At 39.2% G+C, this 57,671-nt stretch carries 44 protein-coding genes, 1 tRNA gene and 2 riboswitches (2 of these 47 cut by a window edge); of the genes, 24 read left to right on the top strand and 21 right to left on the bottom strand.

The window, feature by feature from the left end:
• The 4 genes from purL to I6E11_RS00460 all read left to right on the top strand — a co-directional run.
• Positions 1-1,386, top strand: partial view of a phosphoribosylformylglycinamidine synthase gene (purL, locus tag I6E11_RS00475; protein ID WP_235335894.1) — the final stretch only. It extends 2,322 nt beyond the left edge of the window; 1,386 of the gene's 3,708 nt are visible here — the last part of the coding sequence; its start codon lies beyond the left edge, outside the window; its stop codon occupies positions 1,384-1,386.
• A 122-nt stretch (positions 1,387-1,508) separates the two neighbouring features.
• Positions 1,509-5,561, top strand: a complete 4,053-nt coding sequence (locus tag I6E11_RS00470) for a response regulator (RefSeq protein ID WP_394800082.1) — start codon at positions 1,509-1,511, stop codon at positions 5,559-5,561.
• Between the two features lie 85 nt (positions 5,562-5,646).
• The gene (locus tag I6E11_RS00465) at positions 5,647-6,198 is read left to right on the top strand and encodes a chromate transporter (RefSeq protein WP_235335892.1); all 552 of its coding nucleotides are present in this window, start codon (positions 5,647-5,649) and stop codon (positions 6,196-6,198) included.
• Positions 6,199-6,269: 71 nt separating this feature from the next.
• Entirely contained in the window at positions 6,270-6,833 is a 564-nt protein-coding gene (locus tag I6E11_RS00460; RefSeq protein ID WP_235335891.1) for a chromate transporter, read from the top strand.
• 64 nt (positions 6,834-6,897) lie between these two features.
• Positions 6,898-7,106, top strand: a riboswitch (cobalamin riboswitch).
• 355 nt (positions 7,107-7,461) lie between these two features.
• Here the strand turns inward: I6E11_RS00460 and I6E11_RS00455 are convergent.
• Positions 7,462-7,971, bottom strand: a complete 510-nt coding sequence (locus I6E11_RS00455) for a nitroreductase family protein (RefSeq protein WP_235335890.1) — start codon at positions 7,969-7,971, stop codon at positions 7,462-7,464.
• Between the two features lie 78 nt (positions 7,972-8,049).
• Positions 8,050-8,709: a DUF2490 domain-containing protein gene (locus I6E11_RS00450; protein WP_235335889.1), complete on the bottom strand. Its 660-nt coding sequence runs from the start codon at positions 8,707-8,709 to the stop codon at positions 8,050-8,052.
• A gap of 95 nt (positions 8,710-8,804) precedes the next feature.
• Here I6E11_RS00450 and I6E11_RS00445 point away from each other — a divergent pair, with 95 nt between their 5' ends.
• Positions 8,805-9,458, top strand: a complete 654-nt coding sequence (locus I6E11_RS00445) for an HAD family hydrolase (protein WP_235335888.1) — start codon at positions 8,805-8,807, stop codon at positions 9,456-9,458.
• A 126-nt stretch (positions 9,459-9,584) separates the two neighbouring features.
• On the opposite strand, the gene I6E11_RS00440 is transcribed toward I6E11_RS00445, so the two are convergent.
• The 4 genes from I6E11_RS00440 to I6E11_RS00425 all read right to left on the bottom strand — a co-directional run bounded on the left by I6E11_RS00440 (position 9,585) and on the right by I6E11_RS00425 (position 14,447).
• A complete protein-coding gene (locus tag I6E11_RS00440) occupies positions 9,585-11,768 on the bottom strand; it encodes a glutamine synthetase III family protein (RefSeq protein ID WP_262911636.1) in 2,184 nt (727 codons plus the stop codon).
• 119 nt (positions 11,769-11,887) lie between these two features.
• On the bottom strand, positions 11,888-13,192 hold the full coding sequence (locus tag I6E11_RS00435) for an ammonium transporter (protein ID WP_235335949.1): 1,305 nt from the start codon (positions 13,190-13,192) through the stop codon (positions 11,888-11,890).
• 115 nt (positions 13,193-13,307) lie between these two features.
• Positions 13,308-13,664: a P-II family nitrogen regulator gene (locus I6E11_RS00430; RefSeq protein WP_204390573.1), complete on the bottom strand. Its 357-nt coding sequence runs from the start codon at positions 13,662-13,664 to the stop codon at positions 13,308-13,310.
• A gap of 72 nt (positions 13,665-13,736) precedes the next feature.
• Positions 13,737-14,447: a hypothetical protein gene (locus I6E11_RS00425; protein WP_394800081.1), complete on the bottom strand. Its 711-nt coding sequence runs from the start codon at positions 14,445-14,447 to the stop codon at positions 13,737-13,739.
• Positions 14,448-14,839: 392 nt separating this feature from the next.
• Between I6E11_RS00425 and I6E11_RS00420 the strand changes: the two genes are divergently transcribed.
• Complete coding sequence (locus I6E11_RS00420; protein ID WP_235335887.1) at positions 14,840-15,412, top strand: superoxide dismutase; 573 nt, start codon at positions 14,840-14,842, stop codon at positions 15,410-15,412.
• Positions 15,413-15,490: 78 nt separating this feature from the next.
• On the opposite strand, the gene I6E11_RS00415 is transcribed toward I6E11_RS00420, so the two are convergent.
• Positions 15,491-16,321 carry a hypothetical protein gene (locus I6E11_RS00415; protein ID WP_235335886.1) on the bottom strand — a complete coding sequence of 277 codons (831 nt, stop codon included), beginning with the start codon at positions 16,319-16,321 and terminating at the stop codon, positions 15,491-15,493.
• A 271-nt stretch (positions 16,322-16,592) separates the two neighbouring features.
• On the opposite strand from I6E11_RS00415, the gene I6E11_RS00410 reads away from it, so the two are divergent.
• The 18 genes from I6E11_RS00410 (at position 16,593) to dnaG (ending at position 43,149) form a co-directional block, all read left to right on the top strand.
• Positions 16,593-16,665: transfer RNA gene (locus I6E11_RS00410), tRNA-Lys, on the top strand.
• A gap of 229 nt (positions 16,666-16,894) precedes the next feature.
• Positions 16,895-17,455 (top strand): ribosome recycling factor, encoded by a 561-nt coding sequence (frr, locus tag I6E11_RS00405; RefSeq protein WP_235335885.1) that lies wholly within the window; start codon positions 16,895-16,897, stop codon positions 17,453-17,455.
• A gap of 144 nt (positions 17,456-17,599) precedes the next feature.
• Positions 17,600-18,535 (top strand): ribosome small subunit-dependent GTPase A, encoded by a 936-nt coding sequence (gene rsgA / locus I6E11_RS00400; RefSeq protein ID WP_235335884.1) that lies wholly within the window; start codon positions 17,600-17,602, stop codon positions 18,533-18,535.
• 30 nt (positions 18,536-18,565) lie between these two features.
• Positions 18,566-20,224 carry an amino acid permease gene (locus I6E11_RS00395; protein WP_235335883.1) on the top strand — a complete coding sequence of 553 codons (1,659 nt, stop codon included), beginning with the start codon at positions 18,566-18,568 and terminating at the stop codon, positions 20,222-20,224.
• Positions 20,225-20,334: 110 nt separating this feature from the next.
• Positions 20,335-21,141 (top strand): 3'(2'),5'-bisphosphate nucleotidase CysQ, encoded by an 807-nt coding sequence (cysQ, locus tag I6E11_RS00390; RefSeq protein WP_235335882.1) that lies wholly within the window; start codon positions 20,335-20,337, stop codon positions 21,139-21,141.
• Positions 21,142-21,145: 4 nt separating this feature from the next.
• On the top strand, positions 21,146-22,687 hold the full coding sequence (locus I6E11_RS00385) for an SLC13 family permease (RefSeq protein ID WP_235335881.1): 1,542 nt from the start codon (positions 21,146-21,148) through the stop codon (positions 22,685-22,687).
• A gap of 25 nt (positions 22,688-22,712) precedes the next feature.
• Positions 22,713-23,324: an adenylyl-sulfate kinase gene (gene cysC / locus I6E11_RS00380; protein ID WP_235335880.1), complete on the top strand. Its 612-nt coding sequence runs from the start codon at positions 22,713-22,715 to the stop codon at positions 23,322-23,324.
• Positions 23,325-23,335: 11 nt separating this feature from the next.
• Entirely contained in the window at positions 23,336-24,247 is a 912-nt protein-coding gene (gene cysD, locus I6E11_RS00375) for a sulfate adenylyltransferase subunit CysD (RefSeq protein WP_235335879.1), read from the top strand.
• A 77-nt stretch (positions 24,248-24,324) separates the two neighbouring features.
• Positions 24,325-25,830 (top strand): sulfate adenylyltransferase subunit CysN, encoded by a 1,506-nt coding sequence (gene cysN, locus I6E11_RS00370; protein ID WP_394800080.1) that lies wholly within the window; start codon positions 24,325-24,327, stop codon positions 25,828-25,830.
• Between the two features lie 16 nt (positions 25,831-25,846).
• A complete protein-coding gene (locus I6E11_RS00365; protein ID WP_235335878.1) occupies positions 25,847-26,953 on the top strand; it encodes a cholesterol-responsive sulfotransferase in 1,107 nt (368 codons plus the stop codon).
• 254 nt (positions 26,954-27,207) lie between these two features.
• The gene (locus I6E11_RS00360) at positions 27,208-28,602 is read left to right on the top strand and encodes a PTS galactitol transporter subunit IIC (protein ID WP_235335877.1); all 1,395 of its coding nucleotides are present in this window, start codon (positions 27,208-27,210) and stop codon (positions 28,600-28,602) included.
• A gap of 36 nt (positions 28,603-28,638) precedes the next feature.
• On the top strand, positions 28,639-29,559 hold the full coding sequence (gene kduI / locus I6E11_RS00355) for a 5-dehydro-4-deoxy-D-glucuronate isomerase (RefSeq protein ID WP_235335876.1): 921 nt from the start codon (positions 28,639-28,641) through the stop codon (positions 29,557-29,559).
• Positions 29,560-29,682: 123 nt separating this feature from the next.
• Positions 29,683-33,750, top strand: a complete 4,068-nt coding sequence (locus I6E11_RS00350) for a hybrid sensor histidine kinase/response regulator transcription factor (RefSeq protein ID WP_235335875.1) — start codon at positions 29,683-29,685, stop codon at positions 33,748-33,750.
• Between the two features lie 329 nt (positions 33,751-34,079).
• Entirely contained in the window at positions 34,080-35,498 is a 1,419-nt protein-coding gene (locus I6E11_RS00345; RefSeq protein WP_235335874.1) for a CCA tRNA nucleotidyltransferase, read from the top strand.
• A 240-nt stretch (positions 35,499-35,738) separates the two neighbouring features.
• Positions 35,739-35,918, top strand: a riboswitch (cobalamin riboswitch).
• A 28-nt stretch (positions 35,919-35,946) separates the two neighbouring features.
• On the top strand, positions 35,947-38,334 hold the full coding sequence (locus I6E11_RS00340; protein ID WP_235335873.1) for an anaerobic ribonucleoside triphosphate reductase: 2,388 nt from the start codon (positions 35,947-35,949) through the stop codon (positions 38,332-38,334).
• An 8-nt stretch (positions 38,335-38,342) separates the two neighbouring features.
• On the top strand, positions 38,343-38,819 hold the full coding sequence (gene nrdG / locus I6E11_RS00335) for an anaerobic ribonucleoside-triphosphate reductase activating protein (RefSeq protein ID WP_235335872.1): 477 nt from the start codon (positions 38,343-38,345) through the stop codon (positions 38,817-38,819).
• A gap of 1,063 nt (positions 38,820-39,882) precedes the next feature.
• Entirely contained in the window at positions 39,883-40,884 is a 1,002-nt protein-coding gene (locus I6E11_RS00330; protein ID WP_204393004.1) for a malate dehydrogenase, read from the top strand.
• A gap of 99 nt (positions 40,885-40,983) precedes the next feature.
• Positions 40,984-43,149: a DNA primase gene (dnaG, locus tag I6E11_RS00325; RefSeq protein ID WP_235335871.1), complete on the top strand. Its 2,166-nt coding sequence runs from the start codon at positions 40,984-40,986 to the stop codon at positions 43,147-43,149.
• Here the strand turns inward: dnaG and folE are convergent.
• From folE to guaB, 14 genes are all read right to left on the bottom strand, one after another.
• Positions 43,146-43,742, bottom strand: coding sequence for a GTP cyclohydrolase I FolE (folE, locus tag I6E11_RS00320; protein WP_394800079.1), 597 nt, complete (start codon positions 43,740-43,742; stop codon positions 43,146-43,148). The two genes, dnaG and folE, sit on opposite strands and share 4 nt — an antisense overlap.
• Before the next feature lie 4 nt (positions 43,743-43,746).
• Positions 43,747-44,205: an SPOR domain-containing protein gene (locus I6E11_RS00315; protein ID WP_235335945.1), complete on the bottom strand. Its 459-nt coding sequence runs from the start codon at positions 44,203-44,205 to the stop codon at positions 43,747-43,749.
• 103 nt (positions 44,206-44,308) lie between these two features.
• Positions 44,309-45,064: a triose-phosphate isomerase gene (gene tpiA / locus I6E11_RS00310; protein WP_235335870.1), complete on the bottom strand. Its 756-nt coding sequence runs from the start codon at positions 45,062-45,064 to the stop codon at positions 44,309-44,311.
• Between the two features lie 42 nt (positions 45,065-45,106).
• Positions 45,107-46,429 carry a BT_3928 family protein gene (locus tag I6E11_RS00305; RefSeq protein WP_235335869.1) on the bottom strand — a complete coding sequence of 441 codons (1,323 nt, stop codon included), beginning with the start codon at positions 46,427-46,429 and terminating at the stop codon, positions 45,107-45,109.
• Positions 46,419-46,961 carry a DUF1599 domain-containing protein gene (locus tag I6E11_RS00300; protein WP_235335868.1) on the bottom strand — a complete coding sequence of 181 codons (543 nt, stop codon included), beginning with the start codon at positions 46,959-46,961 and terminating at the stop codon, positions 46,419-46,421. Before I6E11_RS00300 ends, I6E11_RS00305 begins: the two co-directional genes overlap by 11 nt.
• 137 nt (positions 46,962-47,098) lie before the next feature.
• On the bottom strand, positions 47,099-48,007 hold the full coding sequence (locus I6E11_RS00295) for a peptidoglycan DD-metalloendopeptidase family protein (protein WP_235335867.1): 909 nt from the start codon (positions 48,005-48,007) through the stop codon (positions 47,099-47,101).
• 235 nt (positions 48,008-48,242) lie between these two features.
• Positions 48,243-48,869 carry a DUF3256 family protein gene (locus I6E11_RS00290; protein ID WP_235335866.1) on the bottom strand — a complete coding sequence of 209 codons (627 nt, stop codon included), beginning with the start codon at positions 48,867-48,869 and terminating at the stop codon, positions 48,243-48,245.
• Positions 48,870-49,024: 155 nt separating this feature from the next.
• Positions 49,025-50,923 (bottom strand): DNA mismatch repair endonuclease MutL, encoded by a 1,899-nt coding sequence (gene mutL / locus I6E11_RS00285; protein WP_235335865.1) that lies wholly within the window; start codon positions 50,921-50,923, stop codon positions 49,025-49,027.
• 24 nt (positions 50,924-50,947) lie between these two features.
• Entirely contained in the window at positions 50,948-51,244 is a 297-nt protein-coding gene (locus I6E11_RS00280) for a hypothetical protein (protein WP_235335864.1), read from the bottom strand.
• An 8-nt stretch (positions 51,245-51,252) separates the two neighbouring features.
• Positions 51,253-52,920: an OstA-like protein gene (locus I6E11_RS00275; protein ID WP_394800078.1), complete on the bottom strand. Its 1,668-nt coding sequence runs from the start codon at positions 52,918-52,920 to the stop codon at positions 51,253-51,255.
• A gap of 29 nt (positions 52,921-52,949) precedes the next feature.
• Complete coding sequence (locus tag I6E11_RS00270) at positions 52,950-54,323, bottom strand: peptidylprolyl isomerase (protein ID WP_235335862.1); 1,374 nt, start codon at positions 54,321-54,323, stop codon at positions 52,950-52,952.
• The gene (locus I6E11_RS00265) at positions 54,316-55,179 is read right to left on the bottom strand and encodes a peptidylprolyl isomerase (RefSeq protein ID WP_235335861.1); all 864 of its coding nucleotides are present in this window, start codon (positions 55,177-55,179) and stop codon (positions 54,316-54,318) included. The genes I6E11_RS00270 and I6E11_RS00265 overlap by 8 nt, the downstream gene beginning before the upstream one ends.
• Before the next feature lie 36 nt (positions 55,180-55,215).
• On the bottom strand, positions 55,216-56,214 hold the full coding sequence (locus I6E11_RS00260) for a hypothetical protein (RefSeq protein ID WP_235335860.1): 999 nt from the start codon (positions 56,212-56,214) through the stop codon (positions 55,216-55,218).
• Between the two features lie 256 nt (positions 56,215-56,470).
• A protein-coding gene (gene guaB, locus I6E11_RS00255) for an IMP dehydrogenase (protein ID WP_235335859.1) crosses the window boundary here: on the bottom strand, positions 56,471-57,671 show its 3' portion. Its footprint extends 275 nt past the window's final position; the window shows 1,201 of its 1,476 coding nt (coding positions 276-1,476); its start codon lies beyond the right edge, outside the window; its stop codon occupies positions 56,471-56,473.

Below are 57,671 nucleotides of genomic sequence, written 5' to 3'. Positions count from 1 at the left end.
TTCAGTTTCGACGAGTTACGTCTTGGAGGTTCTGCTTTTGCTCAAAGCCTCAACAAGGTAGGTAGCGATGTTCCTACAGTACAGAACCCAGAATACTTCCGCGATGCATTCCTCGCAGTTCAGGAACTTATCAACAAGGGTCTGATTCTTGCTGGTCACGATATTTCTGCAGGTGGTCTTATCACTACATTGCTTGAAATGTGTTTCGCTAACACAGAAGGCGGTATGGGAATCGAACTTGACAAGATTAAATGTGATGATATCGTTAAGATTCTGTTTGCAGAAAATCCGGGTATCGTTATACAGGTAGCAGATAAGAACAAAGCTGAAGTCAAGAAGATCCTTGAAGACGCAGGTGTTGGCTTCGTAAAACTTGGTAAACCGACAGAAGAACGTCATATCCTCGTTTCTAAGGATGGTGCAACTTACCAGTTCGGTATCGACTATCTGCGCGACGTATGGTATTCTACTTCATACCTGATGGACCGTCATCAGAGCATGAACGGATGTGCTAAGAAACGTTTCGAGAACTACAAGCAGCAGCCAATTGAATTTGCATTCAATCCTTCATTCACTGGTAAGCTTTCTCAGTTCGGACTTGATCCTGACCGTCGTACTCCAAGCGGTATCAAGGCTGCTATCATCCGCGAGAAAGGCACTAACGGTGAACGTGAAATGGCATACATGCTTTACCTTGCAGGATTCGATGTTAAGGACGTTACAATGACTGACCTCGTTAGCGGACGTGAAACACTGGAAGATATCAACATGATTGTGTTCTGCGGCGGTTTCTCTAACTCTGACGTTCTTGGTTCTGCCAAGGGATGGGCCGGCAGCTTCCTGTTCAACCCTAAGGCTAAAGCAGCTCTTGACAACTTCTACGCACGTGAAGATACTTTGTCACTCGGTGTATGTAACGGTTGCCAGCTGATGATGGAACTCGGACTTATCACTCCTGAAGACAAGAAGAAAGGCAAGATGCTGCATAATGATTCACACAAGTTTGAATCTAACTTCCTCGGCGTTACTGTTCCTATGAACCGCAGCGTGATGTTCGGCTCATTGAGTGGTTCTAAACTCGGTATCTGGGTAGCTCACGGAGAAGGTAAGTTCTCATTGCCTTACGATGAAGACCACTACAACGTCGTTCTGAAGTATTCATACGACGAATATCCAGGTAACCCTAACGGTTCGGACTATAGCGTAGCAGGTATCGCTTCGCAGGACGGACGTCACCTTGCAATGATGCCACACCTTGAACGAGCTTGCTTCCCGTGGGAAAATGCTTATTATCCGGCAGAACGTCTTGGTGAAGACCAAATCACTCCTTGGATGGAAGCATTCGTTAACGCACGCAAGTGGGTGGAAGAAAAAACTAAAAACTAAGAACCAACAACTAAAAACTAAAAAAGGTTTCCCCGAATAAAAATCGGGGGAACCTTTTTTTCGTTTTATTTTGTTTTCCAATCATTTTTAACGACATTTGCATTATATAATTTCACAATGCCATGTTTTATAGATTTATCCTTACATTTATCATTCTTTTCTCCTGTATATCAAATTCATATACTCAAATATATAAATACATTGATATGAAAGACGGTTTGAGCAGCCGTCGCGTACTTTCTATAAGTCAGGGAAATCAGGGATACATGTGGATTCTAACACATAAAGGTGTAGACAGATTCGATGGAAAGAATTTCAAGCACTATCAGCTTACTAAAGATGGGAATATTGTGAATTTCTTTCCCAATCTCAACATTTTATCCACAGACGAAGAAAAACAGTTATGGGAAGTAGGAAAAGATGGATATGTTTTCAAATATGACAAAATGAAAGACTCATTCGGCATAGTATTCGATATGAAAAATACATATCCTCAATACACGGACCTTCCAATTTCAGCATTCTGTATAGCACGAAATAAAATATTGATGGCATGTGAAAATAATGTTGTAATATACGATACAGAAAATAACAGCCATAAATGTATAACCAAGATTACAGATGAAAATATTTCGTACATAACTGAAGCTAAAAATGATGGAGAATATTTTTTTGCATCGAAAAGACATATTTACCAAACTAAACTTGATGTAAATAAAACTCTCTCGGAAAAAGATGCGATACTAGACGATTTAGGACTGATAGACTACGTATATTATCACAGAGATACTGAATATCTTGTTATAAACACACTTACTGACGGGTTATACGTATATGATACAACAAAATCAGAAATTTTCAATGTTGGAAAAATTCTGACTGATCTCAGCATAAACATTATAAAGCCATATGGAAACTCCGGATACGAAGTTCTGATAGCCACAGATGGAGACGGAGTGTACAAACTAAATCTGAAAGACAAAACTTTCAGGAGTTTTCTGGCAGAAGACTATTCCAGACTGAACAGAATGAATGGAAGTATTATAAAGGATTTATGCATTGACAATGATGGGAGAATATGGAATGTTATTTATCCTACCGGTATTACAATATACACGGAAAAATATCAACCTTATGAATGGATAAGACATTCAAAGGACAACAGTAATTCACTTATTGACAACAGGATAAATGCCATAATGACCGATTCGGATAGTGACGTATGGTTCGCTACCAGTAATGGTATAAGCTGCTATGACCGTTCTGAAAAAAAATGGATTAACTATCTGTCAGCATTTACAAAAGATTCGAAAAACGACAATCATATATTTACATCACTGTGCGAATACAAACCGGGTGAAATTCTGGCAGGGGGATATATGTCGGGAATATATCGTATCAGTAAACACAACAGAAACGCCTTTTATGCAATAAAGTTCGCAACAAGCGATGATGATGAGACACCGGACAAATATATAAGAAGCATACTAAGAGACTCTGACAATATTCTGTGGGGAGGAGGCTTCAGAAGTCTGAGAGCTTACAATGAAAAGAACAAACGTACCAGCATTTACCCTACTACATACCCCATAACATGTATAAAGGAACGAGACAGGACATCACTATGGATAGGTACAATAAACGGATTATACATCTTCCGAAAAAAGGATGAAAGACTGGAAAAATTCAAGACTCAACAGGAAGCAGGATGTATAAACGCACTGTGTATAACAAAAGACAGGAACTATACATTTGTCGGTACTTATGGAAACGGATTGTTCATCATAGACAATATTTCAGGAAACGTCAGACATTACACTACAGGTAACTGCAGTCTGATAACAAATAATATTTACAGCATAGTAGAGAACAAATTTGGAGACATAATATTAGGAACAGAAAATGGAATATCGCTATTTAGCGTAAAAGAGAATAAGTTTACCAACTGGACTGGTGAACAAGGTCTCGCTACATATAACTTTAATCAGGGAGCAGCTGTAAACACAGGATATGGGGAGATTATTCTGGGAAGTAACGAGGGTGCCATAGTCCTGTCAGACAGTATGCAGTTACCAGGTAGATTCTCTTCTCACATGGTGCTGGACAATCTGAGTATAATGTACAGGCCAGCGTATCCAGGCGAAAAGGATTCTCCACTGAAGAAAATGTTGAACGAGACTTCACTTCTTGAATTGGATTATGACCAAAATACTTTCTCTATAAACGTATCTTCTGTAAACTATGACAATCCTTCTAACATATACTATACATGGAAATTAGAAGGTTTCTTCGATGAATGGAGTACACCGAGCGAAGACGGAATGATAAGGTATACAAACATTTCCCCAGGAGAATACAAACTGAGAATACGAGCTATACTTCTTGACAACAATCAGTTATTGGAAGAAAGAAGTATAAGCATTATTATAAATAGTCCTCTATGGCTTACTCCGTGGGCAGTAATGTTGTATGTTATATTCGTATGTGGAGCAGCCTTTTCACTTTACAGATATAAAATGATAAAGAAAGACAGACGTATATCTCAGGAGAAAATAAACTTTTTCATTCATACAGCTCACGACATACGTACACCGCTTACACTTATAAAAGCCCCTCTGGGAGAAATCCTGAAAAAAGAAAAACTATCCGAAGAAGGAACAATGAATATAAATCTTGCTCTTCAAAACACAGACAACCTGTCTGAACTGGCAAACAAGCTTATGAACTTTCAGAAGGAAGAACTGTATAGTCCACAAGTAAACGTTAGGAAATATAAACTTAATGAATACCTGAAGGAATATCTTCAACAATTCAAGAATTATGCACAGCAACAAGGTGTTACCTTGGAATATAAAACTGAATTTGATGAACTTGAGGTATGGATAGACAGGAACAAGATGGACTCTATCTTGAGAAACCTGATTTCGAATGCATTAAAATATACCCCTAAGGGTGGAACTGTGAATATAAACACTTCGCATAACAGAAAAAATTGGAACATAGACATAACGGACACCGGTATAGGAATACCAAAGAAAGACCAAAAAAAGTTATTTAAATACATGTTCAGAGGGCATAATGCAACAAACCAACTTATAACGGGTTCTGGCATAGGTATGCTACTTACATGGCGACTTATACAAAATCATGAGGGACGTATTTCTTTCTCAAGCGAGGAAAATTCCGGAACAAGTTTCCAACTATCATTCCCGATAAAAAGTGCAAAATATATTTATCGGGATGACAACTCTATCGAAATACAGGAAACCCCGGTTCAAGACGGGTGGGCCTATACTATTGCATCGCAAAACGAAGTAATACACAACGACATTGAAACGCCAACAAAAATCCTTCCGGAGAATGCACCACATATACTTATTGTAGAAGACAATGATGTGTTAAGGAAATTCCTCATACAGTCTCTCACAGATATGTATCATGTATCAGATGCTGAGAACGGAAAAGAAGCACTAGATATAATAAGAAAAGTACAACCAGATCTCATCATCTCAGACGTTATGATGCCCATCATGAACGGATATGAGTTATGTAAAGCAGTAAAAGGGAATATGGCTACAAGCCATATACCATTCATTATGCTTACAGCTTTAGGAGAGAAAAAAGACATAATAGACGGACTGAAGACTAAAGCAGACCTTTATATAGTAAAGCCTTTTGATATCACTCTACTGAAAGCCAATATCAGTAATGTACTAGAGAACAGGGACCTTGTAAGAAAAAGGCTTCAGGAACTTATAGTGTCACTACCAGAACAAAAGAGCAGTAATCAGGACAATGATAAAAGCAATGCAGAAAAAAATATTCCTGAAATGAATTCATCGCTGGATGAGGAATTTATCAGAAAAGTTACAGGACTTATAAAAGAAGGTCTAGGGAATGGACTCAACGTTGATACATTATGTGCTTCCGTAAACATGAGCAGAACCAGTTTTTATAACAAGATAAAGGCGCTGACAGGCGAACCTCCAGCAGAACTTATCAGGAATATACGAATGAAAGAAGCAGCAATTCTGCTGAAAACACAAGAATACACTGTTTCTGAAGTATCGGACAAACTAGGATTTGCCGATCCAAAATATTTTGCCGATACGTTCAAAAAATATTATGGTGTTCCGCCAAGGGATTATATGAAGTCAATTAATAATGAAAGATAAAGAATGCAATATAATTTATCAATCAACGACATTACTACAATCTATAAATTATTAATTCACCATTATTAATTATTAATTAACAAAAATGCTCTACCTGAAATACTTTACAATATTCTTCCGTATAGGACTATTCACTGTGGGAGGAGGATACGCTATGGTTCCACTGATAGAAGCAGAGATTGTGGACAAAAGAAAATGGATAAAGAAAGAAGAATTCCTGGACCTCATGGCTTTATCACAAACTGTACCCGGTATTTTTGCCGTAAACATAGCAATTTTCATAGGTTACAAGTTACGCAAGTTTTGGGGAGCTTTCTTCATGGCATTAGGAACAATCATGCCTTCCTTTCTGATTATCCTCGCCATTGCACTCTTCTTCAGGCAATTCCAACATCTGGAACCGGTAGAAAGAATATTCAAAGGCATACGCCCAGGAGTAGTTGCACTGATAGCGGCGCCAACATTCAAAATGGCCAAAACAGCACGTATCAACAGGTATAATATCTGGATTCCTGTGGTATCTGCACTGCTGATATGGCTTTTGGGTTTCTCACCAATCTATATAATAATACTGTCCGGATTGGGAGGATACATTTACGGAAGATATAAAAGGAAAACTGAAAACAACAGCAACTGACAAAAGGCATAAAGTTCTTAACAGCCATAATTTGCATTCATAATTATTAATTATTAATTCTTTATATCAAAATGCTTTTCTTACAACTATTCTATACATTCTTCAAAATAGGTCTCTTTGGTTTTGGTGGAGGTTATGCCATGCTATCCATGATACAAGGTGAAGTAGTGACACGCCATGACTGGCTAAGTTCATCCGAATTTACAGACATAGTGGCTATCAGCCAGATGACCCCAGGACCAATAGGTATCAATTCTGCTACATATGTTGGTTATACGGCTGTAGTAAATGCTGGATATTCGCATACTATAGGCATATTGGGTTCTATAGTAGCCACATGCTCTGTGGTACTACCATCATTCATTCTTATGATTATTATAAGCAAGTTCTTCTTGAAATATCAAAAACACCCAGTAGTAGCTTCTGTGTTCGACGGCTTACGTCCAGGGGTTGTAGGTCTACTGGCATCGGCTGCTCTGGTACTTATGAACGGAGAGAATTTCGGTACCGAAGTTTATGATATAATTACAAGTATAGTTATTTTTTCACTAGTATTTTTAGCATCACACAAATATAAAGTAAATCCCATACTCCTTATTATACTTTGCGGTATAACCGGATTTATATTATACTGACACTACATCATAATAACAGCCATACTATTTTATCAAGTCTTACTTTATTTTATCAGATATTTTATATACATTTGTATGGTTTTGTTCCAAAAGCCTATTTACAGGCTGAGGATGAAAAGGGAATCGGGTGAAAATCCCGGACAGTCCCGCTGCTGTAAGCTCCAGATTAAAAGGATTGCTTGATTATCTGAAACCACTGTCTGCCATTAGTACGGACGGGAAGGTAAGCCATCCGGAGTAAGTCAGAAGACCTGCAAAACCACACTCATGCCACACATTCTCGAGGAAAGAATATGATGGTTACATATATTTTTACTTTTATCAGAGAACAAACTGAATAACATTTTATTCTGCCGTATGTTCATGTCATATATGTCGTTAAACTATAATATGACAAGACATACATGAATATAAAAAAACGTCACGGAAATGCGAAAAAAAATTCTTGCATATTTCCCTGACGCATACCATTATAAAATCATAAAAGAATAAAGAAAATACTATCTGCCAATATAGTAACATTAGTCCTGCTCCTACCTGCCTGCAACAGATGGAACAGGACTTTCTTTTTATGTAAAATACAATCGTTTCTGTAAGAATACTATAATTATATCTCTGACTGTACTTATTAAAGATAAGTACATATATCCTCTATTGTTTTTCTCTTTTTTTCCGGCACCTCAGCATCGGGCGTATACCCTATTGGTATAAGAGCTATAGGTTCCACATTCTCAGGCATAGCCATGACTTCATGACATAAAGCTGCATCGAAATTGCAAACCCAGCAAGTTCCAAGTCCCTGTTCGGCAGCAGCAAGACACAAATGTTCTATGGCTATCGCCAGGTCAATATCTGCATGATCTTTATTATCCGAACGTCTATGCCATGATTCTTCATGATTGGCACAAGCTACTATAATACATGGAGCAGACTGTATCCATTCACGCTTATAAGTAGATTTCAAGGCATCAAGCCTTTCACTGTCAGTAACTACATAGAAATGCCACGGCTGAAAATTCACAGCCGAAGGAGCCAGACGCACACACTCCATGATATACTCCATTTTTTCATTCTCTATCTGACGTTCTTCGTACGAACGTACAGAATAGCGTTTTTTTACCAAATCAAGAAAATTCATAAATAGAAGTTTTGTAGTTATTATTTATATAGTCGTATAGTTATAAAGTTGTTTGAGGCAAAATGTATTCTAAGTCAATTACAGATTGATTATAAACTCTACACCGGCAATATTTGTCTTTGTGATAACATCATCCTGCCTGCAATAAAACGCCGATAAAGAATACATATTAGTAAGGTTTATCCTTAATCCCGGCATATAGCGGATTCTTTCTGCTTTGAAAAAATCATTATCTTCCAGATCATTGAAGGTCTCAATTGAAAAATACGGAACCAATATGGTAGAAGGTATATTATAGTCGAACATAAGCCTTGAACGAACTATCATCTCACCATCACCAAAAGCAAATGTATGCTGAAATCTCTCCCTCCAGCGGATTCTGAAATCGCCCTTCCTCCAAAAAGCTTCCGAGCCCAGGTGATATCTGTAGGCATTGAAACTGCCTTTCGAAACACTGCTCCTACGATGATAGGCAAGAACACCTTTCACCTCCCAATTAGGCAAAACCTTATATCCAAGTCCTGCATTAATAAAAAATCTCTCGAAAGCACTGAAATTGTCTCTTGATCTGACCTGAGCTTTCGACATTACCCTAAGGGAGTTATTGAATTTATGATTCACAACAACCGAAGTCCATGAACTCCAATCAGCTCCGTCCTGTGCTTTCAATGGGAAATACCCCAATGCAAGAAGCCAACAAAATACCAAAAAAAATTTACCCAGCCTATGTGTTCTCATGTTTTCAGATAATTTATAGATACAAAAATAATATAAATAAATGATTTTCCGTAAGTTTGCATCAAATTACAACTAAAAAACAAACGACTAAAAAAATGAAACTAGCAATTTTCGATCTCGATGGTACTCTGCTTGACACTATAGCAGACCTTGCCGCAGCTACAAACCATGCTCTTTCACACTACGGACTTCCAACACACAAAGAGGATGAATACAAATTCTTTGTTGGCAACGGTATTAACAAGATGTTCGAACGAGCACTGCCTGAGGACAAACGCAACGAAGAATATATAACAAAGTTACGCTCACAGTTTGTGCCATATTATGATACTCATAACTCGGACCTAAGCCGTCCTTATAACGGCATGGTAGAACTTCTCGATGAGTTACAACGTAACAATATCGCAATAGGTGTAGCATCCAACAAGTATCAGGAAGCAGCAGTAAAACTCGTTCTCCAGTTCTTCCCAGGTATAGACTTCGCTCTGATTTTAGGACAAAGAGAAGGAGTTCCTCCAAAACCAGACCCTACTATAGTTTATGAAATCATCGAACACACAGGAATAAGCAAGGATGAAACCGTATACATAGGCGACTCGTGCGTAGATATGCAGACCGGAAAGAATGCAGGAGTGAAAACCGTTGGCGTCAGCTGGGGTTTCCGTCCTAAAGCCGAACTTGAATCATATAATCCCGATTTCATTGCAGACGATGCCGATGAACTGAAAAAGTATTTATTAAGAAGTTAAAGGAGTTAGGGAAGTAAAAGAAGTTACTTCCTTTACACTTACCAGAAAGAATTGAGCCGGTACGCCATCGCGGCGTACCGGCTCTTTCTCTGAATTAAACAACCAATAAATAGAGAATCGTATATGTTATCGTATAAACAATAACTCACGATACTTAGGTAAAGTCCACATCTGATCGTCAACTATCAACTCAAGCTTATCAATATGGTAACGGATAAGTTCAAGCATAGGAGCGATGTTGTCATGATAAGCGATGGCTTTTTCACGTTCAGAAGTAATCTTGTTTGCTACCTTACGAGCTTCAACCATTGCATCAACATGTTCCTTGATATATGCCGTACGTTCAGATATTTCTTTGATTATAGCAACATTACCTGCAGAAAGCTTCTCAGCTTCTTCAGCTGCAAACAGGCTCTTCATCTTGAATACATTGTCGATGAGTTTAGTCTGATAGCTGATAGCAACAGGCACTATATGGTTCATTACCAAATCACCCAAAACACGGGCTTCAATCTGAATCTTCTTGGTATAAGTTTCCCATTTAACCTCGTTACGTGCTTCAAGTTCCTTACGTGTCATTACGCCAGTAGCCTCGAACATTGCCACGCTTTCAGGTTTCAGATAGTTGTCGAATATTACAGGACAACTTGTTTCACAGTCCAATCCGCGTTTGAGAGCTTCTTCTTTCCATTCATCGCTGTAACCGTTACCGTCGAAACGGATTGGTTTGCTTTCCTTGATATATTTACGCAATACCTGAAGAAGAGCAGAAACCTTAGGTTCACCCTTTTCGATAAGAGCATCAACTTCATTCTTGAAGATAACGAGCTGTTCTGCTACAGCAGTGTTCAAAGCGATCATTGCACTTGCACAGTTAGCTTCAGAACCTACAGCACGGAACTCGAATCTGTTTCCAGTAAATGCGAATGGAGAAGTACGGTTACGGTCAGTATTGTCGATAAGCAATTCCGGAATCTGTGGAATATCAAGCTTCATACCCTGTTTCCCACCGAGAGAAACCAAATCTTCGTTTGCATTTTCTTCGATATGATCGAGCACTTTGCTCAACTGTGAACCAAGGAATGAAGAAATGATTGCAGGAGGTGCTTCGTTGGCGCCCAGACGATGAGCATTTGTTGCGCTCATGATAGAAGCTTTCAGCAATCCATTGTGTCTGTAAACAGCCATCAGTGTATTTACAACGAATGTCACGAAACGAAGGTTCTCTTCTGTAGTTTTTCCAGGAGCCATAAGCAATACGCCTGTATCTGTACCAAGCGACCAGTTGTTATGTTTTCCTGATCCGTTTACACCCTTGAATGGTTTTTCATGCAGAAGAACACGGAATCCGTGAGCACGTGCCACTTTACGCATAAGCGACATTACCAACATGTTATGGTCTACTGCCAAGTTACATTCTTCGTAAATAGGAGCAAGCTCAAACTGGTTAGGAGCAACCTCATTATGGCGAGTCTTAACAGGAATACCAAGCTCAAGTGCCTGAATTTCCAGGTCTTTCATAAATGCTGCTACTCTGGTAGGAATAGCTCCGAAATAGTGGTCTTCAAGCTGCTGATTCTTAGAAGCTTCGTGTCCCATCAGTGTACGTCCTGTAAGCAACAGGTCCGGACGAGCTGCATACAAACCTTCGTCAACCAGGAAGTATTCCTGTTCCCATCCAAGGAAAGCTGTTACTTTCTTAACATTAGTATCAAAATAATGACATACAGCCACTGCCGCTTTATCTACAGCGCTAAGAGCCTTTAGCAAAGGAGCCTTATAATCGAGTGATTCACCTGTATATGCTATGAATACTGTAGGAATGCACAATGTATCGCCTACTACGAATACCGGTGATGAAGGATCCCAGGCACTGTATCCACGAGCTTCGAAAGTGTTACGGATACCACCGTTAGGGAAAGACGAAGCGTCAGGTTCCTGCTGTACAAGAAGTTTTCCAGAGAATTCTTCCATCATTCCCCCTTTGCCATCGTGTTCTACGAAAGCATCATGTTTCTCTGCTGTTCCTTCAGTCAGAGGCTGAAACCAGTGTGTATAGTGTGTAGCGCCAAGTTCGCTTGCCCAACGTTTCATGCCTGCCGCAACTTCATCTGCAGTAGCTCTGTCAAGAGCTGCTCCGTGATCCATTGCATCAACCAGCTTTGCATAAACTGTGCTAGGAAGATACTTGAACATCTTTTCTCTGTTAAACACATATTTTCCGAAATACTCACTTGGACGGCAGCTTGGTACGCTTACCTCCATTGGCTTTGCCTGGAAAGCCTTTTCTACTACATTAAAACGAATCATATTTATTTAGTTGTTAGGTTGTTCAATGAATAATTAATAATTAAAAACGAGTTGATGTCTTCATTATTCACTATTAATTATTCATTGTTCATTATCAATTATTAATTGTTAATTATTAATTATCTGTTGTATGCCGATTCACCGTGTTCATAGATATCGAGACCTTCTTCTTCCACACGCTTGTCAACACGCAAGCCAACAGTCGCGTCAGCAATCTTGAACAGGATAAAAGTAACTACCGCACTATATACAATAGAAACTACCGTAGCCAGAATCTGTATCCACAACTGATGCCAGTCTCCATACAAGGCACCCTGCACACCATCCTCTCCGGTAATAAAACGCGTAGCAAACACACCTGTCAGGACAGAACCAATTATACCACCCACTCCATGCACTCCAAAAGCGTCGAGGGCATCATCGTATTTAAACTTAGGCTTTACAGCGGCAACCATGAAAAAGCATACCACGGAAGTAATGACGCCGATACACAATGCGCCAAGCAAATCAACCGTGCCGGCTGCGGGAGTGATAGCCACAAGTCCGGCCACAGCTCCTGTACACGAGCCGATAATGGTAGGCTTCTTATTGCAAAACCAATCTATCACCATCCATGTTATGGCAGCGGCGGCTGTGGCAATATGCGTCACCATAAAAGCGTTCGCCGCCAGTCCGTCGGCCGCCAGCCCACTTCCGGCATTGAATCCGAACCAGCCTAACCACAAGAAAGAAGTTCCCATAAAAACGAAAGTCACGTTGTGTGGCGTAATGGGGTGTCCTACCCTATAATCCATTCGCTTGCCAAGCATGATAGCCATAACCAATGCGGAAATTCCGGCGTTAATATGCACGACCGTACCTCCGGCAAAGTCGATAGCACCCATTTCCTGCAGGAATCCTCCACCCCACACCCAATGGGCCATAGGGAAATAAGCTACAATCACCCACAAAGTAATAAACAATACATATCCGGAAAACTTTATACGCTCGGCAAAAGCACCGAGTATCAATGCCGGCGTAATAATTGCGAACATGCATTGAAACATCGCAAAAAGCAGTTCAGGAATATCGCCTGCTGTAAGGGTGCCGATGCTGATGCCGTGAAGGAAAGCCTTGTCGAAGCCTCCTATTATACACGCCAGCGGATTGCCTGTTTCGGCAAAACTGGTATCGAACGCCCAACTATAGCCGAACGCCACCCACAAAATACTGACTACACCAACAATAAACAGCGTCTGCATGATGACACTCAACACATTTTTCCGTCGAACCAGACCGCCATAAAATAAAGCGATACCGGGAATACTCATAAACAACACCAATATTGAGGCAACCAACAGCCAAGCCGTATTGCCGGAATTCAAAACCGGCTCGGTTACAACAGTTTCTTCACTCGCACACACATCAGGCACCCAACAAAACATAATCAGAAGCATTACGGCATACCGCAACATACGCATGCCGCCTTTTATATATTTGTCCATAATTTATCTCGTTTATTTAGTTATTTTATTATATATTAAGGAATGACGAACAAGGTTATTTCTCCTGTTCCGCATTATAGAGTGCGATGTCTCCACGTTCTCCAGTACGAATGCGGACAGCATCTTCCACCGGGATTACGAAAATACGCCCGTCGCCTATCTCGCCTGTATGCGCAGCCTTCATCACGGCTTCTACAGTTTTATCCACATTCTTGTTTCTCACAACAATAGATATCAGAATGCGCTCTATGGAACTGGTATCATATACCACTCCTCGGTATATGCGTCCCTCGCGTGTCTTCCCGACCCCTCTCACATCGTAATAAGAAAACCATTCTATATCGGCTTTCAGAAGAGCCTCCTTTACATCGTCAAACTTAGTCCGGCGAATAATAGCTTCAATCTTTTTCATAATCTCATTAGTTATTGTATTTGTATTTTGTATGTATATTTGATTGTATTTGTATAAATTATGGCATGAACATCAGAAACTTATACCTGCCACGAAATATGCTCCCTTGATAGTCGGATTCCAAATTGCCTGTGCCCAAAGCGGAAGAGAAAAACTGTCTGTTACCTTTATCTCTTTTGATGCCTGAAGGCTTATAGCAGAAACTTTAAATCCATCTGAATAACCATTATAGAAATCATTAGCCCAAGGAGTAGCTCCTATCTCAGCGCTCCAGTCAATACCACCCAATTTGAAAGGAGCAGAAATTGATACATAAGAAGCATATGCATCTTTACCTTTTTCATTTTCACCTACCGAGCCGGCAAAGTTAGTAAACCAGTTTACAGCCAAAGGACCGAAGTCATATCCAACACCTACTTCAAATGTATGAGCATTCTTATAATCCGAGTAGCGTGCAGGTGAATCATAGCTGGTAAACCAATAATCCGTTACTGCAATGCTGAAACCACCATACTCATAACCTAATGTAAGGTCAAACTCCTTAGTATCTGTAGCATCGAATCCCACAGAGCCCCAAGCTGACAATGAGAAACCTTTATATGAAAGTCCTACTGCAGGCTGGACACTTACATCACCCAAATCCTGTCCACGCCAGATGTAACCACTTACCAAGTCTGCACCTACTGATGCTTCAACTTTGTCCTGAGCTTTTACAGCCGATGTTGATGCCAATCCCATAATAGCAAAAAGCAACATCATTTTCTTACCTTTAATCATTTTCATACCTCTTTACCTTTAAATAATAATTTTTTGTTTTTATTCCAATCAACACTAGCGGAATATTCCTATCTATTAGAAAGCTTTTATCTAATATATATATCTTTATGTCTTTCTTTGATTCAAAGTTACATCTTTTTGAAAGAAAGTATTCAATTTCACTATACTTTATGCATCAGAAAAATGTTAAACTTCAAATCAACATAAAATAACACAATACAGGTTTTAAATTCCAATTTTTCACCCTGTAAAAATTACTATTTATAACATGAGATGATTATTGTAGAAAAAAAATCGCTTGATTTATGTCATACAACATATAAATAAGTTTCTCTTTTGTATATATATCACATTAAAGTTTATAACTTTGCAGTATAACGATTATAAACATTTTTACTATGATTCACGAAATGCCACAACTTCCATACAGTATGGAAGCATTAGCTCCGAAGATGAGCAAAGAAACATTCGATTACCACTATGGCAAGCATCTGCAAACTTACGTAAACAATCTGAACAAGCTCATAGCCGGTACATCATTCGAAAACATGAGTCTGGAGGACATTATCCGCAATGCGCAAGGACCTACATTCAACAATGCAGCACAGACCTGGAACCATACCTTCTTCTTCATGTCTCTCACCCCTGAACAAGGTGAAATGCCATCCAATCTTACAAATAAATTGAATTCAACATTCGGTTCGGCAGAAAAGTTCAAAGAAGAGTTTACAAAATCAGCACTGGGACTCTTCGGTTCAGGATGGACATGGCTGGTAAAGGACAATGAAGATAATCTGAAAATAATGAACACTGCAAATGCAGGCAATCCTATCACTGAAGGAATGACACCACTCATGGTAATAGATGTGTGGGAACATGCATATTATATAGATTACAGGAATAACCGTGCAGCATTTATCGATGCAGTATGGTCGCTTATAGACTGGAATAAAGTAGCCGAAAAACTATAAACCAGACAAAAAATAAAAATGCTTTGACGTTTTAGGTAAAACGAGCTGTCGTTTCGATCAAAACGTCAAAGCATTTTTTTATAATTCCTCGTTAGAGGTTTCCGCTATTTTCTTTTTAAGGAATTGGATTTTTAGATTTGCCTCTTTCTGTTCCTTCCTGATTTCTTCCATTGAACCCAAAACCTGTGCCAGTTTACTGACTTCCACTATAGCTTTTATATCAGGCGAATACATCACCGTTCTATAAGTTCTATCACCTATAAACTCCAGTTTCAACGAACGTGCATCCTTATTGGCTATTATAAAACCCACAACTCCACCATCAGCACCTAACTTATAATCGGCTTTTTCTATCTTACGTCCCAAATCTGTTGTGACATACATATCAGGCGATACAGGTGTCTGAGCAAAGGCATCAGCCGAACTTACTTTTACAGCGGTGTGATTCAACGAACCACCTGCACAATATATAGAAGTCAATGACATTTCTCCTTTTTCACTAACACATGCTCTTAAGAAAGTTCTTCCTATATTCTTTTCTACCACCTGCGAAGGATAGAAATAATTGCCAATTTCCTGATATGCTGTATCTTTCTCAAGTACAAATTCCACTTTCATGGAATCCAACACCGTTTTCTTCACAGTCATAACACTGTCAAGATACCTTAACGACGCTTGCTGTTCTTCCAGTTCTACCTGCTGCATAAGCTTTATCGCTTTCTTTCTAACATCGAAAACCTTAGGATACAAACTTCTTATACTGTCAATCTGCAATTTGGCCTCACTGTAATTAGCTGAACGGAAAGAAGCCTCTGCACGACCTAACAACTCTGAAGCCTTCTTTTCTTCCTGCCCACATGAAGCAAGAAATAGAATCATTAAAGGAACAAGAAATTTTCTAACTCTCATATTTCTATACATTATTATATTATATGGCAAAAATACATAATATTACTTCAAACATATCATTGACTGACGAAAAAAAATAATAATTTCATTATCTGCCAGACATTTCATACTCCTACATATCTCTATGCGTATTTAGTAGGACCTGATTTTCAAAATATTAGTAACACACATTAAAAAAAGATTCAAAAAAGTCAGACAAATATTTTGCAGAATTAAAAAATAGTCATACCTTTGCACTCGCAATCGGGAAATAACGATAGCAAACAGGATTGATTCGCTAGCTCAGCAGGTAGAGCACAACACTTTTAATGTTGGGGTCTTGGGTTCGAGCCCCAAGCGGATCACTCAGAAAAGAAGAGAGACTAAATCAAAATTGATTTTATCTCTCTTCTTTTTTTTATTTATGCTGCATACTCATATCAAATAAGGCGTAAACATTGAATTCAAAGCACTGTCCAATATTACAATTGCTTGCAATTTACAGTTCAACTATTGCAAAAGAGCAAAAAAAAGCATACTTTTGTTCACTTAAAATATTATTTCATAATAGCATAACCTAAAAAACAACAAATAATGGCAGATTCAAAAACTATAATCAGCGAAGCTGAAGAGAAAATGGACATGGCAACCATGTACCTAGACGAAGCATTGGCACATATCCGCGCAGGGAAAGCAGATGTACGCTTACTTGACGGCATACGAGTTGATTCATATGGAAGCATGGTTCCTATAAATAATGTGGCAGCAGTAACTACTCCTGATGCCAGAAGCATAGCTATCAAGCCTTGGGACAAAAGCATGTTCCGCGTGATTGAGAAAGCCATCATAGACTCAGAACTTGGAATTATGCCTGAAAACAATGGCGAAATCATACGTATAGGTATACCTCCATTAACAGAGGAACGCCGTAAACAGCTGTCTAAGCAGTGTAAAGGAGAGGTAGAAACAGCAAAAGTTAGTATACGTAACGCACGTCGTGATGCTATAGATGCTTTGAAAAAAGCTGTTAAAGACGGTATGCCTGAAGACGAACAGAAAAACAGCGAAGCAAAGCTGCAGAAGATACACGACAAGTATATCAAGCAGATTGACGATATGTTTGCTGCCAAGGATAAGGAAATCATGACTGTTTAATGTCATTGGCATGAACATATGCCAATACATTTACACGACATAAAAGAAAGAAGAATCTGCATTTTTATAAATACACAGTAATGCAGTTTCTTCTTTTCTTTATTAAATAATATAACTATTTTACAATTTCAAAAATCAACTCTTTTGGACAAAGGTTTAGTTATTAAAAATACAGGTAGTTGGTATCTGGTGAAAACCGATGATGGTAGTGAAGTGGAATGTAAGATTAAAGGAAACTTCAGACTGAAAGGTATCAGAAGCACTAATCCGGTAGCAGTGGGCGACCGTGTAAAAATAGTACGCAATCAGGAAGGTACTGCTTTCATCACAGAAATAGAGGACCGCAAGAATTATATAATACGCCGTTCCTCAAATCTTTCAAAGCAATCGCACATCATAGCATCAAATCTTGACCAGTGCATGCTTATAGTTACGGTAAATTATCCGGAGACATCCACCACTTTCATAGACCGTTTCCTTGCTTCGGCAGAGGCATACCGTGTACCGGTGTGTCTGGTTTTCAACAAAACAGACCGCTATTCGGAAGATGAAAACAGATATCTTGAAGGACTTATAAACCTATATACCACTATCGGATATCAGTGCTATAAAGTCTCAGCCCTTAACAATGTAGGTATAGATGATATCAAGAATGCCCTTTCCGGAAAAATAACACTCTTCTCCGGAAACTCTGGAGTTGGAAAATCAACACTTATCAATGCCATTTTGCCTGGGAAGAACCTGAAAACCGGCGATATATCAAACGTACACAATAAAGGTATGCACACTACAACATTCTCCGAGATGTTTCCAGTAGACGGAGGGGGATATATTATTGATACTCCGGGTATAAAAGGTTTCGGAACATTCGATATGGAAGAAGAGGAAGTGGGACATTACTTCAAGGAAATCTTCAAATTCTCAGCCAACTGTAAATACGGGAACTGTACACATCGTCATGAACCGGGGTGTGCAGTGAGAGAGGCTGTAGAAAAACATTATATCAGCGAATCAAGGTACACCTCTTATTTGAGTATTCTTAACGACAAAGAGGACGGAAAGTATCGTTCAGCATATTAAAACAATAATACATATACAACTAGAATAAAAATGGGACTATTCATCAGAAAAAGTATTGAAGTTCTGCAGGCTGAAGCACAAGCTTCCGGCAGCAAGACTCTGAAAAGAGTTCTTGGTCCGGTAAGTCTGGTTGCGCTTGGAGTAGGAGTAATCATAGGTGCAGGACTGTTCTCAATAACAGGAACTGTAGCATCCGAATTTACCGGACCTTCCATAACATTATCATTCATAATTGCAGCCATAGGTTGCTGTTTTGCCGGTTTATGTTATGCTGAGTTTGCATCTATGATTTCCGTATCGGGAAGTGCATATACATACTCATATGCTACTATGGGAGAACTGATAGCCTGGATTATAGGATGGGATCTGGTATTGGAATATACAGTGGCTGCAACAACCGTCAGTATAAGCTGGAGCAGATACATGACAGTTTTTCTGGAAAGTTTAGGTGTATACCTTCCGCATAATCTTACTGCATGCCCGTGGGATGGAGGTATAATAAACATTCCAGCTATACTTATAGTAATAATGATGAGCATCATTCTAATGCGTGGCACAGCAGGCAGCTCTATATTCAATGGTTTCATCGTTTTTCTGAAAATAGCGGTCATAATGGTATTCATCGTTCTTGGATGGAAATTCATTCAAGCAGAAAATTATACTCCTTATATCCCTGAAAACACTGGAAACTTAGGAGAATTCGGGATATCAGGTATATTCCGTGGCGCAGCCATTGTATTCTTCGCTTTTCTTGGTTTCGATACGGTAAGTACCGCAGCTCAGGAAACCAAGAACCCCAGACGTGATATGCCAATAGGAATTCTTGTATCGCTTTTGGTATGTACCGTTTTATATATCCTATTTGCACACGTGATGACAGGAGTGACACATTATACAGAATTCGAAGGTCAAGTAGGAATAGCACCTGTAGCCGTAGCTATTGAACATATGGGAACAGCCGATGCTTCAGGGGTAATCACACCTGCATATCCGTGGCTAAATAAAGCTATTATTCTGGCTATATTATTAGGATATTGTTCTGTAATAATGGTAACGCTTATGGGGCAAAGCCGTATATTCCTAAGTATGAGCAATGACGGTCTTCTTCCTAAGTTTTTCTCAAGAATAAATGAAAAGACAAGAACACCTGTACACAGCAATTTGTTATTCATGGTAGTTGTAAGCATTATGGCCGGATTCGTACCTGCACAAGTAGCCGGCGAAATGACAAGTATAGGAACATTGCTTGCATTTACACTGGTATGTGCCGGAATTCTGGTCGTAAGGAAAACCATGCCGGACGCACCAAGAGCATTCAAGACACCGTTTGTACCTGCTGTTCCAATACTTGGAATACTGACATGTCTGTGCATGATGTGTTTTCTGCCTGCCGATACATGGATAAGACTTGTACTCTGGATGCTTATCGGACTTGACGTATATGCATCGTATGGCATAAAACACAGCAAATTGGAAAATGGAGTGAAAATCAGAAAAGGAGATATGGTACTGAACATTATGGGTATGTCACTTTCATTACTAAGCATAATAACTGGTTTATGGCATCAGCAAACTGTAGGATGGGAAGAAGACAAGACATTACTTGCCATATCTTTTGCATTTGCTGTGACACATTGCGCATATTATATGTACAGGATGTGGAAACACTCAAAACCCATTCAACAATAGAACTGTATATCTTAAAATAAGTTATAAAACAGAACTTTGTCCAGGAATTCAGAGTTTTCAACTACAGGGTATTAGAAAAAAAGTAGTTATTTTACAGCGATTTATAGATTATGGATAAAAATATATTGATGGTCGCAATCCGTGCTGCGATAGAAGCAGGTGCGAAAATAATGAGCGTCTACACAGACCCGAATGCGGATTTTGAAATAGAGAAGAAAGCAGACAACTCACCTCTGACAATAGCAGACAGAAAAGCGCATGAGGTTATCAGTAAAATTCTGTCATCAACCAATATACCTGTTCTGAGCGAAGAAGGAAAGAAACTTCCATTCGAGAGCAGAAAGGAATGGAATGAATTATGGATAGTAGACCCGCTGGACGGTACAAAAGAATTCATAAAAAAGAATGGCGAGTTCACTGTAAACATCGCATATGTAAAAAACGGTAAGCCTGAAGCCGGAGTAATATATATTCCGGTAAAGGAGGAATTGTATTTGGGCGATTGTGAATGTGGGGCATTCAAAATTGAGAATATTAATTCTATATCCGAAGATGACACATTTCCCTCTCTTACATCAAAAGCAATACATCTTCCTATAAAAGAAAACAGAGAGAAATTCGTAGTCGTTGCTTCACGTTCGCATCTATCTCCCGAAACACAAGATTTTATTGAAAAAATAAAAGAATCACATCCTAATATCGAAACTGTGTCAAAGGGTAGTTCGCTAAAATTATGTCTCATTGCCGAAGGTAAAGCCGACATTTATCCACGTTTCGCTCCTACGATGGAATGGGATACAGCGGCTGGACACGCTATAATACGTGCTGCCGGCAAAGAAGTTTATCACACAGACGAAAAGACTCCGCTCACGTATAACAAAGAAGATTTACTGAATCCTTGGTTCATATCTAAGTAAAAAAATGTCACACGAAATAATCATAGTGCTTGTCTCACTTGTCGGAATGCTGGCTGCACTCATTGCAGACAAAATGAGACCGGGGATGATATTATTTTCAGTCCTCGTAGTTTTCCTATGTACAGGAATACTAAGTCCGAAAGAGATGCTTGAAGGATTTAGCAACAAAGGGATGATTACAGTAGCCATGCTGTTTCTGGTAAGCGAAGGTGTACGTCAAAGTGGTGCACTGACCAAACTTATTAAAAGATTACTTCCTGTAGAGAACATAAATGTCTTCAAGGCACAATTCAGGATGTTACCAAGCATCGCTTTCATTTCGGCCTTCCTTAACAATACACCTGTTGTGGTAATCTTTGCACCTATAATAAAAAGATGGGCAAATTATGTAAAACTACCAGCCACATATTTTCTGATTCCTCTTTCGTATGTAACAATTCTAGGAGGTATGTGTACACTTATAGGTACTTCTACAAACCTAGTGGTACACAGTATGATACAGGAGGCAGGAATGAAAGGTTTCAGCATGTTCGAGTTGGGTAAGGTAGGTATTTTCATTGCACTGGCAGGTATTATCTATCTGTTTGTTTTCTCGAAAAAACTCCTTCCGGCACAAAGACCGGATCAACTGATATCAGGCGAGGAGGATTCATCATTACATCCTATTGAAGCTGTGATTGGAGCACGTTTTCCGGGTATTAACCGCCGTATCTCTGATTTCGACTTTAAGCGCCACTATGGTGCAGAAATTAAGGAACTGAGAAGAAACGGTAATACATATACCAATCTGTCGAAAATGCACTTTCGCGAAAATGACACATTGGTGATAATGGCCGATGACAGTTTCATAAAAACATGGGGTGAATCATCTGTTTTCATCATGCTGGCAAATGGCAAGGATGTTGAACCGGTAGGAAAAAAGAAACGTTGGCTGGCTCTTACATTACTAATTATAATGATTATTGGAGCTACAGTGGGCGAACTTCCTGCTGTACAGAAGTTATTGCCCGAAGGAATAAAGCTTGATATGTTCTTCTTCGTATCAATAACTACGGTTATTATGGCATGGACCAAGATTTTCCCTCCACGTAAGTATACTAAATATATATCATGGGACGTACTTATAACAATAGCGTGTGCATTTGGTATAAGTAAGGCTATGGTAAATTCCGGTGTATCCGACCTAATAGCCAGCCAAATAATAAGCCTCAGCCACAGCTATGGTCCATATGTTCTTCTGGCTGCAATGTTTATCATTACAAACGTTTTTACCGAACTGATTACAAACAATGCTGCTGCAGCTCTCTCCTTCCCTCTTGCACTGTCACTCTCGCAACAACTGGGAGTAAGCCCGATGCCATTCTTTGTTATAGTATGTGTAGCAGCATCAGCCAGTTTCTCCACTCCTATAGGATATCAGACAAACCTGATAGTTCAAGGTATAGGAAACTATAAATTTACCGACTTTGTACGTATCGGTTTACCACTGAACATAATAACATTCATTATTTCTGTGTTGCTGATACCGCAGATATGGCCATTTTAAGAAACAAATAAAATAAGACATATAAATGGAAAATAAAAATAACATCTACCCTATATTCGACAGAATGCTGACCAGAGCAGACAAAGAAGCGTTGCTTAAGCAGCATAGTGTGATGATATGGTTTACCGGATTAAGCGGTTCCGGCAAAAGTACAATTGCCATAGCACTGGAAAGAGAATTGCAAAAAAGAGGTTTATTGTGCAGAATATTAGACGGCGACAATATCCGAAGCGGAATCAATAATAATTTAGGATTTTCAGAAGAAGACAGAGTGGAAAATATCCGCCGTATAGCCGAAATAGGAAAGCTGTTCGTCGATACCGGCATCATAACCATTGCGGCATTTATAAGTCCTAACAATGACATACGCGAAATGGCTGCCAACATCATAGGTAAGGAAAACTTCCTTGAAATATTTGTAAGCACTCCTATCGAAGAATGTGAAAGAAGGGATGTAAAAGGTCTCTATGCCAAAGCCAGACGTGGAGAAATAAAGAACTTTACGGGTATATCTGCTCCATTTGAAGCTCCAGCAAACCCGGCTCTGTCAATAGATACATCCAAATTAAGCGTAGAAGAATCTGTAAATAAACTTCTGGAACTTATACTACCTAAAATATCATTCAAAAAAGACTAAAAACTAAATATATGAGCGAAGAATATAAACTTAGCCACTTGAAAGAACTGGAAGCAGAGTCTATCCACATTATACGCGAAGTGGCTGCCGAATTCGAAAATCCAGTCATGCTATATAGTATAGGCAAGGATTCATCTGTAATGGTACGTCTGGCAGAAAAGGCTTTTGCCCCAGGAAAGGTGCCATTTCCACTTATGCATATAGACTCAAAATGGAAATTCAAGGAAATGATACAGTTCCGCGATGAATATGCGAAGAAATATGGCTGGAATCTTATTGTTGAAAGCAATATGGAAGCCTTCAAAGCAGGTGTAGGTCCTTTTACTCACGGAAGTAAAGTTCATACAGATTTGATGAAGACACAAGCTCTGCTTAACGCTTTGGACAAATATAAATTTGATGCTGCATTTGGTGGTGCGCGACGCGACGAGGAAAAATCACGCGCAAAAGAACGTATATTCTCTTTCAGAAACGAATTCCATCAGTGGGATCCTAAGAATCAGCGTCCTGAACTTTGGGATATCTACAATGCACGTATCAGAAAAGGTGAAAGTATCCGCGTATTTCCTCTGAGTAACTGGACTGAACTTGATATATGGCAGTATATACGTCTTGAAAATATCCCGATCGTTCCTCTTTACTTTGCAAAGGAAAGACCGGTCATTAACCTTGACGGACAGCTTATTATGCCTGACGACGACCGCTTGCCGGAACAATACAAGGACAAGATAGAAATGAAAAAGATACGTTTCCGTACACTTGGCTGCTGGCCGCTCACAGGAGCGATAGAAAGCGAAGCTGATACAATAGAAAAGATTGTAGAAGAAATGATGACTACCACCAAGAGCGAACGTACTACTCGTGTGATTGACTTCGACCAGGAAGCAAGCATGGAACAGAAAAAACGTGAAGGGTATTTTTAGATAATTAAAAATTAAAGAATTAATAATTAAAAACACCTCATTTATAATTATTAATTGTTCATTATTAATTAAGTAAAATGGAAACTATAGATAAAAACAAATCAGGAAATCCTATGGAAGGCGAAGCCCGCGGAAATATGTCCATAGAAGAATTCCTAAAGAAAGACGAACAGAAGGACTTGCTCCGTTTCCTTACTGCAGGTTCTGTGGACGACGGTAAATCGACTCTTATCGGACGTCTGTTGTTCGATAGTAAAAAACTGTATGAGGACCAACTTGATGCACTTGAACGCGACAGTAAGCGTGTAGGTAATGCAGGCGAGCACATCGACTATGCACTTCTGCTTGACGGTCTTAAGGCTGAACGCGAACAGGGTATCACAATTGATGTGGCATACAGATATTTCTCTACAAACAACCGCAAGTTTATCATAGCCGACACTCCGGGACACGAACAATATACGCGTAACATGATTACAGGTGGTTCTACAGCTAACCTTGCAATCATACTTGTAGATGCGCGTACAGGAGTAATCACCCAAACCAAACGCCACTCATATCTGGTTTCACTGCTTGGAATCAAACACGTAATTTTGGCTGTAAACAAGATGGACCTGGTTGATTTTTCTAAAGAAGTGTTCGACAAGATTGTAAACGACTACAAATCATTTGTCGCACCTCTTAATATTCCGGACATACAGTGTATCCCTCTATCAGCCCTTGAAGGCGACAATGTGGTGGAAAAGTCAGACCGTACTCCGTGGTACGAAGGAACATCATTGCTGGAATATCTTGAAACAGTACACATAGGCAATGACCATAATCTGAAGGATTTCCGTTATCCTGTACAGTATGTTCTACGTCCAAACCTCGATTTCCGCGGATTCTGTGGTAAGGTATCTTCAGGTGTCATACGCAAAGGTGATGAAGTCATGGCTCTTCCTTCCGGAAAGAAATCTCACGTAAAGAGTATCGTTACATATGAAGGTGAAATAGACTATGCTTTCCCACCTATGTCTGTAACCATAACTCTTGAAGACGAAATTGACGTTTCAAGAGGTGAAATGCTTGTGCATCCAGACAATGTACCTATGGTGGGACGTAATTTCGAGGCTATGCTGGTATGGATGGACGAAGAAAAGATGGACATGGAAAAATCATTCTTCCTGAAACATACCACAAACACAAGCCGAACACGTATAGACAGCATAGAATATAAGGTTGATATCAACACAATGGAACACCTGAGTGTTGAAAATGGCCGACTGACCAAAGAAGATGTTCCTATGCAATTGAACCAAATAGCAAAAGTTGTTCTCACATCATCAAAGGAACTGTTCTTTGACTCTTATTCTGACAACAAAGCTACCGGCGCATTCATTCTTATAGACCCTATAACAAACAATACAAGTGCCGTAGGTATGATTATCAATCAGGTAGCAGACAAGGATATGCACAACCAGATGGTATTGCCTGTTCTGGATTTGCCTAAGCTGGGGATCACTCCTGAACACTATGAGGCCATAGAAAAAGCTGTCAAGGAATTGTCACGTCAGGGTATTGATATTGAAATAAGAAAATAACTAATAAAGACAAATAATGGGATTACTAGAATTCAGTAAGTTGCCGGTTAATCCTCTTGTTGGAGCAGACTGGAAAACTTTCAACCAAATAACCGAAGGAAAAGTCATAGACGACAAATACAAAAACAAATACAGACTAACAAAATCTGTATGCCGTCTGTTGTCCTCTCTAAAACCATTACAAGACAAGCGATATGAAAAATTGCTTGCCGACAAGCCTATGGAGCATGACCCTGTATTCATATTGGGACACTGGCGCAGTGGAACCACATTCATGCATAATGTATTCTCATGCGACAGTCATTTTGGATATAATACAACTTATCAGACAGTGTTCCCGCATCTGATGATGTGGGGGCAGCCGTTCTTCAAGAAGAATATGAGTTGGATTATGCCGGACAAACGTCCTACAGACAATATGGAGCTGGCCGTTGATCTGCCTCAGGAAGAAGAATTTGCATTGGCAAATATGATGCCATATACATATTATAACTTTTGGTTTTTGCCAAAACACATGATGGAATATGCCGACAAATATCTTCTTTTTAATGACATAACAGATGAAGAGCTGAAAGTATTTGAGGAAGTTTTCACTAAACTCATCAAGATTTCATTGTGGAACACAAAAGGAACACAATTTCTGAGTAAGAATCCTCCTCACACAGGACGTGTAAAGGAACTGGTAAAAATGTTTCCTAATGCCAAATTCATATATCTGATGCGTAATCCATACACAGTGTTCGAATCTACGCGAAGTTTCTTCACAAATACTATCCAGCCGCTTATGCTGCAAAATATCAGCAACGAAGAACTTCAGGCTAACATATTGGAGGTATACTCAAAACTATACCACAAGTATGAAGAAGACAAGAAATTCATTCCTGAAGGTAATCTTGTAGAAGTGAAATTTGAAGATTATGAACAGAATGCATTTGATATGACAGAAGATATTTACAAAAAACTGTCATTACCAGGATTCGATGAAGCTAGAAATGCAATAGAAGCTTATGTAAACAAGAAAAAGGGATATAAAAAGAATAAATACCAATATAAACCTGAAACAATAGAGTTGGTTGAAAAACATTGGTCGTTTGCTTTGGAGCAATGGGACTATAAGCTTTAACACATATAAAGACAATAAGTCCAGATAACAGAAATATCGTTTGTAAAGTGTTTTCAATACAAACGATATTTTTTTATTTATTACACATAATAGATACATCATCCGTGTGCGATAACGAAAAATATGTTATATATTACGTGAATAGTCCAAAATAGTCGAAAATAGATTGGATATTACAATAAAAGACATTATTTTTGGCAAATAAAATAAACAACTAAATCTTAATTAGAGTAAAAACTGTAGAAAAACAAAGCATGGAACAAGTTTTCAGTTACATCATCGGGCTAGGGGCAGCGGTGATGATGCCTATCATTTTTACAATCTTAGGCTTGTGTATCGGTATTAAATTTGGTAAAGCTCTTAAGAGTGGTCTTTTAGTGGGAGTCGGATTCGTAGGTTTGTCTGTAGTAACAGCTTTGCTGACAAGCAGCCTTGGTGATCCGCTGAAAAAAGTAACAGAAATTTATGGTTTAAGTCTCGGTATATTCGATATGGGATGGCCTGCTGCAGCTTCAGTGGCATACAACACTTCTGTTGGAGCATTTATCATTCCTGTATGTTTGGCTGTAAACATTGTAATGCTTCTTACAAAAACAACAAAGACTGTAAACATTGACCTCTGGAATTATTGGCATTTTGCTTTTATCGGTGCCGTAGTATATTTTGCAACAGAAAATATATGGTGGGGATTCTTTGCTGCAATCATCTGTTATATAATAACATTGGTAATGGCTGACCTTACCTGCAAACAATTCCAGGGATACTATGACAAAATGGATGGTATATCTATCCCACAGCCATTCTGTCAAGGTTTTGTTCCTTTTGCACTTGTTATCAACAAAGCATTGGATAAAATACCAGGATTTGACAAACTTTACATTGATGCTGAAGGAATGAAAAGAAAATTCGGTATCATGGGAGAACCTCTTTTCCTTGGTATCGTAGTTGGTTGCGGTATCGGTATGCTTGCCTGTAAAAATGGGCAGGAAATAGTAGACAATATCCCTGCTATCCTAGGATTGGGAATTAAAATGGGAGCCGTAATGGAGCTTATCCCACGTATCACTTCATTATTCATCGAAGGTCTTCGTCCTATTTCAGACGCAACTCGCGAACTTATTGCACGTAAATTCAAGAACAGCGCGAACCTAAATATCGGTATGAGTCCAGCATTGGTTATCGGTCATCCAACTACTTTGGTCGTGTCACTTCTTCTTATACCGGTTGCATTATTCCTTTCAGTAATACTTCCTGGCAACCAGTTCCTTCCATTGGCATCACTTGCCGGAATGTTCTACTTGTTCCCAGCAGTGCTTCCTATAACAAAAGGTAATGTATTGAAAACATTCCTTATAGGTTTAGTAGGTCTCATTGTTGGTTTGTATTTTGTAACAGACTTGGCTCCTTTCTTCACACAAGCAGCCCATGATGTTTTCATCAAGACTGGTGATGCAGCAGTGAAAATACCTGAAGGTTTCCAGGGAGGTGCACTTGACTTCGCTTCAAGTATATTCTCATGGGGTATATTCCACTTGATATATAATTTCAAGTATGTAGGTTCAGTTGCATTGGTAGCCGTTGCACTCATTATGGCTATATACAACAGAACACGTATTATCAAAGAGGCAAAAGCTCACAACAATAATTAATTTAAGAAAACCTAAACTCAATAAAACAATAAGAATATGAAAAAATTAGCACTAGCAATGATGATGGGTGTAGCTGCTCTGTCATCTAACGCACAGGTAAACTACCAGATGAAAACAGCTTGTCATCCTCAGGATTTCAAGACTTATGACACACAGAGAATCCGCGAGAACTTCCTTATGGAAAAGGTTTTCTCTGCAGACGAAATCAACCTTACATATGCAATGTACGACCGTTTCATCTTCGGTGGTGCTATGCCTGTAAACAAAGAAGTAGTTCTTGAAACTATCGACCCTCTGAAGGCTCCATATTTCCTATTCTCACGCGAACTTGGTGTTATCAACGTGGGTGGTGATGGTATTGTTACTGTTGACGGTAAAGAATATGAATTGAAATTCAGAGAAGCTTTGTACGTAGGACGCGGTAACGAAAAAGTTACTTTCAAGAGCAAGGATTCTTCAAAACCAGCAAAATTCTATATCAACTCATCTCCTGCACACAAGGAATACAAGACTCAGCTCGTTACTATCGACGGACGTAAAGGTTCTTTGAAAGCAAACTCTATGAAGGCTGGTAAGTTGGAAGAAAGCAATGACCGCGTTATCAACCAGCTTATCGTTAAGAATGTATTGGAAGAAGGACCATGCCAGTTACAAATGGGTCTTACTGAATTGAAACCGGGTAGCGTATGGAACACTATGCCAGCTCACACTCACAGCCGCCGTATGGAAGCTTATTTCTATTTCAATGTACCAGAAGGTAACATGATTTGCCACCTGATGGGTCAGCCACAGGAACAGCGTCTTGTATGGATGGCTAACGAACAGGCTATAGTTTCTCCAGAATGGTCAATCCACGCAGCAGCAGGTACAAGCAACTATATGTTCATTTGGGGTATGGCAGGTGAGAACCTTGACTACAACGATATGGACAAAATCAAATATACTGAAATGAGATAATAGATAAGTATATAAGTCATATTTTGAGTCTGCCTATTCATAAAAAAATAGGCAGACTCTTTTTTTTGTAATTATCATATTTTAATTACCTTTGTATTGCAGTTTAACATATAAACCAATACAATGAAACATATACTTATCGGGCTATTGTCCTTATTATTATCAATCACCAACTTACTGTCACAAACCAGCGTAATATATACGACAGGAGATCATATATCAAGCAGTCTTATAAATAGAATTTATCAAGACAAAAGCGGCTTTATATGGATTGCCACAGAATATGGTCTGAACAAATTCGACGGTAATAGGTTCGTACTGTACACTCACGACGAGAACGATTCCACCTCCATATGCAACAATTACTCAAGAGTGGTATTCGAAGACAGTAAAAACAACATTTGGGTTGGAACAGTAGCTGGTATGATGAAATACAATCGTAACGAAGACAACTTTACCCAAATTCCACTATACATAAACAACAGAATTACCACCCCACATATTTCACAAATAATAGAATGCAAGAATGGTGATATTTGGGTAGCGACCTCTAATCAAGGTCTATTTCTGATTAATACCCAAAACAATATAGGGAATAATATTATACAATCATATAAAAATAAAATATTAAAAATAAATACCATTATAGAGGAAAATAATGGTAAAATATACATTGGTACAGAAGGACACGGGGTTTTGATATATGACCAAAAGACCAAAAACATAGAAGAACTGGAGTTCTCTGAAATTGCCCAAAGCGATGTTACATCTATTATTGCAAACAATAACGGAAATATGTACTTTGGGACGTTTACAAATGGCCTGTTTCTTTATAACAAACAAAATAAATCACTAAAAAAATTAGAGAGTTGCAAAAACTTATCCATTAAAACGATGGAGTATATTGATGGGAAACTCTATATAGGCAGTGACGGTCAGGGAGTGAAAATTTTCAATGAAAATAATTATTCCATAGAAGAACTATACATAGCAGACTCGGCCATAGATCTTAGAGACACCAAAGTACATAGCATTCTATCTGATAAGGAAAATAACTTATGGTTCGGTATATTCCAAAAGGGAGTAGTACTTATACCGAAGAAAACAAATCCTTTCAGATTCTATGGAGAAAAGCAAATAAGCAACAGTCCTATAGACGACGGTTGCGTAATGTCTATACTTAAAGATAGAAAAAATAATATATTGATTGGTGTAGACAGTAAAGGATTATACATACTGAACTCTAACTATTCACTGAAAAAACACTATAAACCTAACAGTGATAAGAACAGTGTACCTAATACAATAATAAGTATTTTTGAAGATTCCAACAAAGATATATGGCTTGGCAGCTACAGCCAGGGAATTGGGAAATTTGATATAAACACAGGAAATTTCCAACCCATAAATAGATTAGAGAATGAAAGTGTCTTCAGTATAACCGAAGGACACGATAAGAAACTGTATATCAGTACATACGGTACTGGTATGTATGTCTACGACCTGAATAGCGGCAACCTTACGTCATATAACAGCAACAGTGATATTAATAAAAGCGATTGGCTTGAAGATAACTGGATTAACACATTGTATTGTGATAGTGAGGGCTACATATGGATAGGACATTTTAAAGGTTTAAGCTGTTTTAATCCACAAACCAACAACTTTACAAATGTCAATAACAAAATCTTTTCCAAAGACAAAATGTGTTATTCCATAACCGAGGATAATGATAGTACCATATGGATTGGAACATCTGAAGGACTGTATTCATACGACAAGAAGAACAAACAGTCCGAGAAATTCGGAATAGACAATGGCTTGTCTAACGAAGTTATCTGCGGATTATGCGAAGATAATAGCGGGAACATATGGATAAGCACATTCAACGGAATAAGTAAATTCAACAAAAAGAATAAAACATTCACCAACTATTATAACGAAGACGGACTGCAAGGTAATGAATTTACCAGAGGAGCTGTATACAAAGCCAATAACGGAGAAATACTTTTCGGAGGAACAAATGGAATTACCTGTTTCTTCCCATCAGAAATCACTGACTCTATAGCAAAGCCTAAACTGCTAATTTCAGAGTTCCAGATTTTCGGGAAAAGCATAAACACCAATTCACTTTCAGGAGGTAAAAAAATAATTGATGAGGACGTAACAAAAGCAAAGACATTCAGTCTTAACTACAAAGACAACACATTCAGAGTTCTGTTCACCACTTTGGACTACGGAAACTCTTCACACATTCTATATAAATATAGAATAGAGAAACTAGGAAAAGACTGGCTATCAACCAGATATGGCGAGAACTACATTACCTTCAACAATCTTCCATCCGGAAATTACAAACTTGAAGTATTTGCCATAAACAGGAACATAGCCTCGGACATATATACGTACAATATAAACATTTCATACCCTTGGTATCAAACATGGTGGGCATATCTGCTGTTCTCAATACCTGTAGTCATACTTATATGGTTGACAATAAACTACATACGCATTAAAATAAGAAGGAAGCAAGATTTTATGGAAATAAAACATGCCAGAGAAATCAACGAGGCAAAACTGCAATTTTTCATAAATATATCGCATGAAATACGCACTCCTATGACACTTATCATCAATCCGCTGGAAAAACTCATAGCCAACAATAAAAATGAAGAAGTGTCGAAGACATATATGATGATATACAGAAATGCCAAGAGAATACTCCGCCTTATCAATCAGTTGATGGATATCAGAAAAATTGAAAAAGGACAGATGCAGATGCATTTCAAAGAGACAGACCTTGTAGGATTCATCAACGACCTGATGATGACATTCGAGAACACAGCCCGTCAGAAAAATATTAATTTCAGTTTCGAACATGAAAATGATATGCTGATGGGATGGATAGATATAAATAATTTCGACAAAGTGCTAATGAACCTTTTGTCGAATGCTTTCAAATACACTCCTGACAATGGAAGTGTGCATATTTCACTTCGCTACGGAGAAGACCACACTATAAAAGGACCACTTAAGAACTATATAGAAATAAAGGTTACAGACAGTGGTATAGGTCTGGACGAAAATCAGAAAGAACATATCTTTGAAAGATTCTATCAAATAAGCGGTAATGGTATACATAATCAAGGCGGAACCGGAGTAGGACTACATCTGACACGTTCTTTAGTAGAAATGCATTATGGAGTAATATCTGCCGAAAATAATATAGATTGCCCAGGTTCCACATTTACTGTAAGGATTCCAAAAGGATGCGACCATATTGATCTTTCACAGATTGACGAAAGCGTAAGCTATGTAAACAACGATATTGAAATACAGAAGTTTTCGCTAAATGTAAATGAAGAAGCCCAAACCAACACTAAGAAAAGGGCAAAAACAAACTTCACAATTCTAATCGTGGACGATAAAAAGGAAATTCAGGAATTCCTAAAAGAAGAATTGTCCGACGAGTATAAGATAGTATTGGCCAGCAACGGAAGGGAAGCATACGACATGATATTTACAAATAATGTAGATTTGGTAATAAGTGATGTTATGATGGACGAAATGGATGGACTGACATTATGCAAAAAAATAAAGCAAAATGTAAATACCAACCATTTACCGGTTATACTGCTTACAGCAAAAGGAAAAGCCGAAGAGCAAGTTGAGGGCATAGAACATGGAGCCGATGCATACATAATAAAACCGTTCAATACTGAAGTTTTAAGAAGTACCATATCAAATCTTCTTAACAACAGACGAATGCTGAAAAATAAATATAGCGGTGCACAAGAGCAGAAAGAAAAAGTAAAAGAGTTGAGTGTAAAATCATCGGATGAAGCACTAATGGAAAAAATTATGGATATCATAAATAAATATATGTCCGAACCTACTCTGAACGTAGAAATGCTTGCCCATGAAGTAGGACTTAGCAGAGTACATCTTCACAGGAAACTCAAGGAACTTACCAATCTGTCTACACGCGACTTTATCAAAAACATTAGAATGCAGCAGGCAGCAAAATTGCTGAAAGAAAAGAAACTGAGCATTTCAGAAGTTGCCTATACTGTAGGATTCAATAATTTATCACATTTCTCGAGTACGTTCAAAGAAATATTCGGAATGTCACCGAAAGAATATACCTCCGAGAAGAGTGATGAAGAAAAGAATACAGAAGAAAAACAATGAAAATATACATTCATTGAAAAAGGGAACATACAAATTAAGTATCTTCAAATGGTGTCAGAGCACAAATCTATGGCTCTGACACCATTTTTCATTTATCGGTACTTTAATGCTTAATCAACAGGACAAAATCTCTATTTATAGATTGTTTATTTATAAATTCAATCTATATTTTTATAAATACAGATTATATATATAAATATATAAATTGTATTTGTAGATATTGAAAGTACACAACAAACTTTTTATATAGGCAAGACGACTTTATGTTCAATATTGGCAGAACAAATACATTTTTGTACCTTTGCAACTTGAATAACAGATTTCAATATATGGAATTAAAAGAACATTTTTCCGATAAAATATTCAGTATAATATCCGAAACAGCCGACGAACTGGGATTGGAATGCTATGTAGTTGGTGGCTATGTACGCGACATATTCCTTAAACGCCCCTCGAAAGATATAGATGTTGTAGTGGTGGGGAGCGGAATAGAAATAGCACAGGCACTAGGTAGAAAATTAGGCAAAGGAGCTAATGTCTCGGTGTTCAAGAATTTTGGAACTGCACAGGTGAAATTCAAGGACATCGAAGTGGAATTTGTGGGTGCAAGAAAAGAATCATATAGCCATGACAGCAGAAAACCTATAGTGGAAAACGGAACACTGGAAGACGACCAAAACAGACGCGATTTCACTATAAATGCAATGGCTGTCTGTCTGAACAAAGACCGTTTCGGAGAACTGGTTGACCCATTTGACGGTATGGAAGATCTTAAGGACAGAACAATAAGAACTCCTCTTGATCCGGACATAACATTCAGCGACGACCCTCTGAGGATGATGAGATGCATCCGTTTTGCCACACAACTAAACTTCTACATTGAGGACGAAACGTTCGAAGCACTGGAAAGAAACAAAGAAAGAATAAAGATTATATCAAAGGAACGCATAGCCGACGAACTGAATAAAATCATCATGTCGCCTATACCATCGAAAGGTTTCGTGGATCTTGACAGATGCGGATTACTGGAACTTATATTCCCTGAACTATGTGCTCTGCAAGGCGTAGAGACAAGAAACGGAAGGGCCCATAAGGATAATTTCTATCACACACTTGAAGTACTGGACAACATATCGAAAGCTACAGATAATCTTTGGCTCAGATGGTCTGCACTACTTCATGACATAGGCAAGCCAAAAACCAAGAGATGGGAACAGAAAGCGGGATGGACATTCCACAACCACAACTATATAGGCGAGAAGATGATACCGGATATCTTCAGAAAAATGAAACTGCCTATGAACGAAAAGATGAAATATGTCCAGAAAATGGTAAGTCTGCACATGCGTCCTATTGTAATAGCCGACGAAGAGGTGACCGACTCTGCAGTAAGACGACTACTTTTCGAAGCCGGCAACGACATTGACGACCTGATGTGTCTGTGCGAAGCTGACATAACATCGAAAAACGAAGCCAGAAAACAACGTTTCCTCGATAACTTCAAGCTTGTGAGACAAAAGTTGAAAGACCTGGAAGAAAAGGACAGAATACGTAACTTCCAGCCACCGGTGGACGGAGCAGAGATTATGAGAGTTTTCAACTTGCAGCCATGCCGCGAAATAGGCGACTTGAAAAGTTATATCAAAGATGCCATTTTGGATGGTGTAATACCAAACGAACATGATGCTGCCTTTGAATACATGATGGAAAAAGCCTTAAAAATGGGGTTGAAACAGGTTAATGAATAGTATAATATAAATATTTATCGTCCCGCTGTAATATCAAAATCTATGGGACGATAATTTTTACACAACAAAAAACGAGTCAAAAGTTACCAAAAATCTAATATGTTTTTAAAATTCATCAAATACAGTTTTCCAAAAATACAGTCTACAAGTACCTATAGACCGTTTTAACAATTTCAAAATTTCCATTTTTGTAAAATCCAAACAAATTGATATTTTTTATTTCAGAAATTTGTTTATAGCTTTGCAATACTTTTTCAGAGTGACATCAGTCTCAAAAGGGAATACCGTGAAAATCGGTAACAGTACCCGCTGCTGTGATTCTTGATGAAACGGGACAGGATTGCTCCAACCACTGCCTATGGCGGGAAGGTGTTCCGTGGAAAGATCAGTCAGAAGACCTGCCCTGAAAAGGTATATAAAAAAATGTATGATTTAAAAGAAGAAAAAAATGGAAACAAAAGACATCTGCATCATCAAAAGAGACGGGAAGCGGGAAAACTTCTCATCTGCAAAAATCTACAACGCCATTACTAAGGCTTTCGTGGCATCAGACCTGACAGACTGCGAAAATCTGATTGATGAAATCACCCAAAGGGTAATCAATCACTTCAATACCCCAACAATAGGCGTAGAAGAGATACAGGACCTTGTAGAAATGGAACTGATGAAAGTACAGCCGGAAGTAGCTAAAAAGTACATCATCTACAGACAGTGGAGAAATACCGAACGCGACCGCAAGACAAAAATCAAACATATCATGGATGGTATCGTGGCTATCGATAAGAATGATGTCAACCTTAGCAATGCCAACATGTCAAGCCATACTCCGGCAGGACAGATGATGACTTTTGCATCTGAAATAACAAAAGACTATACCTACAAGTACCTTCTGCCTAAGAAGTACGCAGAAGCACATCAGTTGGGCGATATACATATTCACGATTTGGATTACTATCCTACAAAGACCACCACATGCATACAGTACGACCTTGAAGACTTGTTCGAAAGAGGATTTCACACTAAAAACGGTAGTATACGTACTCCTCAGTCCATCCAGAGTTACGCCACTCTTGCCACTATAATATTCCAGACTAATCAGAACGAACAGCACGGAGGACAGGCAATACCTGCATTCGATTTCTTCATGGCTAAAGGAGTTCTGAAAAGTTACCAGAAAAGTGTAGCTTCTATAATGTCGTTCCTTATGGAAATGAAAGGTATCGACATAACAGAAGAGACACTGAAAGACTGTGTAAAAAAACACCTTCTGACAATAGCTCCATCCGAAGACGTAAAGAAAGCACTGGCAAACGAACTTAAATCTATAGGTGCTGATATAGAAAAAGAAGATTTGGAACATATCCTGAACAAGGCTAATGAACGTACGCGTAAAGATACCCATCAGGCTATGGAAGGTTTCATTCACAACCTCAACACCATGCACTCAAGAGGTGGCAACCAGGTGGTATTCAGTTCCATAAATTATGGTACAGACACTTCCGCCGAAGGAAGAATGGTTATAGAAGAACTGCTTAAATCGACAATAGAGGGACTTGGAGCTCACGGTGAAGTTCCTGTTTTCCCAATACAGATTTTCAAGATAAAGGATGGCGTATCGTATTCGGAAGAGGATTATAAGCTTGCCATGAGCGACTTCGATGCTGCAATGGAAGGAAAGTTGCAGTTCAAGGCTCCAAACTTTGATCTTTTTCTGAAAGCATGTCGTACCACAGCCAAAGCACTGTTCCCTAATTTCATGTTCCTTGATACACCTTTCAACAAACATGAATTATGGAGAGCCGACGACCCTCACAGATATAAGTACGAACTTGCCACTATGGGATGTCGTACAAGAGTTTTCGAAAACATTAACGGCGAAAAGACATCACTAGGAAGAGGAAACCTGTCATTCACCACAATGAATATGCCAAGATTGGCTATAGAAGCCAGAATAAAGGCAGAAAGCATAATCGACTTAAACAACAAGGAAGCTATAGAGCAAAAGGCAAAAGAAGTATTCCTTCAGTCGGTAGAAGAAATGGCTGAAATGATAGCCGAACAGCTTTACTCAAGATACCAGTATCAGAAAACAGCCCTGGCAAGACAGTTCCCATTCATGATGGGCAACAACGTCTGGAAAGGCGGATGCGACGTAAATCCTAACGAAGAAGTTGGTGATATACTGAACCAAGGAACACTGGGTATAGGTTTCATCGGCGGACATAATGCAATGGTAGCCCTCTACGGCCAGGGACACGGACACAACAAGAAATCATGGAATACCCTTTACGAGGCCGTTGAAAAGATGAATGAAGTAGCCAAGAGATATAAAGAGAAATATCATCTTAACTACTCTGTTCTTGCCACTCCCGCAGAAGGACTGTCAGGAAGATTCACTAAGATGGACAAGCGCAAATATGGTATAATAGAAGGAGTAAACGACAGAGATTATTACGTTAACTCATTCCATGTAGATGTAAAGGAACCTATCAACATAGTGGACAAGATAAAATGTGAGGCTCCTTTCCACTCACTTACGCTTGGAGGTCACATCACATACGTGGAACTGGACGGTGAGGCACAGAAAAACGTAAAAGCCATAGCCAAAATCGTGAAAGTAATGAATGACGAAGGTATCGGCTACGGTTCGATTAACCATCCGGTTGATACATGCCACAACTGCGGTTACAGAGGTGTAATCTATAGCAAATGCCCAATATGCAACAGTGAGAATATACTCCGTATGCGACGTATCACAGGCTACCTGACAGGTGACTTGAACAGTTGGAACTCAGCCAAACGTGCGGAAGAGCGCGACAGGGTAAAGCATGCCTAATCTGAAACATGTTACATTATTTATATACATATCCTGAAACAATAGTCGACGGCGATGGCATCCGGTACTCTATTTATTTGTCCGGATGCAGTCACCGTTGCAAAGGTTGTCATAATCCGGAATCATGGAATCCCAAAGCCGGGAAACCACTTACCGAAGAAGCTTTGGACAACATTATAAAAGAAATAAATGATAATCCTCTATTAGACGGAGTGACATTCAGCGGAGGAGACCCTTTTTTCAATCCAGAAGAATTCCGCACCATATTGGAAAAAGTCCGGAAATCCACAGGATTGAATATATGGTGCTACACAGGCTACAAATTGGAAGAACTCTTAAACGATAACAGCAGAAAGGATTTACTGCAATATATAGATGTACTTGTGGATGGGCGGTTTGAAGAAAGTCTATACTCTCCTACTCTTGAATTCAGAGGAAGCAGTAATCAAAGAATTTTACACCTTAAAAAAATAATCAAACAATAAAAATCACATATTTAGGACCGGAAGAGCCATTACGGAATTTCTTCCGGTCCTTATTTTTGCGAGGCTTTACGTATACACGATTGTATATATGCAACTTTAATGCATAAATATTACATTCCGTAAAGAATATTTTCCAAACACAAAAATATGTTATTCAACATATATTATATAAGCCACACACAATATTAAAATTAACAATACAGACCGAAAAATCACATTTTAGTTACTGTTTTATCAACTAAAAACATACATATATCATTTACCACGCAACACACCTCATCACCGTTCGCGAGCACGAAACACACACATTCGAAAACATGATATAAATCAAGAAAAACATATATTAATACAAAAAACAGTATCCATATATTGCAGAATAAAAAAATATCCCTACCTTTGTATCGTGGTTGTGAAACCAGAGAGAAAATTAATAAATAGCACAAAACATAAAGGTATTAGACTAACTTAAGGTATAAAAATAAAAGGTATTAGATAAAGGTTATTAGTTTAAGGTAAAAATTAAGGTATTAGGTTTAAGTTTAAAGGTATTAGTAAAAAAGGTAAAAGGTTTTCAGTTTAAGGATAAAAGGTAAAAAGAAACAATAGGTTTAGTGCTAAGGTAAAAAGAAAAGATTAGGAAGGATAACAATTAAGACTAGAAAAACCAAAGAAACAAAGAACCCTGAATTGGGGGGTTCTTTTAGGAAGCCGGCGGCATTCAATATTATGAATGGCGCCTTTTTTATTTCATAACTCCTCAAGCCCCAACTTACCAATATAATAAAGAACCCCAAAGACCAGTTCATAACCACGGCCATTCTCTCAACATACATAATATATACTACACATCAATCTCCATAATTGCAACATCATCATTACAATTTCAATACAAAGGAAATGAAATAATGATTTTTTTCCGTAATTAAGTATAAAAGCGCAGAAAATACTGTTTATTTGCCTATCTGAAATCAAATATTTACTTGATAATTTCTTAACTTTGTAACGCAAGAAAGAAATGACAGATTAAAAACACTTTTATAACATAACATAAATAATTAGAATTATGGAATTTGTAACAAACGAAAAACTTACTATCGTAGGTGCTGCCGGTATGATCGGTTCTAACATGGCTCAGACTGCAATCATGATGGGCTTGACTAATAACATCTGCTTGTACGACCCATACGCTCCAGGTTTGGAAGGTGTAGCAGAAGAATTGTTCCACTGCGGCTTTGAAGGTGTAAACATCACTTTCACTTCTGATATCAAAGAAGCTTTGACAGGTGCTAAATATATTGTAAACTCAGGTGGTGCAGCTCGTAAGGCTGGTATGACTCGCGAAGACCTTCTTAAAGGCAACGCAGCTATCGCTGAAGAATTCGGTAAGAACGTTAAGGCTTACTGCCCAGATGTAAAACACATCGTTATCATCTTCAACCCAGCTGATATCACTGGTCTTATCACTTTGTTGTACTCAGGTTTGAAACCAGGTCAGGTTACAACTCTTGCAGCTCTTGACTCTACTCGTCTTCGCAGCGAACTTGCTAAACACTTCGGTATCTCTATGGACGCTGTTGAAAACTGCCGTACATATGGTGGTCACGGAGAACAGATGGCTGTATTCGCTTCTACAGCTAAAGTTAACGGCAAGGCTTTGACTGACATCATCGGTACAGATGCTTTGACAAAAGAACAGTGGGCTGAAATCCAGCAGAAAGTAACTAAGGGTGGTGCTAACATCATCAATCTCCGCGGACGTTCTTCATTCCAGAGCCCATCATACGTTTCTATCGAAATGATTGGTGCTGCTATGGGTGGTAAAGCATTCCGTTGGCCAGCCGGTACATACGTATCAAACGATAAGTATGACCACATCATGATGGCTTGGGAAACTTCTATCGACACTGAAGGTTGCCACTGCGCTGCATTGAACGGCACAGCTGAAGAACAGGCTGCTTTGGATAAGAGCTACGAACACTTGTGCGCTCTTCGTGACGAAGTTATCGCTATGGGCGTTCTTCCTCCAGTATCAGAATGGAACGCATTGAACCCAAATATTAAATAATTAATATACAGGTTTAAATTATATAAGGGGAAACCGCATATGTGGTTTCCCCTATTTTTTATCCCAAAATCATAAATTTTATGTACTTTTGCAGCCAGTATGATAGATCAGGCCACCATAGACAGAATTCTTGATGCAGCACAAATAGTTGATGTTGTTTCCGATTTCGTTACTCTGCGCAAGCGCGGAGTCAACTACGTTGGTCTGTGCCCTTTCCATAACGAGAAAACTCCATCATTTAGTGTATCCCCAAGCAAAGGGGTATGCAAGTGCTTCAGTTGCGGGAAAGGTGGTAATGCCGTACATTTCATTATGGAGCACGAACAGCTGTCATACTACGAGGCTCTGAAATGGCTTGCCAGGAAGTACAATATCGAAATAAAGGAAAGAGAACTTACCAAAGAAGAGAAACAGTCACAAGGTCTCAGAGAGAGTCTTTTCCTTATCAACCAGTTTGCTGCAGAATATTTCCAGGACATCTTATACAACAACATTGACGGACAGAGCATAGGTATGACATATTTCCGTCAGAGAGGATTTCGCGATGATATAATCAAGAAATTCCAGCTTGGCTATTGTACTGATGCCAAAGATGCACTTGCAAAAACAGCCGTACAGAAGGGATATAAGCAGGAACTTCTGCTTAAAACCGGATTGTGCTACATGAAGGATGATGGAAAAACCATACGCGACCGTTTCTGGGGACGTGTAATTTTCCCTGTTCACAACATTACAGGAAAAGTAGTAGCATTCGGAGGACGTGTACTCAGCGCTGCAACAAAGAACGTACAGATGAAGTACATCAATTCTCCTGAATCCGAGATTTATCATAAAAGCAAAGAACTGTACGGAATATACTTCGCCAAACAATCTATTATCCGCCAGGACAGGTGTTTCCTTGTAGAAGGTTATACAGACGTTATATCAATGCACCAAAGCGGCATTGAGAACGTGGTGGCTTCATCCGGCACAGCCCTTACATCGGACCAAATAAGGTTGATACACAGATTTACAAACAACATCACTGTATTATACGATGGCGACGGTGCTGGTATAAAAGCCAGTATCCGAGGTATTGACATGCTCTTGGAAGAAGGTATGAATATAAAGGTTTGCCTGCTTCCAGATGGTGAAGATCCAGACAGCTTTGCCAGAAAGCACAATGCTACAGAATATCAGGCATACATCAATAACAACGAAGTTGACTTCATACGTTTCAAGACAAACCTGCTTATGGAAGAAGCAGGCAAAGATCCGATCAAGAGAGCAGAGCTGATTTCAAGCATCGTAAAAAGCATATCTGTCATCCCTGACAGCATAGTCCGTTCGGTATATGTCAGAGAATGCAGCCAGTTGCTCAAGATGGACGAGAAAATACTGGTTGATGCAACTGCAAAGCTTATCGAACAAGCAGCCGAAAACAAGGAAAAGGAAGAAGAAAGGAAAAAACAGAGGGAAGAATACCACAAAAGGCAGCAGGCCATAGCTATAGCACAGCAAACGGAACAGCAATCTGCAAACAATAATGCAGACAGCAGTGATGCCGCAAATACGGTTCCACCAGCGAACAATCCTACTCCAGCTCCAAACGAAACTCCCATTCTTCCACCTAAAGGTAGCATACCTCCTCCTGAATTGCTGCCAGAAGAAGTTTCCGTGGTTGATACATACTCATCGTATATACCGGCACAGGGAAATGAAAACAAGGTTTTCTACAAGCAGGAAGAAAGCCTTGTGAAAATGATTATCAGATACGGCGAGAAAGTTGTGTGCTGCGTAGAAGACGAAGAAGGCAACGAACAGCCTTTCACTGTAACTGAGTATATAGCATACAACCTTAAGGCAGACGACATACAGTTCCACAACCCTATACACAGAAAGATACTGAAGGAAGCGGAAGAAAATGTACACAATGAAAACTTTGTGGCAGAAAGATATTTCCTGTCAAATCCAGACCCGGAAATAAGCAAGACGGCAGCCGACATGTCGAGCGACAGATACCAGCTGAGTAACTACCACTCGAAAGGACAGAAAATAATAACAGACGAAGAACGTCTGTATGAACTTGTTCCTCGCCTGCTGCTGGATTTTAAGATATCTATTCTAAAAGAAGAGATGAAACATACGCTTCAAGCTCTGAACGATCCTGCCGTGGCTTCTAATCCGGAAAAATGTGCAGAGATAATGGCACATTTCAAAGACCTGACCGAAACTCAGAATATGATTCTGAAAGACGCGGGCGACCGTACTACAAGCCTGTATTAACGGTTATTTCGGATAAGATTCATGAACTCCTCACGAGTCTTTGCCTGATTGAAAGCTCCTGTGAAGTCGGATGTTGTGGTTATTGAGTTCTGTTTCTCCACACCACGCATCTGCATACACATGTGCTTAGCTTCAACTACAACCATCACTCCAAGCGGATTTAATGTTTCCTGAATACACTCCTTTATCTGCAGAGTCATTCGTTCCTGCACCTGCAATCTGTGTGAAAAGATATCCACCACACGAGCTATCTTGCTCAGTCCCGTAATATATCCGTTAGGTATATAAGCCACATGGGCCTTACCGTAAAACGGGAGCATGTGATGTTCGCATAAAGAGAAGAAATCAATATCCTTCACAATGACCATCTGACTGTATTCCTCCTTGAATTTAGCAGCATTAAGCACAGCCTTAGGGTCCATGTCGTATCCTCTTGTGAGAGTAAGCATAGCCTTTGCCACACGTTCTGGGGTTTTCAAAAGTCCTTCACGTTCCGGGTCTTCACCAAGCAAAGACAAGATTTCCTTATAATGTCCCATCAGTTTCTGTACCTTCTCTTCAGGCCAGTTTATCATATCAGTTGTCATCATCATTATATTACTCTATATGAATGTTTATCTGTTCACGCACTATTGCAACTTCCTTAAAATTACCTGCAGCCTTCAGTTGCCTCATTGCAACATGAGCCTCTTCAATACTTTTATAATCGCCTACCCTGCATAGCCAGCGTGGAGGCTGGAAGAAAGTGTATACCGGCATATCCGGGAATTTTTCCTTTACCTTTTCTGCTACAGAGTTTGCCTCGTCTCTGGCCTGTCTGGAATTATTACCTGCATAGACCTGTACGCGATAACCACGCGTTTTTATCACTCTCTGTGCTTCAGAAGCTCCAGTTCTGACAAAACGTTTGCCTATCATTTCGGTTATTTGCGCATCCTGATGCACTGTCACTTTACCCTGCCCGGGAATATTAGTCTGCAGACTTTCAACTATATTGCTCTGCGCCAAGGCTGCTCCCGAAGATATAGTAAAGATTAAAGATAAAAGATATTTCATCATACCGGTTGGATTAAATTTTTAAAGACAGTATGCCGGACGATAATATCCGGAATACTGTCATATAATATTACACTACAGACTTTCAACGTCTGTAAATAAATTATTTGAATGCGTCGATGATACCCTTGAAGTCAGCAACTTTCAATGCAGCTCCACCGATAAGACCACCGTCAACATCAGGATTAGCAAACAATTCCTTAGCGTTTGAAGGCTTGCAGCTACCACCGTAAAGGATAGAAGTGTTTTCAGCTACTTCTTTACCGTATTTAGCAGCAACCAAAGAACGGATGTGAGCGTGGATTTCCTGAGCCTGTTCTGGAGTAGCAGTCTTACCTGTACCGATAGCCCAAACTGGTTCGTAAGCCAAGATTACTTTACCGAAATCTTCAGCAGACAAAGAGAATACAGAAGCCAACTGAGCTTCTACTACTTCATTCTGCTTGTTAGCTTCGCGTTCTTCAAGAACTTCACCGATACAGAAGATTGGCTTCAAGTTGTTAGCCAAAGCAAGTTTAACTTTTTCTTCAAGGATTTCTACTGTTTCGTGATAGTAAGCACGACGTTCAGAGTGACCAAGAATTACGTACTTAGCACCTGTAGAAGCTACCATTTCAGCAGAAACTTCACCTGTATATGCACCTGAAACTTTGTCTGCACAGTTTTCTGCACCTACGCCGATGATTGCGCTGTCAACGATAGGAGTTACAGAAGCCAAGTGGATGAACGGAGTACAGATTACTACGTCGCAGTTTGGTTTGTCTGCTGTCAAAGCTTCATTCAATTCTTTTGCCAAAGCAATACCTTCTTGCAGGTTTTTGTTCATTTTCCAGTTACCTGCTACAATGTTTTTTCTCATCTTGTTTGAAATAATTAATTTGTTAAATATAAAAGGTTTCTTTCAATTCTTTTTCTCATTGTTGTCCTGTCCAAAGGCCGGTACAAATTTTCTTTTTCGCTGTATGCTCAACCAAAGCAAATCAATCATTATAAATAGAATCAGCGGCCCGAAGAACCAAATCAACATTTCTGTCACTTTAGTCCAAAATGTATTTTCATCCAGCTTTCCTATAGGCAATTCATCCAAAGGCCCCGTCAACTGATATTCATCCGGGAAAGAAAAATTGCTCCATTTTCTTATCACTACTCCATCCTTAAGTAACACCAAGCCCGGATTGGAACGTATGATAGTCTTCAGAGTTATCTCATCCATAGTGGCAAACGGATATTCGGCCCCGGTATAATCCTGCCATCTTGAAATAGCCTCGTCCGAGGATGCCGTAACACAATAAAACTTATATCCATGATCCAGCGAATAATCATAAACCTCGTTTATCAAGTCCATAGAGCTGTCATCGGCATTTTCAAGCCAGGGCGATACAAGAAGGAAAGCATAATCGCTGCTCAGCACTTCTTCGGTAATATCGAAACCGTCATCATTTGAAATCATCACAAAATCCTTGATTGGCGGTTCATAACCTTTTTCCTTCAATATAGTTTTCGATTCCACAAACTTCCAGGTAGAATCAGTAGGGAAATTATCTATTGTAAACTCCTTCTTCACACCATCTTTCTGATATGTGAAAATAGTTTCATACACCGGCAGTTTTACTCCGTCAGGTATTTCCATGCCTGCTTTGATGTCTGCACCTATATGATACGGACGGAAATCGAAAACTGGAAGATGGCTTAACGTGAAATAAGTAAACAGAAAAATAAACACTGTGCTGTACATTGCCACAAGCCAGTCCATTTTATCTGTTACCAGCTTGAAAATACTTCTGCTACGCATCACCACAACAACAGATGCAAAAAGAAGAACAATATTCTTCCAGAATGTATCCCAGTTTGACAGATGAATGGCATCGCCAAAACATCCACAGTCCGAAATAGGATTGGCCACTGCAAGCCACAACGTAAGCGGCGTCATTACTGCCATGAAAAGCAGACAGGATATAGATGCCAGCCTGCGCCTGATTCCGAAAAGCATATAAGAGCCTAAAGTAAATTCCACAATAGCCATTATCCATGCTATCAGATATGGTATGAAACCGGAATTCCAACCCGCAAGCCCCCAAACTTCAAAATAGTCCTGCACTTTGTATACAGTACCCATAGGGTCGTTAGCCTTGACAAATCCCGAAAACAGGAATACTACAGCAAGGAGAAAACGACACACATTGACTCCTGCATAAACTGCCCTATTTATATACTTATTCTCCAAATTCAAGTTTTATTAGTCCGAATACAGAATAGTTAATCATATCCATATAGTTGGCATCCACTCCCTCGGAAACCAAAGTTTCGCCACCAAGCTCTTCTATTTGCTTAGTTCTGTAAATCTTCATCAGAATAAGGTCTGTGTACGATGATATACGCATGCAGCGCCACGCCTCATCGTAGTCATGATTCTTTGCCAACATGAGTTCCAACGCCTTCTTGGCATATTTATCGTACATCTCCAATGCACGCTCTACACTCATATCGTCAGTCTCGGCAAAACCCAGTTCCAATTGGATAAGACCTATAATACCATAATTTACTATTGCTATGAATTCCGAACGGATACCTTCGTCGATAAGGGCTACTCCCTTAACTTCTATACTGCGGATGCGGTTAGCCTTGATGAATATCTGGTCTGTTACAGACGACGGACGCATGATACGCCACGCTGCGCCATAATCATGCAGTTTTTTTTCGTAAAGGCTACGACATATTTCTATAACGTGTTCAAACTGTTGTTTAGTATCTTTCATAAACCAATCGAATATGTGGCAAAGTTACTTATTTTTCAAATAAACGCATAATAAAAAAGGTGGAAATGCTTTTGCAGTCCACCTTTTTTAATCATATAAACGTCAAATAAGATTCTATATTAAAGTATTATACAGAATTATGAGCAACGCAACACCTGTCCAATTCTGAGAACAGTTGTACGTTTTATGCCGTTCAAGCTACATAACTTGTCAATTGATACGTGATATTTCCTTGATATCGAGCCCAAAGTGTCACCACTCTTGATTTTATGATAGCGTATAGAGTTTGCAGCAGCTGTAACTTTCTTCATATCGCCATTCTTCAATGCTGCCAAAGCGCGTGTACGCTGATAGTTGTACATATTGGCTCCCTTTATGAACAGATAACTGTCGGCTACAATATCCTGTTTTGGGAAATCGAAAAGGAACTCAGGATTGATTACCTGACCAAGCAGTCTTGTTTCGAAGTGCAGATGCGAACCAGTAGAACGTCCTGTGTTACCACCCAGACCTATTACCTCACCGGCCTTTACAAACTGATCTTCCTTGACAAGCTGTTTAGAAAGGTGTCCGTAAATGGTTTCCAATCCGTTGTCATGGCGAATTACTACATATTTACCATATCCGGAACGTTCGTATCTCACGATTCTCACCCTACCGCTGAATGCAGCTCGTATAGTATCGCCGATATATACCTTTATATCAAGTCCGTTGTGCATACGTCTCCATCTTGGACCACACTTTGAAGTAATCTTGGTATGAGGAGTAGGCATACAGAAACCTGTAAGGTCTATTCTGAAAGTATCAGGTACTGTCACATTTTTTCCATAGGCATGAACCCTTTCATTACTCCATTCAGGATACAGTGAATAAGCCGGATAGAAGGCCTGTTCTGTTTCAATCTGACGTACCAAAGCAAGTGAGTCTACAGACTTAAGCTTCCTGTCTATAGGTGCCTGCTTAGCTAGTAAATCCTGTGCCGAAGTATTGACAGACACCAAAGCAAAAGCTGCGACCGATAATGTTCTAAGAATTTTAATAAGCATTTTATTCGTTAATATTTTTATATTATGCGTATAAGAGAAACACGATTTTCACATACAATCCCTTATACGTAACAACTCAAAATTAAAAAGGTTTTCAAAAAAACATCGTAAAGATAAGTTTTTTTGTGGAGGGAGGCAAACCAGATTAAGCATTTTTTACGTATTTTCAGACACTATATACGTAAAAATCAGCTTTATATGTTTAGTAACATGTTTTAGACAGCATAAGATGTTACTATTCCTTTACATACTTTCCACCTTTCCAATCGAATTTCAAGGAATCTATCATGTATGGTTTCATCAGTTCCGCGTTTTCCTTTCCTATGGCCTCAAGAGTATTACATCTAAATACAATACTGTTGTCTACATCAGAAAGTTCAGCTTCCATTATAAACATTTCCTTGGTAAAATCATTTTTCGATACTGTATTCAGACTGTCGGTCGACTGTTGGTAGAAATCTTCATGTTTAGGGAGCGATATAAAATCGTCCAAAGACAAACCCTTCCAGTCAGTTGAATAAAACGAAATCTGGCTGTCGTTTGCCGGACCGCTGAATGTCCTTACCACACATACCACATTTACAGAATCATTCAAGGGTAAAAGTTTCATTTCCTCTGATGACGATTCTGTGATTTGAAGCTTGAGATAATCATCCGTAAGTTTCAACATTTCAGATTTACCATCGAACCTGTTCTTGACTACCGCCTTCATTCCTGATGACAAAAAATCGGCAAAATCCTGACGATTGACTTTCGTCAGCAGCGGTGAAAGTGAATCAGGCATTGAAATAAACACTGAATTGATATTTTGAGCATTGGCTGACAAGCCTAACAGTATGAAGAACAATAGAATAAATCTCATATATACATTTTTAAAAGCATTAAATAAACATTGAAACGCCTAAATGTTTTTTGATGCTGACGATGGTCGGCAGTGGTGCTGACGATGGTCGGTAATGCTACTGACAACAGTCAGCAGCTCTGCCCACTACCGTCGGCAGCAAAATTTATAACGTTTCAACGGAAAAGTTTCTCTATTTCATCATCATTCATCAGTGCAAGAACCGTCTTTCCGTCCGGAGTATAATTAGGTGCCGGAGCAGAGAATAGTCCGTCTACCAGAGCATTCATCTCGTCATTGGATAGCACCTGACCTGCAACGATAGCCGATGCACGTGCCATAGATAGCGCTATTATACTCTGTACTTCTTCCTTTACCTTGCATCCTTTTTCTATCGCCGAATGAACGATATTGGTTATAAGCTGTTCCGGGTTGAGTCCTTCAATGTCGGCAGGAACTCCATTGATAGAGTATGTTCCTCCACCCAAAGGACTTAATTCAAATCCCAAAGATGACAGGTCATCCATTATCTCTTCCAGTACAGGAACCTCGGATGGAGAGAAGTGAATCATATCCGGAAACAACATACGCTGTGACAGTCCTACATGCTTCTGTATCTGATCCATATATTTGTCATACAGGATTCTGACATGTGCTCTGTGCTGATCGATAATCATAAGTCCTGATTTGACGGAAGTAAGGATATACGTTCCTTTATACTGATAATGCTGTGCAGCTTTTTCTGTAATTACTGCATCAGGATGTTCATCGTATATAGTAGGTTCGGCAGTCTCTTCCGCTTCTTGATACTTTCCTGCAAAAACCGTATCATCCGTAAATGCAGGTATCGTATCATCCGACTGGCGTTCGCGTCTGTCCAAACCTTGATAGAATGGTTCCCATTCTGTCTTTTTCTTACCGGCAGACGAATATGAGGACGGTGGAACAATAGAAGAAGACTGATTAAAAGGGTTATAAGAAGGGTCGTATGATGTAGTCGGTACTCCCCCACCAAAAGAATCGGCCATGTCTATTGCCGGGATATCCGGCATTCCTTCTGTGTCAAAATCTATTGAAGGTACTGCATTGAAGCGCCCCAATGTTTCTTTTACCGCAGCCGACAGAATCTGCCAGATGGCCTGCTCATTCTCAAACTTTATTTCGGTCTTTGTAGGATGAATGTTTACATCGATATTTGCAGGATCAACTTCGAAATATATAAAATACGATACCTGTTCGCCTGTAGGTATGAGATGTTCATACGCATCGGCTACAGCCTTATGAAAATATGGATGGCGCATATATCTGCCGTTGACAAAAAAGAACTGGCGGGCGCCTTTCTTTCTGGCAGTCTCCGGTTTACCGATGAACCCGTGTATTTTCACCATCGTAGTGTCTATATCCAGCGACAGAAGGTCCTGGTTCAGTTTCTTACCGAATACTCCCATTATGCGCTGTCTCAACTGTATAGCCGGAAGATTAAGAATTTCAGTTCCGTTATGATGGAATGTAAACGACACATCTGGATTTACAAGAGCTATCCTTTCGAATTCGGATATAATATTACTTAATTCAGTCTGATTGGACTTTAAGAATTTTCTTCGCGCAGGGACATTGAAAAAGAGGTTACGTACAATAAAGTTGCTCCCTTCGGGACATGCCACCGGTTCCTGTTTTTCAACCTTAGAGCCTGCTATAAGAATTGAGGTTCCCAATTCTTCGCCATGTTGCCTTGTTCGTAACTCCACCTCGGCTACAGCTGCTATAGAAGCCAATGCCTCTCCACGGAATCCCATAGTCCGTAGGGCGAACAAATCCGAAGCTTCACGTATCTTTGAAGTGGCATGGCGTTCAAAAGCCAGACGTGCATCTGTCTCCGACATACCTTTACCATTGTCTATCACCTGTATGCTAGTTTTTCCTGCATCAGTCACAGACACATCAATATGTCCGGCTCCGGCATCTATGGCATTCTCCACCAATTCCTTTATTACCGAAGCAGGCCTCTGTATAACCTCTCCCGCTGCAATCTGATTGGCAACGGAATCGGGCAACAAACGGATTATATCGCTCATAAATTATGTATCTCCTTTATTTAATCAAAAAGTGAAACTACCCGTTACAAGATAGTGCAAGATATAAAGCAGTAGCAGAATTGCAATGAACAAAGTAGCATAGCTAAGCGGCTTCCTGCCACTTTCCTTACGACGTTTAAGATAAGTGGTACCCTCTACGAATTTTCCTCTGATATCTTCAGGCGAAAATTCTTTAGGCGGCAACATGCCAAGTTCACGTTTTGCAGTATCTTCTATCTTCTGCAATTTTTCCTTACGCTCGTCCACATAGATATACTCATGGTGATACGGCCTAGGTTTTCTCATTGTAAACATTCCCATAATATTATCTATTTATCGTTAAACAAATGCTGGTTTGGCAATTCTATCGGTCCGCGTACGCTCTTCTTCAACTGATCTTCCACTTTCTTGCCTCGCCATATAAATATGTCCTTCTTATTGAGAGGACGAATATAGTCGAACCAAACAAAATTATCAAGATGACTCTTTTCTACCGGTTTCTGCGACATTGGATAGAGTGTTCCATTCGATTTAGGACTCATAACCATACGTTCAAGCTGTTGATTTTCCAGATAGATGTCAAGCTGGCTGGTCTCGGACACATTCATTCCTATCAAAAGGCTGTCGGAATCCATAGGATAATACACAAGTCTGACAGAACCTATAACCTCTACCTTTTCCATAAGTCCGTCCTCAAAATATGCCTTGACTTCTTTTCCGGATATCTGATTGAACAATGTTGTATCTACCGGAATCTGTTCTACAGAAAGAGCTTGGTTGATAATGTGCGCCCAGTCTATGGTACTGTCGTTCATATATATATTAATCTGCTCTCCCAATAACTGCTGGTTTTCGTTCCAAAGAACAGGATCCTTATACATAATCAGACATGAATCTTTAGAAGAGAACACCAATGAATCTGCCACCCCCTGAACATCAGTTCTGTAGAATCTTACCTTATGATAGGCTCTAACCTCGCGGTACATAGAGTCTGTGTCAAGATGAAACGTATTCATGCTTAGAGTATCAGCATGAAGGAAAAGGCTGTCACCCTGTGAATAATCTATTGCTATAGCATTCTTTGTGACGAAAGCATTCTTCAACTTTTCGTTATAATAACCATAATCTCCCAACATCATGTTTTTGTTGACAGTATCAGTCATCACTATATTTGAGAAAGCTTCACCAATTCCGGTATTTCTGTCATAGAACAAAGAGTCGCCAGTAAGTTTTTTGCTGTCGCTTGTCAACACAGAACGTTGGTACAAATCTGCCTTCCCCGTCTGTGTATCATAATACCCTGACTCGGAGTAGATGTAATTATCGTCGCTGTAAATATCCGAAGGCCCTACAATATTTGCAACCTTTGTAAGAGTGCTGTACTTAAGTGTATCGGACAACATTGTGAACTGCGGGTTCTCAAGTTTCACATTGTAGTAGAAAACAGACAACTTTGTTGCCGGACTGTACTCCCCCCACTCCGAAGTAAGGACATTCTGGTCGTCCATCATAGTACCTCCGTCAAAAAAATAGCCTAGATTGAATATTCTGTCATAATTCAAACTATCCGTAAGCAGAGTGGTAGTCCTGTTTTCCATCCTTACATTCATTCTCATCTGTGCAATCTGCGTAAATCCGTCGTAATACAACTTGTCACCATAAAGGAACAAAGTATCGCCCTGTTCTATCTTTACGTTACTGAAAGCCTCGAAAGAGTTTATCTTGTCGTAATAATACGCACTGTCGCAATACATATACACACTGTCGTGACGGAAAACCACATTTCCTACTACGACCTGTGCATCAGGATGAGCAGCATCCTTTCTCAGTTTATCGGCACGCAACAAATATACCTTACTCTTTTGTTTTGGCTGCATCTGTGTTCTGCCATTCTGCATATTTGCAACAGCCAGGCAAAAGCCCAACAGGCAGAGAGCACAAAATACTAGCACCCTCTGCCCGCCAAATGACATTATTTTCTTCTTTTTATCAAACATCCTGTCTTTAAGGCAATAATGTAAATTTATCAATTCTTAATCCATCCCGGATATTTAAAGTCACATTTTCTCCAACTTGGATTGATACGGACATATGTATTTTTCTGTTTCTCTACAATCCATTTCTGAATTATTTCTTCACTACGCTTGGCAGTAACCATACTTTTCAGTCTTTGGTAGTCCTCGGTTATAGTAGCCTTGTGAGCATCAATTCTGTTTTTCAGTTTGACTATTGCACAAACCTCTTTACCTTTAGAATTTATCATAGTGAAAGGTTTTGATATTTCTCCAATCTGCATTCCTTCTACAACTTTCGCCACTTCCTGCGAAACGAGTCCGGCCAGATGTTGCATTTCAAATCGTGAAGTTCCAGTCTGAGGATTGGCCAATAGTCCATGATTGTTTTTTGTATCTTTATCCTGCGACACCCATGTAGCAGCTTCATCGAAAGTAACCTTTCCTTTTCTGATATCATTAGCCAAAGTGTCCAGTTTGTTCAATGCCTCTTCTATTTCAGCCTCATCCACTTTTGGTTTCATCAATATATGACGATAACTTACACGGTCACCTCGTTTTTCTATCAGCTGTGCTATGTGATAACCGTATTCAGTTTCAAACACTTTTGAAATCTTTTTCGGGTCAGTCATGTTGAATATCACATTTGCAAATTCCGGAGTCAATTCTCCTCTACCCGTAAATCCGTATTCACCACCACGACGTGCAGACCCCGGGTCCTCGGAATAATACATAGCCAAAACGGAGAATGAAGACTCACCCTTATATATTTGTTCTGTAAAGTCACGCAGTTTTTTCTTAACCCGTTCTATTTCCTCTTCTTTAATCTTTGGCTCGCGGATAATTATTTGCACCTCTACCTGTGTAGGTATACTAGGGATGCTGTCTGCAGGCAGATTCTTAAAATAATTTCTCACTTCCGCCGGAGTTAGTTTTATATCGCCCACCAGTTCACGCTGCATTTGCTGCACAATGAGTCCGTTTCGGATATTTTCCCTGAGCATTTCACGAATCTGGGTAGATGTCTTGTTATAATATTCTTCCATCTTTTCTTTCGAACCGATTTGATCTATAAGCCAAGCAGTCTGTTGTTCCACTTTCTGGAGCACTTCCTGTTCTGAAATCTCAATACTATCTATCTCGGCCTGGTGCAAGAATAACTTCTGAACAGCCAATTCTTCAGGAATAACACAATACGGGTCACCATCGAAACGTCTTCCTTCATATTGTGCATTCAGTCGTTCATTTTCAACGTCTGATTTAAGAATTGCTTCATCTCCTACTACCCAAACGACTTCGTCAATAACATTGTCCTGGGCTTTAACCGTTAATCCCACAATCATCAGAAGCAGGAATAAACTTACTTTTTTGACATTTAATTTATTCATTTGAGCCATTAAAATATTTTATATCATTATTATAAGAGGCTTCGTTATACAAGTCTTCCTTCATTCTTGATATAAATTCTATCCTCTTTATATTCATTAATATTTCCCTAATTTCCTTTTCTGCATATTCCAAAGGCAATACCTCTCCCTCTCCAAGATACTCATCTACATGCAGAAAATAATGGAATGCCGAATCGCTAACTTCAATATTTCTTTCTTTTTCAAACTTCTTCTTATCGGCATCACTTACAGGCAGCCTTAACAGAATCTCATTCAAGGGTCTCCATCTATCATAGAAATACTCATAATCGACTGCATTTCTAAGGCCATATTTCTCCAACCTGTCAATTGAAGTTTCCGAGGAATCCTTATACCAATGCCTTACCTGCGATATACCGGAAGCAGTGTTTGGAACCTTTATATAAAGTCCTTTCACATATGGTTCAGTGGCAAGAAATATGTCCTTGTTGTCATCATAATACTTTACTATTTCAGTATCAGAAATATTTCCTTCCACCTCCTGCCCCACTATCTGTTCAATATAAGAATGGGTAATCAAGGTTTTCCTATATGCTTTCACCAGTTCGTCTATCTTATCATTGTCAGGAATATTTCCCTCTGCTTTTTTATAAAGGAGAATATCGTCAATCCAACTCCTGATATATTTTTCAGCCATTTCCGTACTATCTTCCTCAGATACACCTGGTGGAATTAAAGACACAACATCCTCTTTATAAAGGAAGTCTTTGTCTATCTGAACCAAAGGTGTTCTCCCTTTGTGGTCTATCGCTTCGGTACAGCTGTATAACGACAATACTATACCCGGAATCAGACTTAAGAAACGTCTATTACACATCTTTCTATAAATTATTGAACGAAGATACTGTATAAATCAATTACTTCCATCAGAATTAACTGTTTTTAAAACGTCTATATACTTTTCTACCCTAAATTCACGTTCCAGATTTTCAAAATACAGTTCTTCATGTTTCTGTATATAGTCCTGAACCAGAACATCGTAAACATCACTATAAGAATCGGGCATATAGTCAAGACATTTTCCTAAAACAAAAGCATATGGATAATTTTCCTTCGGTTTATAGTCACCACATTTAAAGACAAGCTTATCTACATACACATTTTCACCTATCTGGAAAAATCCTGTTTCAACCATAGCATCATATGTTACATCCTTTTCTTTCAGTTCGGATAACTTACCTTCCCAGCAATCCATAGGGAGTTTCTTTAGTTTTTTCTTTATTTTTCTAGCAGCCTTCTTGTTTTTACAATGAATGACTCCACCCTTGTAATGAGGCAATTCCCATAGATATTTCTTTCTGTTCGTCCTAAAAAACTCCTGCAAATCGGCTTCCGACCAGCTATATAAATCTTCTGAATGGTGCTCATTCCAAAGTGAAACCAATATAGCGTCATCAGCATTTCCCAATAACTCTACTGAACAGTTTTCATCATCCGACTTCAATAAAATATTAACTCCTACAGGCGAAACAAATGGTTCGGAGAAACCGGAACCGTGAATTTTATCAAGTTCCATACGCTCTTCTGTCAACAGAGAACTCATATCATGCTCTACCCTACAGGAAAATCTTGGATCTTTAATACAGCTACACACATCATTCCAGTCTGCTCCTGTCTGGAGATTATCATAAACTTCCTTCATAACCTTGAAAGCATATGAGAGCCCTTCGTCCTGTCTGACTTTATAAGTCAATACACGAACTTTATTTACAGACATTCCATCTTTAGCATGTAAACAATGCTTTAGTCTTTCACATTCGTCTGTATACTCAGCACTTTTATCAAGCCCCTGTCTTTTTGCATCGAATATTTTCAACTTATATTTCAGAAAATAATGAAAATATTCTTCCACGGAGCAATCCTTATTTTTCCTAATATCAGAATATAGAGTTTCAAATTCAGAGAGATAGACTGTTTCTCCTCCAATCTTCATCAGAATTTTATCAACAGAATGAGAAGGTTCATTCGAATATAAACTTCTAGTAAAAAAAACAAGAATAATAGCTATGAAAACAAATCTTGTCATACACAAATAAAAAGGCATGAATCATACATAAGCGTAAGCGCATTATATACGATCCATGCCAACACAAATATCCTTATTTTTATTATTGAGGACGGCTATAATTAGGAGCCTCACTTGTAATAGCTACATCATGTGGATGGCTTTCCAAAACGCCCGCATTAGTAATACGAGTAAATTTAGCGTTATGAAGTTCCATTATATTATGAGCACCGCAATATCCCATTCCGGCACGCAATCCACCAGTCAACTGATAAATTACTTCATACAATGTACCCTTATAAGGAACACGGGCAGCAATACCTTCCGGAACCAACTTCTTGACATCTGTAGTTGAGCTCTGGAAATAACGGTCTTTAGAGCCATTTTCCATAGCTTCCAAAGAACCCATACCACGATATGACTTGAATTTACGTCCGTTGAAAATAATTGTATCGCCAGGAGCTTCTTCAGTACCAGCAACAAGAGAACCAATCATTACACTGTATCCACCTGCTGCCAATGCTTTAACCACGTCACCAGAGTAACGCAATCCACCATCAGCAATCAAAGGAACACCTGTACCTTCCAAAGCCTTTGCAACATCGTATACAGCTGAAAGCTGAGGAACACCAACACCAGCCACAACACGAGTTGTACAGATAGAACCAGGACCGATACCTACCTTCACTGCATCAGCACCTGCTTCAACCAATGCTTTTGCAGCAGCACCTGTAGCAACATTACCCACAACGATATCAACGTTAGGGAAACGTTTCTTTGCTTCCTTAAGTTTTTCAATTACATATTTCGAGTGACCATGTGCAGTATCGATAACTATGGCATCTGCTCCGGCATTTACCAAAGCCTCCATACGCTCCAATGTATCTGCAGTAACACCAACACCTGCTGCTACACGCAAACGTCCCTGTGCATCTTTGCAAGCCATTGGTTTGTCTTTAGCCTTAGTAATATCTTTATATGTGATAAGACCTATCAATTTACCGTTCTCATCAACTACAGGAAGTTTTTCAATCTTATTTTCCTGAAGAATCTGAGCTGCAGTTTCCATATCAGTAGACTGCTTTGTAGTAATGATATTTTCAGAAGTCATTACCTCCTGTATCTTTTTGTCCATATCCTTCTCGAAACGAAGGTCACGGTTAGTTACGATACCAACAAGAAAATTTTCATTATCCACTACAGGAATACCACCAATCTTATATTCTGCCATGATGTTCAGTGCATCTTTCACTTTGGCATCTCTATTGATAGTAACAGGATTTGAAATCATACCATTTTCTGCA

The sequence above is a fragment of the Bacteroides caecigallinarum genome (assembly GCF_021531075.1).
Lineage (GTDB): Bacteria > Bacteroidota > Bacteroidia > Bacteroidales > Bacteroidaceae > Phocaeicola > Phocaeicola caecigallinarum_B.
This window is presented reverse-complemented; position numbering and strand designations above follow the sequence as displayed.

Coding starts and splice junctions, on each gene's coding strand:
- I6E11_RS00470 (WP_394800082.1), top strand. CDS start 1,509: ATGTTTTATAGATTTATCCTTACATTTATCATTCTTTTCTCCTGTATA.
- I6E11_RS00465 (WP_235335892.1), top strand. CDS start 5,647: ATGCTCTACCTGAAATACTTTACAATATTCTTCCGTATAGGACTATTC.
- I6E11_RS00460 (WP_235335891.1), top strand. CDS start 6,270: ATGCTTTTCTTACAACTATTCTATACATTCTTCAAAATAGGTCTCTTT.
- I6E11_RS00455 (WP_235335890.1), bottom strand. CDS start 7,971: ATGAATTTTCTTGATTTGGTAAAAAAACGCTATTCTGTACGTTCGTAC.
- I6E11_RS00450 (WP_235335889.1), bottom strand. CDS start 8,709: ATGAGAACACATAGGCTGGGTAAATTTTTTTTGGTATTTTGTTGGCTT.
- I6E11_RS00445 (WP_235335888.1), top strand. CDS start 8,805: ATGAAACTAGCAATTTTCGATCTCGATGGTACTCTGCTTGACACTATA.
- I6E11_RS00440 (WP_262911636.1), bottom strand. CDS start 11,768: ATGATTCGTTTTAATGTAGTAGAAAAGGCTTTCCAGGCAAAGCCAATG.
- I6E11_RS00435 (WP_235335949.1), bottom strand. CDS start 13,192: ATGTTTTGTTGGGTGCCTGATGTGTGTGCGAGTGAAGAAACTGTTGTA.
- I6E11_RS00430 (WP_204390573.1), bottom strand. CDS start 13,664: ATGAAAAAGATTGAAGCTATTATTCGCCGGACTAAGTTTGACGATGTA.
- I6E11_RS00425 (WP_394800081.1), bottom strand. CDS start 14,447: ATGAAAATGATTAAAGGTAAGAAAATGATGTTGCTTTTTGCTATTATG.
- I6E11_RS00420 (WP_235335887.1), top strand. CDS start 14,840: ATGATTCACGAAATGCCACAACTTCCATACAGTATGGAAGCATTAGCT.
- I6E11_RS00415 (WP_235335886.1), bottom strand. CDS start 16,321: ATGAGAGTTAGAAAATTTCTTGTTCCTTTAATGATTCTATTTCTTGCT.
- frr (WP_235335885.1), top strand. CDS start 16,895: ATGGCAGATTCAAAAACTATAATCAGCGAAGCTGAAGAGAAAATGGAC.
- I6E11_RS00395 (WP_235335883.1), top strand. CDS start 18,566: ATGGGACTATTCATCAGAAAAAGTATTGAAGTTCTGCAGGCTGAAGCA.
- cysQ (WP_235335882.1), top strand. CDS start 20,335: ATGGATAAAAATATATTGATGGTCGCAATCCGTGCTGCGATAGAAGCA.
- I6E11_RS00385 (WP_235335881.1), top strand. CDS start 21,146: ATGTCACACGAAATAATCATAGTGCTTGTCTCACTTGTCGGAATGCTG.
- cysC (WP_235335880.1), top strand. CDS start 22,713: ATGGAAAATAAAAATAACATCTACCCTATATTCGACAGAATGCTGACC.
- cysD (WP_235335879.1), top strand. CDS start 23,336: ATGAGCGAAGAATATAAACTTAGCCACTTGAAAGAACTGGAAGCAGAG.
- cysN (WP_394800080.1), top strand. CDS start 24,325: ATGGAAACTATAGATAAAAACAAATCAGGAAATCCTATGGAAGGCGAA.
- I6E11_RS00365 (WP_235335878.1), top strand. CDS start 25,847: ATGGGATTACTAGAATTCAGTAAGTTGCCGGTTAATCCTCTTGTTGGA.
- I6E11_RS00360 (WP_235335877.1), top strand. CDS start 27,208: ATGGAACAAGTTTTCAGTTACATCATCGGGCTAGGGGCAGCGGTGATG.
- kduI (WP_235335876.1), top strand. CDS start 28,639: ATGAAAAAATTAGCACTAGCAATGATGATGGGTGTAGCTGCTCTGTCA.
- I6E11_RS00350 (WP_235335875.1), top strand. CDS start 29,683: ATGAAACATATACTTATCGGGCTATTGTCCTTATTATTATCAATCACC.
- I6E11_RS00345 (WP_235335874.1), top strand. CDS start 34,080: ATGGAATTAAAAGAACATTTTTCCGATAAAATATTCAGTATAATATCC.
- I6E11_RS00340 (WP_235335873.1), top strand. CDS start 35,947: ATGGAAACAAAAGACATCTGCATCATCAAAAGAGACGGGAAGCGGGAA.
- nrdG (WP_235335872.1), top strand. CDS start 38,343: ATGTTACATTATTTATATACATATCCTGAAACAATAGTCGACGGCGAT.
- I6E11_RS00330 (WP_204393004.1), top strand. CDS start 39,883: ATGGAATTTGTAACAAACGAAAAACTTACTATCGTAGGTGCTGCCGGT.
- dnaG (WP_235335871.1), top strand. CDS start 40,984: ATGATAGATCAGGCCACCATAGACAGAATTCTTGATGCAGCACAAATA.
- folE (WP_394800079.1), bottom strand. CDS start 43,742: ATGATGATGACAACTGATATGATAAACTGGCCTGAAGAGAAGGTACAG.
- I6E11_RS00315 (WP_235335945.1), bottom strand. CDS start 44,205: ATGAAATATCTTTTATCTTTAATCTTTACTATATCTTCGGGAGCAGCC.
- tpiA (WP_235335870.1), bottom strand. CDS start 45,064: ATGAGAAAAAACATTGTAGCAGGTAACTGGAAAATGAACAAAAACCTG.
- I6E11_RS00300 (WP_235335868.1), bottom strand. CDS start 46,961: ATGAAAGATACTAAACAACAGTTTGAACACGTTATAGAAATATGTCGT.
- I6E11_RS00295 (WP_235335867.1), bottom strand. CDS start 48,007: ATGCTTATTAAAATTCTTAGAACATTATCGGTCGCAGCTTTTGCTTTG.
- I6E11_RS00290 (WP_235335866.1), bottom strand. CDS start 48,869: ATGAGATTTATTCTATTGTTCTTCATACTGTTAGGCTTGTCAGCCAAT.
- mutL (WP_235335865.1), bottom strand. CDS start 50,923: ATGAGCGATATAATCCGTTTGTTGCCCGATTCCGTTGCCAATCAGATT.
- I6E11_RS00280 (WP_235335864.1), bottom strand. CDS start 51,244: ATGGGAATGTTTACAATGAGAAAACCTAGGCCGTATCACCATGAGTAT.
- I6E11_RS00275 (WP_394800078.1), bottom strand. CDS start 52,920: ATGTTTGATAAAAAGAAGAAAATAATGTCATTTGGCGGGCAGAGGGTG.
- I6E11_RS00270 (WP_235335862.1), bottom strand. CDS start 54,323: ATGAATAAATTAAATGTCAAAAAAGTAAGTTTATTCCTGCTTCTGATG.
- I6E11_RS00265 (WP_235335861.1), bottom strand. CDS start 55,179: ATGTGTAATAGACGTTTCTTAAGTCTGATTCCGGGTATAGTATTGTCG.